Source organism: Pseudomonas sp. 10S5, assembly GCF_035019745.1.
GTDB lineage: Bacteria > Pseudomonadota > Gammaproteobacteria > Pseudomonadales > Pseudomonadaceae > Aquipseudomonas.
This window is the reverse complement of the sequence record NZ_JASJVL010000005.1, coordinates 230,686-283,116: the sequence shown is the minus strand read 5'-3', so window position 1 is coordinate 283,116 and position 52,431 is coordinate 230,686. Positions and strand designations below refer to the sequence as shown.

Below are 52,431 nucleotides of genomic sequence, written 5' to 3'. Positions count from 1 at the left end.
TTTGAAGATCGCGATGGCGCTGAGTTGGTCTACCTGCGTGCCCAACGCGACATGGAGCAACTGGTTCAGAACGACAGTCGCTTGGAAGTGCGTGGCCAGCGCTTGGAAACGATCAAGGGCAACAGCACCACCGTTATCAAAGCCGAGCAGAACCTCACGGTCACCGGCGCACGTAAGGTGCAGTTGTCAGCGGCGGATCATTTGCAAGTGGCCGGCTCCAGCCATACCCGCGTCGGCGGCGCGTTGGTCATCGAAGCGGCGCAAGAAGTACATATTTCTGGCGAGAACATCGTTATCGACGGCGGCATCACCCTGACCCTGTCCATTAATGGTCAGCATCTGGTGCTCAACCCTGCGGGAATCTTCTCCAGCGTGCCGATTGTGTTGGGTGGGGTTCCGCTGCCGGGAACGCCTGCAGCGCCGTTATCTCCTGGGAGCATTCAGCCTCTGGATACAGGCGTGGCGTTGGCCCCCGAGGGCCTGATCAAAGCGCTCAAAAACAAATCCTTGGTTTGCCCAGTGTGCGAACTAGCTAACACGGAGCAAACCCATGACAACGGCTAAACGGACCCCGCTGAAAATACCCGATGATCTTCCGTGGAAGCAGAACGTTGGCTTGTTGCTTGACGCCGTACAGGTCGAGAACTTGCTGCCGAAGCTGTTCGCGTGGGATTGCACCGTGAAGGTAGAGCCCCTTTACCTGCAAACCCGTTTCGCCCAGCTCCGAGACGTTTCACCCTGCCTAGTGCGGGTGAGAAGTCCAAGTGATCCGGCACTTGTCGAGTTTCTGGCCCACGCTCAGGAGCATTGGGGCTATCTCATCTGCAGTGTTGCGCCATGGGCGGAAATGGTCGCTCACCTGCGTTGGCTGGCAAGCATCAAGCACCCGTCAGGGGCCGACATGCTATTGCGCATCGCCAATCCAGCAGTGGCTCGCGCGCTGTTAGGCGATACACAAACATCGGCGGCCACGCTGTTCGGGCCTTGCCAACGGGTGGTCGTGATCAACCCGATTGGCGATGGCTGGGATCATTTTATCCGCCACAGCGAGGCGCCCATTGCGGACCACTCGGCGCTGTACCAACTGAGCGAGCACCAATGGTCGCTTCTGGAAAGCGCCAGTTTTAGCAAAATGGTGTCAGAACTCTATCAGCACATGAGCGAATTTTTTCCGCAATACCAATCAACCCTGACCGCGCACGAACGCTGGGACCATCTGTACCGGTTAGCCAAACGCGCGGCTGCCTGCGGGCATGACAGCGAAGCGGACATCTGGCTTTACGCCAACGCTCACGGGTTGCTGGGTGATCAGGTCATGGGCGAAGACCCGGAAATCCTCCAATTATTGGCGCCGGAGCAACCGTCTCCCGAACAGCGCATGCACCTTATCTCCTCATTGGCCGAGCGGAAATGCTTCCCATGACAAATCTAATGACCCCACGTGGACACTTGGCCAATTTGATTGCCAAGTCACGCAGCCATGACAGCGCCAGCGCTGGCGGCGCATGCCCGCTGACCAAAACCACGATTCAGTTGTTGCCGCTGCGCTACGGATTGGTGGAACACCTCACCCCACCTTCCGACTTCCCCATGCCCCATACCTTGCAAAGCAAGGCCATGGGCATTCGATTGCTGCGCGATGGCTACTTGTATGTTGTCGACAGCAGCAGCGGGTTCCTCCATGAGTATTTGATTGAGCAGGGTTCCCTTTCCAAGCTGCTTTGGGACGGAGCCGAGGTGGCGAGTGATGTACGTCAACATGCCGTTGGCAATGAAAGTACGCTGATAGTCCCCCGAAACAATGCGGTCTATGTCGCCTACTCGGAAATCCAGTGGACCGCCTATAAATGCTCGCAAGTGATCCAGTCCGCGACTGAGCGTGAACGGTTCATGCAACGCGTGAATCTCGCTTCAGCAAGCAGTGAACGCACCGCCAAACATCTACTGACCGAGAGCCAAGCCAGCGCCTGGTTGGCAGAAGTTGCGGAAAATCGTTGCGAGGCGGGCGGTCGCGGTCCGGTTGATAAGGCACCCACAGCGCAACTGCCCGAAGGCGCCAACCCGGAAGAAAATACTGCTTACCTCTGGGAACAGGCGCCGTTGTTTCGTCATACCTGGATTGAGGAGCTGACCAGTCAGGTCGGTGGCGCGCACAAAAATGACTTCTTGTTTCTGGTCGTTCGCGACGACATTGGCATCATGCGCGACCTGGCAGCCGCGCAACTCAAGGTTGCCGATTGGATGGGTGAATGGGCCGACGATGACATCATTCAGCGTCAATACGTGACCGGCTCTTACATTCAGTCTCTGTACACCGTCAATCAAAAACGCCTTGTGGACCTGGCCCGCGATAATTCGGGCGTCACCGAATTACTTAAAGACATCAACGAATCAGAGCAGGAAACACTGGTTAGCTACCTGCACAACAAGCGTGAGTACCAAGGGCCTACGCTGTATGGCGACGAGCTCAAATGGCGCGAGATGGCGAAAACCATTCCGTTCGCCGAATCCATATTGGCCTTGCGCGATGCCTTGGGGGGCGAACGCTGGCAAAAGCACGAACAAACCATCGCCGAAATTAATCTTCAAACCTATGAATCGCTTCATGGGGCAGAGCCCGGCGAGCGCGGTATTGATGATTTAGTCCAGCGCCACGCCATGCAGACCTTTGTGCTCAAGCAGCAAACCCTGTTGCAGCACTGGCAAGGTCAACTCAAGCGCATCCGCGCCGACCGCCTGAAGATGATCGTCGAAGGGCATTTTCACCGTGCCGCCTGGTATTACGACTTTCAACAAAGCGAACAGATCAAGCACCGCTTGGAAACTGAACTGCTCTGCGTTGCCGCCATCTGCGACGACCAGGATGCTTGGCAGCAACTGGAAACCTACTTGGAGAAAAACCCACTGGTACAAGTGCCAGGTCTGGACACCCTGGGCAGTGCCGAACAGGACGCGACATTAAAAGAACTCGCGGACCTCAGTAATATCTCAATCAAAATCGCCGACGCCCCAGCCGCTGTCGCGGAAATGGATGCGTTGGCCAACCAGTTCAACAGCCTCATGCGCCAGCGCTTGCCTAATTACATGGCGTTGACCAGTCAGTTTGAAGGGTTGAATAGCTTGTTGGGTGGGGCGTATGACCCGGCACGGCAGATGACCACGGCTCATCAATTGGACCTTTTTAAGCAGGACTTTGAGAGAGGCTCGCGCGTTGATCTCAACAGTTTTATTCGTAACATCGGTCCAGTTGCACGGCTGCGGCTGCTCCGTGCGTATGCCACCAGTGGGCTGACACTTCGGGCAGCGACACCGTTTGAGATAGAGAATTTCAACCGCGACCGCAACACAGCAATCGACATGCGACGAGAACTGAAGCAGTTATACAGAGAGCGCCACCTTGTTTTAATTCGTCATCAAGCCTCGCGTCATTTAAATAACCAGATCGCTAATCTAAAAAATAGTCTTGAACTTGTGGAGGATCGTCTTACTCAGGGGCTTACGCCTGGCGGTAAAGGCCCCGGCCAAATTGGATTGGTGTTGGGCAACATGGACGCCGAGCTAAGCGACGAGATGCAGCGCGCGGTTCGGGATTATCGAAGTACGGACACGTTTAAAAAACCGATTGCAGGTGCATTGACGGCTAAAGGTAATCAGATTGCGGTGGTTGTGTTTTATTTTCAGGCGGTTAATTTTGTTAGTGCTGCGGATGAACTGTTCAGTCGCAGTTCAATTTCGTTTCGTGATTCATTACCTTTCTTCGCAGCACTCACAGGAATGTCCGCAGCCGGTTTCTCTGCAGGCCAAGGTTTAGCGATAGGCATACTTCAGGCCCATATCGCAGAGATGGAAAGTGCATCTGGCAAACTTAACGCCATGAGTAGATTAGGGAGGTGGTCAGCGTTTACCGGTCTCGGTACTTTTCTGTTCGGTTTCCTGGCGGCCGCTATCGATTTTCGTAGGCATTCCATCGGGTGGGGGCAAGCATTGTCGGAAGGGGATGGCAAGAAGCTAGCTGCATCCTCACTGCAACTAAGCGGCGATACTGTTTTGATGGGCGCAAACGGCTGGGGACTTAAACACAATTATTTCATTATTAAGGAAGTTCTGCGTTTATCCAAAGAGTTGCGCGCCATGGCCTGGGCTGAAAAAAGCCCACTCTTAGTTAACATTGCTGCCCGTGCCAACCTGATCGGTATCATTGGTATGGCACTGCAAATGGCAGGGCAAGGTACCTACAATTATTTTAATTTGGATGACACAAAAAAATGGCTGCACCACAGCGCTTGGGGTTTGGACAACCTCAACCGCAGTCTGGAAGACGATTGGATCGCGTTGGCGACCGCCGTCCAGCAGCCCTTGTGCGAAATGATCCGCCAAGACGACGACGTGACCGAGTTCCGCTTCGCATTGCCCGGGGTCAGCACTGCAGATTTGGACAGTCGTGAGGTGTCTATCGAAGTGCATCAGCGCCGTGAGAGGGAGCAATCACAGAAGGGGTGGGGTCGCCCGGTACATATCCCGCCTTACTGGGAGGGGCGCAGTGAGTATTTTGCGAGCCAGCTTCGCATCGTCAGCCAAAACCATGAAGCGTTGGTATTAAGCCTTTCGTTTTCAAAATACGAATTGACCGACCCGTTCGGTTTGGTTATTGCGCTGTCCTACAAGCTGGAAGACCACCAACCTTTACGCCATCGAACTATTTTCCCTATCCTCGACATACACAAATCCTATGTACACAGTAGGGCCCTTTATCACAAGGGCGTGTTTAAATACAAACCAGAGACGGAACTTCCCTTCAAGTTGCAAGCCACTGACGCTTGGCCGTTAACAGCTATAGAGTTGAGGAACCGTGATGCTGAATAAGTTATTTCGGCGCAAAAAAATTAGCGCACCACCCGTGGCGAATCCTGATATTAAAAATAATCGGCCTCGTGTAGGTGAGGTTCGGAGAAGCGGCTCGGAAGAAACATTGTACTTGTCCCCGCTACCAGTCTTCACAGGGCAACCAGCTGTTAGCTCCCAGAATTTTTCGGAGATGAATGAGGTCTATCTGCAGATGGGAGGCAGTAATATTGGTATGGTGATGCAAGGAAAGTTACTGGCGTGGACAATCTGGATAATCTTGATAATGTTATTTATATTTCCGCTAATCGCGGCGACGATGATGGTTGTGTTTTCTCCACCTGATATCGAGCGTTTTTTTTGGGAGCTTCTTTGGATGGCAATTCGGGCTAATCTCGAAGCGGTTATACTTACGGGGGTTGTTTTGCTTGGTATATGTTGGCACGCTACTCTTCAAGGCGTCCGCACAAGCGCCAAACAATACCCCTTACGTTTCAATCGCCAACGCCGCGAAGTTTGTTTTGTCGACAGCGACACCTATGAAGTGTTGATCGTGCCATGGGAGAGCGTGGTCGCTTGGGTGTCCCAGTCAGAAATGATGGGTCAATACGGCAGCATTCAATTTTTCGAGTTCGGCATGGGGCTTGAGGATGAAAAGAACGACACCGTGCAGTTCGTCCTGGCCAGTAAGCCCAGTCAAGCCCACGCCATTGGTACATGGGAAGCGATCCGCTTGTACATGGAGCAAGGCATACCAAGCCAGGCGGATGACCTGTCGGTATGGATGATAGGCCGTGATTTAACAGAAGATGAGTTGCGTCCGTATGAAGGACTGCATACATGGAACGTGGAGCGACGAATCAAAGAAGACACGGGCAGCTTACATATGCCGATCAGTGATGAACGCATGGCCGAAATAGGCCTTGAACCCCGCACCCGCTGGCCATTGCGTTGGTGGTACGTGCGCCGCGTTTTGACCTTCTGGAAAATGCCTTACCTGCTCGCCGAGTGGGGCCATAAAGCCGGCTCGCCCGTTCTGCCTGAAACCGTGCAACGTTGGTCACAACCCATTCCCGCCGAACAGTGGGCCAAACCCAGCGCCGCCCTGGAAAAAGCCACACAGACCGTTCAAGACGCGATGCGTAAAAAGAAGATGAACTTCATTGATGCCTGCGCGCTGTTGGAAAAAAATGCTCAATAAACTGTACCGGCGCAAACCAAACAAACTGCCGTCCGTAGCGAAGCCAGACATAAAAAACAATAGACCCCGCGTTGGAGAGGTTCGGAAGAGCGGTGCGGAAGAAACATTATATCTTGCCCCGCTGCCGGTTTTTACCGGGCAGCAGCCTATTAGTACCCAGAACTTTTCCGAAATGAACGAGGTTTATGTGCAGATGGGAGGCAGCAATATTGGTATGGTAATGCAGGGGAAGTTGCTCGCGTGGTTGATGCTACTGATATTAATAGCAATGTTTATATTTCCGCTAATTATGGCAGCGATGGTACTTGTATTTTCACCTCCGCACATTGAGCGTTTCTTCTGGGAACTTCTTTGGATAGGCATTCAGGCAAATTTCGATGTAATTTGTTTTTCAGGAGTTGTTTTGATTGGCATATGTTGGCATGGCTCGCTACAGGATATTCGTAAAAATGCCAAACAATACCCAATACGTTTTAACCGCCAACGCCGCGAAGTCTGTTTTGTTGACAGCGACACCCATGAAGTGTTGATCGTGCCATGGGAGAGCGTTGTCGCCTGGGTGTCCCAGTCAGAAATGATTAGTCAATACGGCAGCGTTCAACTTTTCGAGTTCGGCATGGGACTTGAGGATGAAAAGAACGACACCGTGCAGTTTGTCCTGGCCAGTAAACCCAGCCAAGCTCATGCCATTGGTACGTGGGAGGCAATTCGCCGATATATGGAGCAAGGCATCCCAAGCCAGGCGGATGAACTATCGGTATGGATGATCGGCCGTGATTTAACAGAAGATGAGTTGCGTCCGTATGAAGGACTGCATACATGGAACGTGGAGCGGCGAATCAAAGAAGACACGGGCAGCTTACATATGCCGATCAGTGATGAACGCATGGCCGAAATAGGCTTGGAACCCCGCACCCGCTGGCCACTGCGTTGGTGGTACGTGCGCCGCGTTTTGACCTTCTGGAAAATGCCTTACATGCTCGCCGAGTGGGGCCATAAAGCCGGTTCGCCCGTTTTGCCTGAAGCAGTGCAGCGTTGGTCCCAACCCATTCCCGCCGAACAGTGGGCCAAACCCAGCGCAGCCCTGGAAAAGGCCACGCTAACCGTTCAAGACGCAATGCGTAAAAAGAAGATGAACTTCATTGATGCCTGCGCGCTGTTGGAAAAAAATGCTCAATAAACTGTACCGGCGCAAACCAAACAAACTGCCCTCCGTAGCAAAGCCAGACATAAAAAACAACAGGCCCCGCGTTGGAGAGGTTCGGAAAAACGGTGCGGAAGAAATATTGTACCTGTCCCCGCTACCGGTCTTCACTGGGCAGCCGGCCATTAGTACCCAGAATTTCTCGGAGATGAGCGAAGAATATTTGCAGATAGGAGGGAATAATAATGGCATGGTTGAGCAGGGGAAAATGCTGGCTTTCGTGATCTGGATTGTGTTGTTCATGACAGTGATATCTCCATTTTTTATGGCAGCGTTCGTAGTGGTTTTTTCCCCCGTCGATATAGAGCGTGATTTCTGGCAAATAGTCGGCCTAGGATTTCAGGTTCATATTGAAGCGCGTGTATTGACGGCAGTATCCCTGCTAGGGATATGTTGGCACGCCACTCTTCAAGGCGTCCGCACAAGTGCCAAACAATACCCCCTACGTTTCAATCGCCAACGCCGTGAAGTTTGTTTTGTCGACAGCGACACCCATGAAGTGTTGATCGTGCCATGGGAGAGCGTTGTCGCCTGGGTGTCCCAGTCAGAAATGATGGGTCAATACGGCAGCATTCAATTTTTCGAGTTCGGCATGGGACTTGAGGATGAAAAGAACGACACCGTGCAGTTTGTCCTGGCCAGTAAACCCAGCCAAGCTCATGCCATTGGTACGTGGGAGGCAATTCGCCGGTATATGGAGCAAGGCATCCCAAGCCAGGCGGATGACCTATCGGTATGGATGATCGGCCGTGATTTAACAGAAGATGAGTTGCGTCCGTATGAAGGACTGCATACATGGAACGTGGAGCGGCGAATCAAAGAAGACACGGGCAGCTTACATATGCCGATCAGTGATGAACGCATGGCCGAAATAGGCTTGGAACCCCGCACCCGCTGGCCACTGCGTTGGTGGTACGTGCGCCGCGTTTTGACCTTCTGGAAAATGCCTTACCTGCTCGCCGAGTGGGGCCATAAAGCCGGTTCGCCCGTTCTGCCTGAAGCAGTGCAACGTTGGTCCCAACCCATTCCCGCCGAACAGTGGGCCAAACCCAGCGCAGCCCTGGAAAAAGCCACGCTAACCGTTCAAGACGCAATGCGTAAAAAGAAGATGAACTTCATTGATGCCTGCGCGCTGTTGGAAAAAAATGCTCAATAAACTGTACCGGCGCAAACCAAACAAACTGCCGTCCTTAGCGAAGCCAGACATAAAAAACAACAGGCCCCGCGTTGGAGAGGTTCGGAAAAACGGTGCGGAAGAAATATTGTACCTGTCCCCGCTACCGGTCTTCACTGGGCAGCCGGCCATTAGTACCCAGAATTTCTCGGAGATGAACGAAGAATATTTGCAGATAGGAGGGAATAATAATGGCATGGTTGAGCAGGGGAAAATGCTGGCTTTCGTGATCTGGATTGTGTTGTTCATGACAGTGATATCTCCATTTTTTATGGCAGCGTTCGTAGTGGTTTTTTCCCCCGTCGATATAGAGCGTGATTTCTGGCAAATAGTCGGCCTAGGATTTCAGGTTCATATTGAAGCGCGTGTATTGACGGCAGTATCCCTGCTAGGGATATGTTGGCACGCCACTCTTCAAGGCGTCCGCACAAGTGCCAAACAATACTCAATACGTTTTAACCGCCAACGCCGCGAAGTCTGTTTTGTCGACAGCGACACCCATGAAGTGTTGATCGTGCCATGGGAGAGCGTGGTCGCTTGGGTATCCCAATCTGAAATGATTAGTCAATACGGCAGCGTTCAACTTTTCGAGTTCGGCATGGGACTTGAGGATGAAAAGAACGACACCGTGCAGTTCGTCCTGGCCAGTAAGCCCAGCCAAGCTCATGCCATTGGTACGTGGGAGGCAATTCGCCGGTATATGGAACAAGGCATACCAAGCCAGGCGGATGACCTGTCGGTATGGATGATAGGCCGTGATTTAACAGAAGATGAGTTGCGTCCGTATGAAGGACTGCATACATGGAACGTGGAGCGACGAATCAAAGAAGACACGGGCAGCTTACATATGCCGATCAGTGATGAACGCATGGCCGAAATAGGCTTGGAACCCCGCACCCGCTGGCCACTGCGTTGGTGGTACGTGCGCCGCGTTTTGACCTTCTGGAAAATGCCTTACTTGCTCGCAGAATGGGGCCATAAAGCCGGTTCGCCCGTTTTGCCTGAAGCAGTGCAGCGTTGGTCCCAACCCATTCCCGCCGAACAGTGGGCCAAACCCAGCGCAGCCCTGGAAAAAGCCACGCTAACCGTTCAAGACGCAATGCGTAAAAAGAAGATGAACTTCGTTGATGCCTGCGCGTTACTGGTTAAGAACGCCAAGTGAAGGGCCTGATCAATAATCGAAACACTCGGACTGGTCCGATACACTGAGGATCTGGAGCCCGCCTCCAAAAGCCTATACACAGCTCAAAAGCCTGCTTCTGCGCCGTGCCAAGTTGATTCAATGCCGCGTGAAAATGAAACAAAGTTGAGAAGCTGAAAGCCAGATGCAAGAGGCGTTTGACGAGTTTTGGCCGCGATTGATCATTTCGGAAAGCGCGTCGCGTCGTGCCCCATGGCGGCCACCAAATGTCGCTGAACATCGCTACGGGTTTGCATTTGGGCGGCACGAATCCTACCCAGACATGTTCCAGCCATTGGCGGCTTCGATGATGGTATTGGGGTTGAAAACGGTTACGTCGGGCTACCGGATATTCCAGGCGTTGGCTTTGAAGCCAAATCGGCGTTGTATGCGGTCATGCGCGAGTCGGGTGAGGGCGCCTGATAGCGCAGCGCCCATGATGTTCGCGGCTCTGCCACTGTGTTCAAGTTCGAGCCCGGTGGGTAATGCTTTGGTTCGCTGATACGGTGCTAAAAATCGATGTTTTGGTTGTTTGCCCGCCAGGCGGTCCTGAGTGCTCAGGGATGACCGTCAGCCTTACGCACGGACGTCGGCATGTCCGCTAAACCTAATGGCTCAAACAAAAACCGCCGTTTCGATCGCGCCTGTAGAAAGCGCGGGAGTGTTAAACTCCTGCCACTTAACACGCGAGGGGAAAATTGTGCGCGGATTGCTCATGGTGGTGGCTGTTTTGATGTTGGCAGGGTGTGGCGAAGGTGCGGCGGACAAACCGGCAAAAGTGCAGGCGACAACCGTGGCTCAGGTCTCAGCGCCCCAGTGGGACGTGTTAGTAGAAGACCCCAAGGCCATCAGTGATTTGACCGACCGGCTCGTCGAGCATGGTTTTCCGTCTTTCGTCGCAGTCCGTGACGGAAAAGAGCGCGTGTTGCTTGGCCCCTTCAATTCCAGGGCCGCTGCCGAAGAGAAACGCGCGCAACTGGCACTTAAGATGAGTTACCAGTCTTCCATCGTTGATCACACGCTATAAGCCATTAACTTGGCTCGCGTTCGATACCCTGTTTACATTCAGTTGCAACGCGACACTCAATGGCGGGTGTTTTATCACCTGCGCCTTATCAAGCAAGCGACTGCGGGAGCAATTTTATGGACGAAGTACAACGATTAGGCGAGCTGCTGAGCGCCAACCAACGCAACGAAGAACACAAGCACCAGCAGTTCCATACCGACCTTGCGCGCTGGGAATCCAGCATTTTGAGCTTATACGAACAAATCGAAAGCTGGATGACTCCGCTTAAAAGCAGTGGGCAGATGGAATTTGAATATGAGCCGCACCAAGCGCAAAGCAAGGGTTACCCGGACGAAAACTCGCCGTTCCGCACTCAGCGCATGACGCTGTCATTTGCCGGGCGGCAGGTGGTATTTGTGCCTGACGCAATGGGCCCTAAAGGCTTAATCTCGATTTCTGCTACGGGTCTGAGTGTCCATGCGCAGGAGCAGGTATCGTTAGCATTAGCGGCGGGTGCCAGCGAATGGCAGATGACCCGACGTATCGGAGTCAAAGAGTCGGCAACTCATGAATTTACCGCCGATTACTTTGCTCGCCAGTTGCAAACATTAGTGCCCCAGCATCCAGCCTGAGTATTGTGCGGCAGCTCGTTCCTGTGCGCTCATAACAAAGCGGTGTGCCGGGCACACCGCTAACGCATGACCTAAGAACGACGCCCAAGCAGCAGGCCGATGACCAAACCAAACCCTGCAGATGCAGCGACGGTCTGCCATGGATGCCCACCAATGTAAGTTTCTGTAGCATCAACTGCAGGTTTGGTGCGTTCGCGCACGCTGGATACCGAATCCAGCGCTTGTTTAAGCTTCTGGCTCAATTGCTTGCGCAAAGTTGCAGCTTCGTCACCTACAAGTGCGGCGCTGTCGTTGAGCAATTTGTCTGATTCCTCGATCAGCGCCTGCAACTCACTAAATGCCTGATCCTTGATTTGCTCGGCGGTGTTTTGAGCAGCAGTTTTGCGGGCCATGATGTCTTCCTTTCAGTTAATTACTACAGTGAGCAATTGAGCTCCACTGAGCAAAAAAGTTGCAGCGTTTTTGCTTTCATTTGTTAACTGAACAAACAATGTCGCCTCAGAAACAACCTGCGGCAGTGTAAGATGCAGCCGTTTTCAGTCACAGGTGATTCGTATGAGCTTCAACCTTGCCAACCGGCCTATCAGCGAGCGCACAGCGCTTGAAGATGAAAAATCCAGACTGTTTGACCTCTGGCAGAGCAACTTGGGTAAAGCCAAGAGTGATGCCGCTAGGCTGATGGGTGAACGCTCCAAGCGCAAGGGCAAATGGTCCGAGTGGGTACGTTCAGAGCTCGACCTTATGTCCCCACCGGAATACGCCAATATGGTGCGCAGTGAAGTAAATCGCTTGGTAGCGGCGACCAAATAGGCTTACCAGCTGCCGTCGGCGCGGGGTAGGCTGAGGGTGCCGCTGTCACTGAAACGCATCGTGCCAAACAATCCGCCTGCCAGCTTTCCATGCAGTACATACGGCAGGTTCTCGATGCCTTCGCTTTGGCTAAGGCCGAAAGCCTGGCGCAGCGCGGCGAACGCTGAGACCGTCACTGGCACCACGAGCACTGCCTCGGAAAATCGTCCGATAGTGCCGCGTTGATCGCTGACACCCGACGCCAATAACTTGCCATTTACGTCCAGGTCGAGGACGACCCCGGAATACTCGATGGCCGTTTCATTAGGGTTTTGCAGCCGAAGTTTGACCGCAAAGCGCACCTCCAAGCCCTGACCTTGCAACGGTTCAATCCCGACCACATTGATGTTCAGCGGATCGCGGTTGGGTAATAGCGCGCAAGCGCTCAGCATAACGATCAATAAAGAAGTCAGCAGCATGCGAACTGGGCGTAGCGGCATTAGTGTCACTCCATTGAGCAAAGTGAAAGCTTATCGGCTCAACTGTGCGACCCTTCGTGCAGTCATAGGTTCGTTTCCTGCAGTGGTACTGGCTATTTAAACTTTGCGCCCTAAGATAAACGGCGACTCTCAAACACACCTAAACGGCTAGCAGGGCACTCTTCATCCATGTCGGAAAAAGACACCATCTCCATGCAACTGGTGCGCGAGGCACTATTGCAGTGTTGCACGCCAGGCGCGGCCACCGATGAGGTGCTGAACAAGGTTGGCATTGCGCTTGAATCCTTTGCGCAGCCGAATGCGCGGGTATCGGCGAGCGCTTACGCTCGGTTGTGGCGTTTGCTGGCGCGGCGTTTGGATGATGAGTTTTTTGGCATGGACCCACGCCGGTTACGGTCTGGCAGCTTGGCGTTTCTGTGCCGCTCGTCCATGGCTCAGTTGACCGTGTCGTGCGGGCTTGAGTCAGGCTTGAGCTTTTTATCGCTAATGCTGGATGGTTTTCAGGCGAGCCTGGTCCGTCAGCAAACTTTGGCTGAAATTGTGCTCGAAGAGCGCGATCAATCTCCCCGGCGGGCGTTCACCTATTTCGCCTACTGGATGATTGTTCACGGGGTAGCCTGTTGGCTGGCGGGGCGAAGAATTCCGATCCTGGCCATTGAATTGCGCTGCGCGAAGCCGGATTTTTACGAAGACTACGCGGTAATGTTTTCTGAGAACCTGCGCTTCGACCGTCCGCGCACCCGAATGATTTTCGCTGCCGACTGTCTGGACCTGCCGATCAAGCGCAGTGCCGAGGAATTGGCCCAGTTTCTGGCGCGGGCGCCGGGCAATATCTTGGTTAAGTATCGCGACCCGGAAAGCGTCGCCCAGCGGATCAAAAATGAGCTGCGCACCCAGCCCGCCGAATCCTGGCCAGAGACCGAAGCATTAGCCCAGGCTTGGCACATGTCAGCATCTACCCTGCGGCGGCGTTTGGCAGAAGAAGGCCAGAGCTACCAAGCGATCAAAGACAGCCTGCGTAAGGAGTTGGCGATTGTCTGGTTAGCCGATCCAGACGTCAGCTTTGCCGACATCGCTGCACGACTGGGGTTTGCCGACACCAGCTCGTTTTATAAAGCCTTCCGCAAATGGTCCGGCTCTAACCCGGGGCATTATCGAAGTTTAATCGTGGGGATTTAAGGCGCTTTTTTCTAGAAATCACCTTATAAACAACACATAACTTATTGAATAAAAGCATAGGTTCTTCGTAAGCATGCTCCTGCACGTCTTGTATTCACTGTAAGACGGGCGGCAGCCCCCACAGATGATATCGATATAGCCCCTTAACGCCGCCATTGGCCAAACCAGTCATCCAACTTGAGCGCTTTGACCATTGTCCGAACGTTCCTGTGCGTCGATTATTTCGCTATTCCAAAAAGCGAAGGCATTTTCATGCAGATCGAAGGCAAGGTTTTTTTAGTCAGTGGCGGTGCGTCGGGGCTAGGTGCGGCTACCGCGCAGATGCTGGTGGCCGCTGGCGCCAAGGTCATGCTGGTGGATATCAACGAAACCGCCGTCGCCGCTGAGGCGCAAAAATTAGGCGCTCAGGCACGCTATGCCGTGGCCGATGTCAGCCAGGAGTCGGCGGCACTAGCTGCTGTGGAGGCGGCGGTGACCGCGTTTGGTGGGCTTCATGGCTTGGTTAATTGCGCTGGCGTGGTCGGCGCCGAGAAGATTCTCGGCAAAAGCGGCCCCCATGGACTGGACAGCTTCAGCCGAGTGATCAACATCAATCTGATCGGCAGCTTCAATCTGCTTCGATTAGCCGCCGTCGCCATCGCCGAGACTGAAGCCGACGCAGGTGGTGAGCGCGGCGTCATTATTAATACCGCTTCCGTGGCGGCCTATGATGGTCAGATCGGTCAGGCTGCCTACGCGGCGTCTAAAGGCGCTATCGTCAGCATGACTTTGCCCGCTGCGCGTGAGCTGGCGCGGTTTGGTATACGTGTGATGACCATCGCCCCCGGTATTTTTGAAACACCGATGATGGCCGGTATGACTGAACAAGTGCGGGAATCACTGGCCGCCGGCGTGCCATTCCCGCCGCGCTTGGGCAAGCCGCAAGAGTACGCGGCGTTGGTCAGGCATATCATTGAAAACAGCATGCTTAACGGCGAGGTTATCCGTCTCGATGGTGCCTTGCGTATGGCCGCCAAGTAATTCTCCCATCACTGAGAAGCCAGAGATGTCTATCCAAGACCCAATTGTCATAGTAAGTGCTGCCCGTACCCCTATGGGCGGGTTTCAGGGGGTGCTTGCCAGTCTGACCGCGCCACAACTGGGCGCTGCGGCAATTCGTGCTGCCGTCGAGCGTGCAGGCGTTGAAGCCCAGGACATCGACGAAGTGTTATTCGGTTGCGTGCTGTCGGCGGGGTTGGGTCAGGCGCCCGCTCGGCAAGCGGCGCTGGGCGCGGGTCTGAGTCGTTCTACGGTGTGCACCACGCTCAACAAAATGTGTGGGTCGGGCATGCAGGCAGCCATTCTGGCTCACGACTCATTACTGGCCGGTAGCGCCCAGGTCGCGGTGGCTGGAGGGATGGAAAGCATGTCCAATGCCCCGTATTTACTGGACCGGGCCCGCAGCGGCTACCGAATGGGGCATGGCCGGGTGCTCGACCATATGTTTCTTGACGGATTGGAAGATGCTTACGACAAGGGCCGATTGATGGGTACCTATGCCGAAGACTGCGCTGAACTCAATGGTATTAGCCGCCAGATGCAAGATGCCTTTGCCGTGGACTCGCTGATGCGGGCCCAACAGGCCATCAGCAACGGCCGTTTCTCGGCCGAAATCGTTCCGGTGCAGGTTACCGTCGGCAAGGAACAGCGGCTGATCAGCGAAGACGAGCAGCCGCCCAAGGCTCGTATAGACAAAATTCCTGCTCTGAAACCGGCGTTTCGCGAAGGTGGAACGGTAACTGCCGCCAACTCCAGTTCGATTTCCGATGGCGCTGCGGCACTGGTACTGATGCGCCGCTCCGAAGCCCAGCGGCGTGGCTTGAAGCCGCTCGCAGTGATTCGCGCTCACGCGGCCTTCGCCGATGAGCCAGGGTTGTTTCCGACAGCGCCCATAGGTGCGATTAAAAAGTTGATGAGTAAGGTCGAGTGGTCGCTAACAGACGTAGACCTGTTTGAAATCAACGAAGCGTTCGCCGTGGTGGCGTTGGTGGCCATGAGCACGCTGGAAATTTCTCACGACAAGTTGAATATCCACGGTGGCGCGTGTGCGTTGGGGCATCCGATTGGTGCGTCGGGGGCGAGGATTTTGGTCACGCTGATCTCAGCACTGCGCCAAAAGGGGCTTAAGCGCGGCGTAGCAGCGGTGTGCATTGGCGGCGGCGAGGCGACAGCGGTTGCCCTTGAGTGCCTGTATTGAAGCGTTAAATAAGGAAACGAACATGCTTCCCACCGAAGAACAACAACAAATCAGCGATGCGGCCCGGCAGTTCGCCCAAGAGCGGCTCCGGCCGTTCTCTGCTCAATGGGACCGCGATCATGCTTTTCCGCGCCAGGCCATCAGTGAAATGGCTGAACTCGGCTTCTTCGGCATGTTGGTGCCCGAGCAATGGGGCGGCTGCGATACGGGTTACCTCGCATACGCCATGGCGTTAGAAGAGATCGCCGCTGGGGATGGCGCGTGTTCGACCATCATGAGTGTGCACAACTCAGTGGGCTGCGTGCCGATTCTCAGGTTCGGCACCGAACAACAGAAGCAGCGTTTTCTGACGCCGTTGGCCAGCGGCGAGATGCTGGGTGCTTTCGCTCTGACCGAGGCTCAGGCAGGCTCCGACGCCAGCAATTTGCGCACCCGCGCGCGGTTGGAGGGTGACCATTACGTGCTCAATGGCAGTAAGCAGTTCATCACGTCCGGGAAAAACGCCGGGGTGGTGATCGTCTTCGCCGTGACCGACCCCGCTGCCGGTAAGCGCGGTATCACAGCGTTTATCGTGCCGACCGACTCACCGGGTTACACCGTCGCCAAGGTTGAAGAGAAGCTCGGCCAACACGCCTCTGATACCTGTGAAATTCTGTTTGAAAACGTCAAGGTTCCGATTGATCAGCGCTTGGGCGCAGAGGGCGAGGGCTACAAAATCGCGCTGGCCAATCTGGAAGGCGGTCGCGTGGGCATCGCTGCTCAATCGATCGGCATGGCCCGCGCGGCGTTTGAAGTCGCTCGTGATTACGCCAAGGAGCGGACTAGCTTTGGCAAGTCATTGACCGAACACCAGGCCGTGGCCTTTCGACTGGCCGACATGGCCACTTCGATAGCGGTCGCCCGGCAAATGGTGCATTACGCGGCAGCGCTGCGGGACAGTGGCAAGCCGGCGTTGGTTGAGGCATCTATGGCCAAACTGTTTGCTTCGGAAATGGCCGAGAAGGTCTGCTCCAGTGCTTTACAGACTTTGGGTGGCTACGGCTATTTGAATGATTTCCCCCTGGAGCGTATTTACCGAGACGTGCGGGTCTGCCAGATTTATGAGGGCACTAGCGATATTCAACGAATAGTCATTTCAAGAAGTCTTTATCGTTAATTATCAACTACTTAAATTGATAATCTAATGTTATTTATGGAATATGGCGCTTTTTATATTTATTTTAAAAATGGAATAAAATCAATGAGTTATGAATCTATTCTGATAGAGATTCGAGGTCGTGTAGGTTTGATTACCTTGAACCGTCCCCACGCGTTGAATGCCTTGAACGCTCAATTGGTCCATGAGTTGAACCAGGCGCTGGATGTATTGGACGCGAATCGTGACATTGGCTGCATCGTCCTGACAGGCTCTAAAAAAGCCTTCGCCGCAGGTGCAGACATCAAGGAAATGTCTGAGTTGACGTATCCGCAGATCTACCTTGACGATCTGTTTTCCGACAGTGATCGCATTGCTAACCGGCGTAAACCGATGATCGCCGCGGTTGCCGGATTTGCCTTGGGCGGAGGTTGTGAGCTGGCACTGATGTGCGACTTTATCCTCGCGGCCGATAACGCAAAATTCGGTCAGCCGGAAATCAAACTGGGTGTATTGCCCGGCATGGGCGGCACCCAACGGCTCACACGTGCGGTGGGGAAAGCCAAGGCCATGGAAATGTGTCTGAGTGGACGTTTGATTGACGCGGTGGAAGCTGAGCGTTCTGGGCTGGTTTCCCGGGTGCTGCCGGTTGATGACTTGTTGGATGAGGCGTTGAAAGTAGCGGCTGAAATCGCCGCAAAATCCTTGCCCGTGGCGATGATGGTCAAGGAAAGTGTTAATCGTGCCTTTGAAGTGAGTCTCGCCGAAGGTATCCGCTTTGAGCGCAGGGTTTTCCATGCGGCCTTCGCGACGAGCGATCAAAAAGAAGGCATGACAGCGTTCATTGAAAAACGCGAGCCGCACTTCAAAGGGTATTGATGAAGAAGGATCTTGCTAATACCGGCTCACCCATTGAAACAGTGCGCTGAAGTCGGGCCGGGTTGGCGAAGGATCGGGCTGGTCAGGTTCCGGTGTCTTCTCGTAAAGGGTGGGTTCTTCCTCGCAGATGCTGCGACTCAGGCGTTTGGGATTAGAGATTCGAATGTGATCCGTGTGCAACTCAATGCGCGTATCTGCAGTGGCCAGAGTCATGGGCGATGGCGCATCAGCACGTAGCGTTTGCCCAGCGCTTAGATGGATGCGCTCCACCAAGCGGCCCAGTGATTGGCCATCGATACATATCGACGGCTCCGGCCTCGGTGTCGCTTGGCCACTGACGGTGTCGACAATTACCGGTCGATTTAGATCCCCGTCGAAATAATTCAACATCACTTCGGTGCCTGCCAGTAAGTCTGACGTTGTTCTGGTCGAGGGAGCTCCAATGGCCAATGGCAGCCAAACACAAGCTTCGTTACCTGACTGAATCTGTGGCCAACGTAGCTTCACCTGAACACGGCCTAACGCGTCGCGGGTTATCGGAAGGCCGTTTTCGCCCATTAAGGTGGCAGTGTGGTGACCGGAAACTTTTGGCGCGTAAGGTATAAGCGACGGGCGATAAGACATGGCCCATGGGATAGCACGAAAGTGATTTCGATAGCCGCGAGTCAGCGGTGCAAGATCCTTAACGCCCCTGTCGTTAGATTCAAGATCGAAAGTTGGTGGCCACTGGTCATGGTCCAACGACGCCTGTTCGATGAGCTCTTTAGTGTCAAGCGGGTCGAGCCCATCCAACACTTGGGGTTGCTTGCCCGCGTGGTGAAGTTCAGTGAGTAACCAATGATCGTTGAACATGCCATTGGGATGAGCGATCACCCACAGTATTCGTCCGCTGCTCAACATGGGCTGATTACTAACACCATGCACATACCGCCGCTCGCAACGCATGCGCTCTAAAGTGCGTTCGCTCAGTTGACGAAGCCTGGTTTCGGCTATTTCCGGCGGCTTGCTGGGTTTAAACGTATCGCACGATTGGTTGGCTGCATGGCCGTAGTCCGGTGACGGAAGGCTGTCCTCCTCGGCGTCGTGCGGCGATTGGTGCGCAAAGGGCGTGCAGTGTTCAGGACGCGCGTCAAAGGCATAGGTTTCTACCATGTGGCTGATGGCGGGGTGAGTCGCGTCGCGATCGCCGGTTTTCTGGTAACGGGCTGGTCGCGGTAACTCGGAAAAGTTGGCCGGATCGTCGCCAAAAATTACAACGTGCTGGTTGCGGTGGTGTTCAAAACGGAAATGAATGCCTTCCTCTGCACAGAGTCGCTGTAAGAGGTGCAAATTATTTTCGTCGTATTGAGCACAGGTTTCCCGTGGTGGATAGAGCCCCACTAGAGGTTCAAAACGATAATGGTCATCCCCCATACCGTGCTCTTCGAGGATCTGCTTAATGATTTGGGGTACGCTCAAACCTTGAAACAATCGCTGATGGTACCGCTGCTGCAACGCTTGCAAGCGTGGTTCAAGGGTTACCCGAAAATGGCTGATAGTTTTACCAACGTATAGCGGTAGGACGCTGCCTATCAAGCCATGGACGCCATTTTGCTCTTCACCTATGCAAAGAAAGGCGCTCCGCGACTTCAGCAGTTTGACCTCTAGATAAACGTTTGGACTAACCAGGTCAATTTCAAACCAGTAAGGTCGGTTTAGTGCTTCAGAGCCTCTGAAATGGGTGACGCGTAATTCCAACGGCGCGTTGGCGACGGTCAAGGTGATCAATGTTTCCTTTTCTTGGCTCAACTGCTCATCCTTACTTCTAAAAAACCTCGGCAGAGAGTACGGAATGCCGATGACGAACGTCAGAGCTGCGCAGTTTTTCGGAAAAGGACTACAAGTAAACGTAACTGTTCTTGATGAAATACAGGTTTTTCTTGCGTACCGACTCTGTTTGGCCCTCGCTGGGCAGGAAGGGGTTTCATCTAGCGTGATCGCGTATAAAATGAGCGCCAATTTCAGCGTATTGCCAACGTATCGTCAGCTGCCTGCTGACAGCTACGGCGGTAGTTATCAGCCACGGACCAAGAGAAAAACATGGGCGCACAGTGGAAGGTCAAGCATAAAGAAGCGGCATCGAATGCCAAAGGTCGAATCTTTGGCAAGCTGTCCAAGGAAATCATGATCGCTGCCCGAACCGGTGCTGATCCCGACATGAACCCACGATTGCGGTTAATCATCGAGCAGGCAAAGAAAGCATCAATGCCACGTGAAACACTTGAGCGCGCGATAAAAAAAGGCGCTGGGCTTCTGGGCGAAGGCGTTACATTTGAGCGCCTGACTTACGAAGGATTTGCGCCGCATCGGGTGCCCGTGATCGTGGAATGCCTGACCGACAACATTAATCGCACGGTGTCTGAAATTCGTGTGTTGTTTCGCAAGGGGCAACTAGGTGCCGCAGGCTCGGTGTCTTGGGACTTCAACCATCTGGGAATGATCGAAGCTGTGCCCGCGACGCCGGACGCCGACGCTGAATTAGCTGCCATTGAGGCAGGTGCTCAGGATTTCGAACCAGCCGAAGAAGGCGCTACGCTGTTTCTCACTGAGTTAACCGACCTGGACGCTGTGTGCAAGGCGCTACCGGAGTTTGGTTTCACCGTGCAGTCGGCGCAGTTGGGATATCGTCCCAAAAGCACGGTTGATGGCTTAAGTGATGAGGAAATGGCGGATGTCGAGGCGTTTCTTGAAGCGATTGATGGGCATGACGATGTGCAGAACGTGTACGTAGGGTTGGCCGGTTAAGCTGCTCAGCCGGGTTCGTAATTTGAAAACGACGCATAAATTATTGACTAAAAAATAACTGTAAGAGCTGCCGAAGGCTGCGATCGACCAGGAACCGATCGCTGCTTTACCCACTTGCCAATCGCAACGCTGCAAGGCAGCTATATTAAAGCTCTCGCAATACCCGGTTAACCTCTGCGAACGACGGCCTTGCCAGAACGTCTGGCTGAGTGCACTTGTGTTGAAGAGCGTTCAGTCCTGCCACTTCCCGCGATCCGCAGCGTTTCGTCAGTTCATCCAGTAAAATTCCAAATGCCCGAACTTCAATCCGCTCCAGCAGTGCCGGTTGCTCTGTCTGTCCAGTGGGGTGGAATGACGCTGCACCGAAGTCTCCTAACAGGCAATCGCCGTCTTGGCTGAACAAAATGTTATGAGCGTACAAGTCACCGTGGCTGAGGTGGCTGGCATTGAGGTGTTCAGCGGCCGAGGCTATACCCCGGGCTAGCCGTAGCGCGGTTTCCAAGGTGAAGACGGTATTCAATGGATAGACATCCCGCGTACAGGACTCAAGGCTCGGCGGCCCGGCGAGGTTTTCGAAGTGTGGGGCGATGAGTTGCATGACTAAACCGGTTTGATCGCTAGGGTGTTCTGCGATTTGCCCTTCGACGCCAATCAGATTCGGGTGCGAACCCGCCGCGATACAGGCCGCCATCTCGTTCAGTGGGGAACCGTCGCTGGTGATGCTGCCTTTATAAAGTTTCACCGCCACCAACGTCTCCAGTTGTTCCGGTGCTCGCCACAGCGCCTGCTGGATAACTCCGGAAGCGCCTTCGCCCAATAGTTGCTGCACGGCCAGGTGCGACCAAATGATTTGCCGGATGGGCGTATCCGCGTGGTAGGTGGGCAGCGGGTTACCCGCGTAGGCCAGCCAAGCCAGTGCAGGCAATTTTAATAGCCAGTCGGGAAGCGCGGTTAGCTGATTGGCGGAGATGCGCACCAATTCGAGTTGCGTACAGCGAGCAAGGGACGCCGGTAATGTGTGCAACTGGTTGCCCGCAAGCATTAGCTTTTGCAAGGCGCCGCAGTCACCGATAGCCTCGGGCAAGGTTTCAATGCAATTGTCGGTCAGGATCAACCAGCGCAGCAGTGGTGGTAATGCCTGGGCCGGAATGTGTCGAATTTGATTGGCCTTGAACCCGATGATTTGCAATTGACTGCAATGACCGATACACGGCGGCAGCTCGGTGAACTGGTTTTCCGAACAAAACAAGACACGCAGTTTTTGTAAACGGTAGAGGTCCGCTGGCAAATTACGGAGTGCATTACCACTCAGGTTGAGAATTTCAAGTGTGTCAGCAAGGTCGAAAATTTCTACAGGAAACTCTAGTAGCCCACAGGACAAATCAAGGCGTTTGATGCCGTTAAGTTGGCCTGCACGAAGGCGTTCAAGGGTGTGTGGTCGACGATCGGCATCCATCATCAGCAGTGCCGGACCAGACAGATATCAATTAACTGAAACATTCGGTCTATGGCGGGGGGCGCCTCTGCGTACAGGATTCGGTAAATCATCGGCGCCACAATCGCGTCCACAAGGTCTTCGGCAGGGGGTGCGGCCTCGCCGCGTGCGATTGCACGATCGACAATGATTTGAAGCTGATCGCGGACAATAGTCGCACATTTGCCTGAACGACCTGCAGCGCTCGCGACAACGTCCCGCATCATCTCCCGCCCGGCAACGGAGTTCATATCGTCTAAATATTGTTCGGTCCAGCTCTGCAGATCGTCGCGGAGGTTGCCGCAATTAACCGGTACGTCCGGGCGCAAGCGCTCTAGCGCAGCGTCTGCCAGCAAACTGGTCAGGTCGCCCCAACGCCGATATATGGTGGATGGCGTCACCCCTGCGCGGGCCGCAATCATCGGTACGCTAAGAGTTGAACGTTCATGCTCAAGCAACAGATCGCGGATAGCGGCGTGGATCGACTCTTGAACACGGGCACTGCGGCCGCCCGTGCGAATACCTTCTTTAATAGCCATACGGCAGACCTTAACACAAAAAATTTGCTTTAAGAGGTGTTGCGTTGCACACTCGCAAAAGCTAAGTATTTGCTTTTGCACCGTGCTTTGTCTGGAGAGTGTAACCATGTCCCACCCTTTGCAAAACCCATCTGACGCAGCTCGCGGTCGTAGCAGTTTAGGGTTTCTGGCCATTACCACACTGAGCTTTTTCGCCGCATCCAGTTCACCAACCCCGCTTTATCACCTGTATCAGCAAAATTGGGGCTTCTCGGCGGCGATGCTGACCCTGATATTCGCCGCGTATGCATTGAGCTTGTTGGTTGCATTATTGGTAGTGGGCTCGTTATCGGATTATCTCGGCAGACGTCCGGTGATCTTCGCTGCGCTATTGCTACAAATTCTATCAATGGCGTTATTTATCGGCGCTACAGACGTGAGCTGGTTGCTGTTGGCGCGGTTGCTTCAGGGTTTTGCCACGGGAATGGCGGCCAGCGCACTGGGAGCTGCGTTGCTCGACTGTGATCAGGTTCAAGGCCCGCTGGTCAATAGCGTAGCGCCGTTGTTGGGGATGGCAGGCGGTGCGTTAGGAACCAGCGTGTTGGTGGCCTACGCCCCGATGCCATTGACGCTGGCATTTATCGTGCTTTTAGCCGCCTTTGTGCTGCAAGCGGTGTACCTGTGGCGATTGCCGGAAACGGTGAGTCCGCAACCCGGGGTGTTCGCCTCGCTAAAACCGACGCTGAGTGTGCCGCCGCAGGCACGGCGTACCCTTTGGCTGATTCTCCCAGTCGACATCGCTGCATGGGCACTGGGCGGGTTCTACCTGTCCTTGACACCGTCGCTCTTGGCGGCGGCAACGGGTTCAACCTCAGTGATGAATGGCGGACTGGCCGTGGCAGCGCTCACCTTAAGTGGCGTGTTGGCAATTCTTAATCTGCGCAGACGGCCGCCGGTACTGGCTTTGTTCGTTGGCGCGATTTGCTTGGGCATCGGCGTGGCGGTGATTTTGCTGGCGATTAACAGCGGTTGGCTGTGGTTGTTTTTCGTCGGCACTGTGATCGCTGGCTGTGGCTTCGGCTCTGGTTTTCTGGGTGCCATGCGCTTACTGATGCCGCTGGCTCATGCCCATGAGCGCGGAGGGTTGATGTCGACGTTTTATGTGCTGAGTTACTTGGCATTTTGTCTACCTGCATTGGTTGCAGGCTTGTCTGCGCACCGCTTCGGCCTGATAGCCACCGCAAACGTCTATGGTTTGGTCGTTATTGTGCTGGCGGCCCTGGCTTTACTCGGTTTATTCATCCAACGGTTGGCAAACACCCGTTCCCTGCAGTGCGGCTTACATGACCGACAAAAGTCGTAGCTGAAATTCGCCGGGTATCTGCTACGTTCATCTGTGTAAGGCCTTTCTCGCAAGCCCAGAACAAGAACAATCACAGGGATACCGATGAGCCAGCAGCCGATGAACTACGTCCAAAGTCACGCGCATTCGATTGCCGATCCCGAAAGTTTTTGGGCCGAACAAGCGCAGCAGGTGGCTTGGTATCGCAAGCCCAGCAATATCCTTGAGACCTTGGCCGACGGCACGCACCGCTGGTTCGGCGATGGCGTACTTAATAGCAGCTACCTGGCGCTGGATTATCACATCGAGCAAGGGCGAGGCGAGCAGACGGCGTTGATCTACGACTCGCCGGTTAGCTACAACAAAGTTCGTTATAGCTACCTCGAATTACGCGATGAAGTGGCACGTTTGGCCGGACTCTTGCGTCAGTTGGGTGTGGAAAAAGGCGACGGCGTGATTATTTATATGCCAATGGTGCCGCAAGCGGTAATGGCGATGCTGGCCTGCGCTCGGTTGGGTGCGGTTCACTCGGTGGTCTTTGGCGGTTTTGCTGCCAATGAACTGGCGCTGCGCATCGACGACGCCAAACCCACGTTGCTGCTGACCGCATCTTGCGGCCTCGAATTTGACCGGGTGATTGAATACAAACCCCTGGTCGACAAAGCGTTAGAGCTAGCCCGTCATCAGCCGTGTCAGGTAGTGGTGTTGCAACGTCCGCAGGTCTTGGCAATTTTGCAGGCTGGGCGTGACCTGGATTGGGACGTTGCGTTAGTGGGTATTGAGCCGGTTGATCCGGTGCCTGTCGCGAGTACCGACCCGCTCTACATCATGTACACGTCAGGCACCACGGGTAAGCCCAAGGGCATTGTGCGCGAAAACGGCGGCAATGCCGTGGCATTGATCTTCACCATGGCCTCAATTTATGGCATGCAAAGAGGCGATGTCTGGTGGGGAATTTCCGACGTCGGCTGGGTCGTGGGTCATTCACTGATTGTTTATGGGCCGTTGATGGCCGGGTGTACGACGGTGTTGTATGAGGGCAAACCGGTCCGCACGCCGGATGCGGGAAGCTACTGGCGGATGGTCGAGGAATATCGGATCAACGCCTTATTTTGTGCGCCGACTGCCATGCGAGCGATTCGCAAGGCCGACCCCGGCGGCGAGCTGATCAAAAACCGCGACCTGAGTTCGATTCGCCATTTGTTCCTGGCGGGAGAAAAACTCGACTCCAGCACCCATGAGTGGCTCGAGCAACTGACCGGCAAGCCAGTCCTCGACCACTGGTGGCAGACCGAAACCGGTTGGCCGGTCACGGCACCCTGCGTGGGTCTTGACGGCCACCGTCCTGGCCCTGGTTCAAGCAACCGCGCGGTGCCGGGTTACGACGTTCGAGTGATGGACGAGCACGGGCAATTGGTGGGGCCGGGTGAGCAAGGGTCAGTGGTCATTGCCTTACCGCTGCCTCCGGGTTGCAGCCAGACCCTGTGGAACGATCATTCGCGCTACCTTGAGGCTTATTTACAAAGCTTTCCCGGTTATTTTCATACCGGCGACGGTGGTTATGTTGATGACGAAGGTTTTGTTTACATCATGGGCCGCACTGACGATGTGATTAACGTCGCGGGCCATCGGCTGTCTACCGGGGAGATGGAGGACTTGGTTGGTCAACATCCGGCCGTCGCCGAGTGCGCAGTGATTGGCGTGCATGACGAGATCAAAGGCCAAGTGCCGTTAGGGATGATTGTGCTCAAGGACGGTGTCGAGCAAAGCAGCGCGCAGCTCCAGAGCGAAATGGTTGCCCTGGTGCGTGAAAAAATCGGTGCCCTAGCCTGTTTGCAACGGATCGTGGTGGTCAAGCGTCTACCCAAAACCCGCTCCGGAAAAATACTGCGTGCGGTTCTGCGCAAAATTGCCGATGGAGAGGTGTTTACACCGCCGTCGACCATTGACGATACAGCCATTCTGGCGGAGATCGGTGTTGCACTGGGCATGCGGCCCAACAACCGGCCTTAATCAACGGCATTGTTGCAGAATGAAACGAGCGTTCGAAAACGCTACTATGCGCAATCGACTCCATTTTCGGCGCTCGTCAATCAAGCGCCCTGACTCAAGGATTTAACATGAGCTTGTGGTTTAAGACCCCGGATATCGAACACCTCAATGCGATGCAGAAGAATACCATCGGCGAATTGTTGGACATTAGGTTCGAAAGTCTCGATGACAATTCGATCACTGCAAGCATGGTGGTTGATCACCGAACTCATCAGCCGTATGGACTGTTGCACGGCGGTGCGTCAGTGGTGTTGGCTGAAACCGTGGGTTCGACGGCCAGCTACCTGTGCATCGACCCGAGCAAATTTTTTTGTGTCGGTCTTGAAATCAACGCCAACCACCTACGCGGTTTACGCAGCGGTCGAGTCACGGCAGTCGCCCATCCCGTTCACATAGGTCGCACGACTCATGTCTGGGACATCCGCCTGACCAGCGACGAAGGCAAGGCCAGTTGTATCTCGCGCTTGACCATGGCAATAGTGCCGATAGGCGAGCAACCACCGGTTCGTTAACCCAACGTGCAATCCTGTCCTAACTGTCACTCTTCCTGGCGGATACAGTCATTGCCGCGCGCGTGGCGGGTGCGCACAATTGCCACTGGGTTTTCGTTATGGACGCGCTCGTATGCCGCAACAGGTATTTTTCGCTCACGCAAACGGTTTCCCGTCGGCCACATACGGCAAACTGTTTTCCGCGCTGGGCCCGGAGTTCGTCGTTTCGCATTTGCCGCAGCACGCACACGACCCCCGATTTCCGGTGGACGACAACTGGCTGAATTTGGTCGATGAGCTGATTTATCACCTGCAACTTCAACCAGAACCGGTTTGGGGCGTGGGACACTCGTTAGGTGGTGTGTTGCATTTTCACGCGGCGTTGCGCTGTCCTGAGTTGTATCGCGGTGTGGTGATGCTGGACTCCCCGGTGCTCACGTTGGCCGATCAACTGATGATCCGCGCGGCTAAACGCTTTGGTTTCATTGATCGCATTACGCCGGCGGGACGCACCCTAGGTCGTCGGGAAGCGTTCGCTGACATGGCCGCTGCCCGCCAGTATTTTGCGGGAAAAACACTTTTTCGACGTTTTGATCCCGAATGTTTCGATGCTTATCTGCTACATGGGTTACAGCAAGACGGTGAGCAATTGCGCCTGCGTTTCGACCCGGCAACGGAAATTAGTATTTACCGCAGCGTGCCACACACCAGCCCCGGCCGTGCCCAGCAGCTGCAAGTGCCGCTTGCCGTGGTTCGCGGCAAACACAGCCGAGTCGTCATGCGTCACCACACCCGTTCGGTAAAATACCTGCCGCTGGGTGAATCGTTATCCATGCCTGGCGGTCACATGTTTCCCCTAGAGCGTCCTCAGGAAACCGCTGACTTGCTTAAGCAGGTGTTCACACGTTGGAATCTGGCGCGTCCCGCGAAGGCCAGCGCATGAGTATGCCTGTTGAAGAAGTCCGCCTAAGCTTGCCCCATATCGAATTGGCCGCCCACCTGTTCGGGCCGCAGGACGGTCAGCCGGTCATTGCCCTGCACGGTTGGCTAGACAACGCCAATAGTTTCGCGCGCTTGGCGCCGCACCTAAAAGGGCTGCGCATCGTTGCTCTAGACCTGGCCGGGCACGGGCACTCCGACCACCGTCCGCTGGGTTCCGGCTATACGTTGTGGGATTACGCCCATGATGTTTTGCAGGTGGCACAACAGCTCGGCTGGCAACGCTTCTCGCTCATGGGGCATTCCTTGGGCGCAATTATTTCAGTGGTACTGGCCGGTGCGCTGCCTGAGCGGGTCACGCGCCTGGCCTTGATTGATGGGGTGATCCCGCCCACCGGCGAAGCGGACAGCACCGCCGAGCGAATGGGTATGGCGTTGCAGGCAAAGTTGAATCTGTCTACCAAACGCAAGCCCGTCTACCCTGACTTGGACAGCGCAGTACAGGCCCGAATGAAAGGGGTGGTGGCCGTCAGTCGGGAGGCCGCAGAGCTGCTCGCCCAGCGTGGATTGATGCCGGTACCCGGCGGTTACACGTGGCGCAGTGACAGCCGCTTGACCTTGGCGTCACCGATGCGTTTGACCCGTGATCAGGCGATGGCCTTCGTCAAACGTGTTAGTTGTCCGACGCAATTGGTGGTGGCCGGGCAGGGCATGCTCGCGCAACATCCTGAGTTATTGTCGCAACTCCCGTTTGAAGTCATGACCCTTGAGGGCGGTCACCATCTGCATTTGAATGACGAAGAGGGCGCACGCTCTGTTGCAGACTGTTTCAATCGCTTTTACGCCGATCCTTGACTTGCGGCAGGCAACTGCCGAGGCTGGGCGGATTGAAACAGGAGATGATCTTGATGGACCACTGCCCCGTCGTTACTTGCAACCCCTTTCAGTCCGCCCCCGCCTTAGCGACCCAAGAAGAGCACGTATGCGTTTACTGAGTGTTCTTACCGCCTCGATCAGCAGTTCATTGCTAAGTACCCTTTTATTTGCCGCCGATGTTCCGGGCAGCCATGACTTGGAGATCGTTCCACGGGTTCTGGATTCGGAAATCGTCGACTACCGTCCGCCCATGGACCAGCAGCGGATTTATCCGCTGGGTTCCGTTCGTAAGGTTAGCGGTCAGTTACGCTTCGAAGGGCAGGTCGCCGCCAAAGGTCTTGCGACTGCCGTGACGTATGAATTACCAGCCGGACATACCTCCGACGAGGCTTTCACCGCCGCGCGGGAGGGGTTGCAAAAGCAAGGCGCCGAATTGCTGTATTGGTGCCAGGCACGAGATTGTGGCGAAAGCAGCTTGTGGGCCAATGAAGTATTTGGTAACTCCAAGTTGTTCGGTGCCGATGATCAACAGGCGTATTTGTTGCTACGCCTTGCTGCCCCGAAGGACGACACCTTAGTGGCCTTGTATGGCATTACCCGTGGCAATCGTCGTGCGTACCTACACGTTGAACAGTTTGATTCCGACGCACCGTTGGGTGAGTTGCTACCCACCTCCGCGACCTTGCTGCGTCAATTGAAAAGCACCGGAAAACTAGAGTTTCCGAAACTGAAGGGTGAACCGCAGGACCCTTGGACGATCTTGATTTCCCGTGCGCTCAATCTGGACAGCACTTTGCGGGTCACGGTATCCGGAGCACATGGTGAGGTTTGGCGTCAGGCGTTAATTGCCAACAGTGTCCGTGCGGCACGTCTTGAGACAGGTAGCGCTGACAAACAGGGTTTGGTTGTCGAGCTTATTCGCTGAAACCCTTATTCCCCTCTCGAACACTGGCGCTGTTGGTGTTCGCCGTTATGCTTACAGCCTCCGCTTACTTATTCGGGATAACCCATGCTCAATAATGATCGCCTGTTGGTGCAGATACTGCTCCTGGCGCTGCTGGGTGCATGTCTTTGGGTGATGGCGCCATTCTGGTCGGCGCTGTTCTGGGGCGCGGTGTTGGCATTCGCCAGCTGGCCAATGATGCGTGTGCTGACCCGCTGGCTTAACGGACGCGAGTCATTGGCGGCAGGATTATTGACGCTGATATGGATGTTGCTGGTGGCGGCTCCATTGGTATGGCTAGGTTTTAACCTGGCTGACCACCTTCGTGATGCCACGCTCTTTATCAAAGATGTGCAGGTCGATGGCCTGCCAGAGCCTCCCTTGTGGTTGGCCGGGCTGCCAATCATCGGCGAACGACTGGTAGGTTATTGGAACACCATTGACGAGCAAGGTGCTGCGGCAATGATTGCGATCAAGCCCTACCTGGGTCAGGTCGGGAACTGGTTGTTGGCGCGCAGTGCGCAGATCGGTGGCGGGATACTCGAAACCACGTTGAGTCTGGTGTTCGTGTTTTTCTTCTACCGCGACGGCCCGCGACTGGCCGCCTTTATCCTCAGCTTGTTAGAGCGATTGATTGGTGACCGAGCTCATTATTATTTGGATCTGGTGGCCGGTACGGTTCAACGAGTGGTGAATGGGGTTATCGGTACGGCCGCTGCCCAAGCAGTATTGGCGTTCATTGGCTTTTTGATTGCCGGCGTTCCGGGCGCGATGGTGCTGGGGATTGGTACCTTTTTGCTCAGCCTGGTGCCGATGGGCCCGCCGCTGCTGTGGATTCCCGCCACCGCGTGGCTGGCCTGGAAAGGCCAATACGGCATGGCGATCTTTCTCGGCATTTGGGGCACGTTCATCATTAGCGGCGTCGATAACGTCCTCAAGCCCTATTTGATCAGTAGGGGAGGAAATTTGCCGTTGGTGATCGTTCTGCTGGGAGTATTTGGCGGGTTGTTAGCGTTCGGTTTTATCGGGCTGTTCATTGGTCCAACATTATTGGCGGTTGCCTACAGCCTTCTGATCGACTGGACCGCTTCAAAAAACAAACGTCCCGGCACTCCAACCCTTCTCTGATCCGTCGACCTGACTCGCATACAGAACGCAGGAAGCCTGTTCTGTCTGCGGGGCTTGGGAATCGTCTATATGTCTCGGGTTTGACACACCTGGCGGTTTGATGTCAGGGCGATACGTCGCTGGCTTTCGCCAATCACCGCGCCGATCAATTTGTCTCGCCACCCAGCGATCTCAAGCCTGTAAACCCTCGCTTTACGCCTCTTTTTACATTTTCTTTATGCCCAGAAGCAGTCGTCGATCTCGTTCCTTTACGCCCTCAATACCGACAATTACTCACACGCGGCAATTGCCGTACGACGGAGAATTTTCATGAGCGTTCTGGACGGGGTGTCACTGCTACTGGCCGCAGGGTTGTTCATTTACTTGATGGTGGCGCTGTTACGCGCCGACCAGCACTAGGAGCCGCCATGCACAGTTATGACTATCTACTCATCGTCGCCTTCTTTGCGTTGGTTTTATTGCCAGCGCCTTGGTTGGGACGATTTTACTATCGCGTCATGGAGGGTGAGCGAACCTTCTTGACCCCGGTGCTGGGGCCGATTGAGCGCGTTTGTTATCGCCTGTGTGGGGTTGATCCAAAAACCGAACAAAACTGGAAAAGCTATACCCTGGCCTTGCTTGCTTTTAACCTGGTGGGCTTTATCGTGTTGTTCGCGATTCTGTTGTTCCAAGGCAGCTTACCGCTTAATCCGCAGCAACTGCCAGGCATGGAATGGTCTCTGGCCTTCAACACCACCATGAGTTTTGTCACCAACACCAACTGGCAGAGCTACAGCGGTGAAGCATCGCTCAGCTACCTAAGCCAGATGGTCGGCCTGACCGTACAGAACTTCGTCAGCGCCGCCACCGGCATCGCGGTACTGATTGTGTTTTGCCGTGGCATCAGCCGTCGCTCAACGCAAAACCTCGGTAACTTCTGGGCGGATATTACCCGCGCGACCCTTTACGGGCTGCTGCCGTTGTGTCTGATCCTGGCGCTGTTCCTGGTTTGGCAGGGCGTGCCACAAACCTTCGCCCATTACATTGATGCCGTGACATTGCAGGGTGCGGATCAAAGCTTGCCGATGGGGCCTGCTGCCAGCCAGATTGCGATCAAACAACTGGGCACCAACGGGGGTGGTTTTTTCGGGGTTAACTCGGCGCATCCGTTCGAGAACCCGACGGCCTGGAGCAACCTTATAGAGCTGGTGTCGATCATCTTGATCCCGGTTGCGCTGGTGTTCACCTTTGGACACTACGTCAAAGACCTGCGCCAAAGCCGGGCCATCATGGCCTGCATGCTGACGCTGTTCCTGATGGGCGGCGCAACGGCGATGTGGGCTGAGTATCAGCCGAATCCGACGTTGAATATCGCTTCGGTTGAGCAGACTGCACCCCTTGAAGGTAAAGAAACCCGCTTTGGCACTACCGCTACTGTGCTCTGGGCTACGGCAACCACAGCGGCGTCAAACGGTTCGGTTAACGCTATGCACGACAGCCTGAACCCACTGACCGGCATGGTGACACTGGCCAACATGATGGTCGGTGAAGTGATCTTCGGCGGTGTCGGCGCCGGCATGTACAGCATGCTGCTTAACGTGCTGATTGCGGTATTCCTGGCCGGATTGATGATTGGCCGCACCCCGGAATACCTAGGTAAAAAGCTGCAAGCTTATGAAGTCAAGTTGCTGGTCGCAACCTTGATGGTCATGCCTGTCGGTGTACTGGTATTTGGCGCGCTCGCAGCAAGCTTGCCGGGTCCGGCGGCGGGAATCAGCAACCCTGGCGCCCACGGCTTCAGTCAGTTGCTTTACACCTACACCTCGGCCACGGCTAACAATGGTTCAGCCTTCGGTGGCTTCAGTGCTAACACGTTATTCCACAACCTGATGCTCAGCCTCTCTATGTTCCTCGGGCGCTTCGGCTACATCCTGCCGGTGCTGGCACTGGCAGGCAGTCTGGCGGCGAAGAAAACCGCGCCGCTGGGCCTCAATAGCTTCCCGACTCACGGCACGTTGTTTGTGACGTTGCTGACGATGACCATTTTGCTAGTGGGTGGCTTGTCGTTCCTGCCCACGCTGGCACTGGGACCGATTGCCGAACATTTGAGCATGGGCTTCTGAGGATTAGATGATGTCTATTTATAAAGATCATATGCAGACTCCTGTCTCAAAAACCGCAGCGCCTCAAGGCGCTCCAGAATCGGTCAAAACCTCGCTCTCTGCGCTGTGGCGGCCGGCCGTGGTGCAAGCGTTCATCAAACTCGACCCCCGTCAGCTGCAGCGCGCGCCGGTGATGTTGGTGGTCGAATTGACCGCTATTCTGACCAGCATTCTTTGCTTGGTGCCTGACCCGGCGGTGCCGACCTCGGTCGCGGTACAGATCGCCATTTGGTTGTGGTTCACCGTGTTGTTCGCCAATTTCGCCGAAGCCTTGGCCGAAGGTCGTGGTAAGGCCCGCGCTGACAGCCTTAAAGCTGGCAGCGAAGGCCTGAAGGCACGCCGTCGAGATGACAACGGCAGCCTTCGGGTGGTCAATGCCAGCAGCTTGCGCCGTGGCGATGTGGTCCGCGTTGAAGCCGGGGAAATGATTCCTGGTGATGGCGAGGTCATCGAGGGTATTGCTGCGGTTAACGAGGCCGCGATTACCGGCGAATCAGCGCCAGTGATTCGTGAGTCAGGCGGCGACCGTTCGGCGGTTACGGGCAACACACGTCTGGTGTCCGATTGGCTGCTGATCCGGATCACCGCCAATCCCGGTGAATCGACACTGGACCGCATGATTGCGTTGGTGGAGGGTGCTAAACGGCAAAAAACCCCCAACGAAATCGCGCTGGATATTCTGCTGATCGGCTTGACCCTGATCTTTCTGTTGGTGGTCGTGACCCTTCAACCTTTCGCTCACTTTTCCGGCGGCAGTCTGCCGCTGGTGTTTTTGGTGGCGCTGTTGGTGACCTTGATTCCGACCACCATCGGCGGCTTGTTATCCGCCATCGGTATTGCTGGCATGGACCGTCTGGTGCGCCTCAACGTCATCGCCAAATCCGGTCGTGCGGTTGAGGCTGCGGGTGACGTGCACGTGTTGTTGCTAGACAAAACCGGCACCATCACCTTCGGCAACCGCCGCTGCACGGCCTTGTATGCCGCGCCGGGAGTTACCGCTCTGGAGCTGGGCGAGGGAGCGCTACTGGCCTCTTTGGCAGATGACACCGCAGAAGGCAAATCCATTGTTGAGTACCTTCGTGAGCTGCATCCGATTACCGAGCCGCCTGCGTCGGCATTAACTCCGGTGGCGTTCAGTGCGGAAACTCGGCTGTCCGGCGTCGATTACCAAGGCCGCGTGTATCGCAAAGGTGCCGTGGATTCGGTCCTGGCGTTCGTTGACATGACCCGTAGCGACTTGATGCCTGCACTGGCCCGGGAAGTCGACAAAATCGCCAAAACCGGTGGTACACCGCTGCTGGTTTGCATGAACGGCAAACTGTTGGGCGCTATCCACCTCAAAGACGTGGTCAAGCCCGGCATTCGCGAACGGTTTGCCGAACTGCGCAAACTTGGAATTCGCACGGTAATGGTCACCGGGGACAACCCTCTGACAGCGGCTGCGATTGCGGCTGAAGCGGGGGTCGACGATGTGCTGGCCGAAGCCACCCCAGAGAAAAAACTGGAGCGGATTCGTTTGGAGCAGAACGACGGTCGTCTGGTGGCGATGTGTGGCGACGGCGCCAATGACGCCCCGGCACTGGCCCAGGCCGACGTCGGTATGGCGATGAACGATGGTACTCAAGCGGCCCGTGAAGCGGCGAACATGGTGGACCTCGACAGCGATCCGACCAAGTTGCTGGACGTAGTGCAAATCGGTAAAGAGTTGCTGGTGACTCGTGGCGCGTTGACTACGTTCTCCATCGCTAACGACGTAGCCAAATACTTCGCGATCTTGCCCGCGCTGTTCGCCTCTATCTACCCGCAACTGGGGGTGCTGAACGTCATGCACCTGGCCAGCCCGCAGAGCGCGATACTCTCGGCGATTGTTTTCAATGCCTTGATCATCGTGGTGCTGATTCCACTGGCCTTGCGTGGTGTCCGGGTTCAGGCCGCCAGTGCCGCCGCGCTGTTGCGCCGCAACTTGTTGATCTATGGCTTGGGCGGAATTGTCGCGCCGTTCGTAGGCATCAAGCTAATCGATATGCTGTTGACTGGCTTGCACTTGGTCTAAACGCACACTTTCATCACGCTCTCTGGAGCGTGACGATCACCCTGATTGAGGATTCGATGATGTCTAGCGTATTGCGTCCGGCCCTGAGCCTGATTGTATTAATGACCCTGATCACTGGCGTGGCATATCCACTGGTAGTGACCGGTATCGCCCAAGTGGTATTTCCCTCGCAAGCCAACGGCAGCCTGGTGTATGACAAGGCAGGTAAGGTGCGTGGTTCTGAGTTGATCTCCCAAAGTTTTACCGGTGACGGTTGGTTCCACTCGCGGCCATCTGCCGGGGCTTTTGCTACGGTCGCCAGCAGCGCCAGCAACCTCTCTCCAAGCAATCCGGCACTGGCTGCACGGGTCGCCGCTGACGTCACCAAAGAAGTGGTTCCTGGCCAGGGCGCAGTGCCTTTATCGTTACTGACCACTTCAGGCAGCGGTCTCGATCCACACCTGCCACCAGAAGCCGTGGCCTATCAAGTGGCCCGTGTTGCCAACGCCCGTAACTTGCCGGTGACCACGGTGCAACGCTTAGTCAATGAAAATACCTACCGGCCGTTGATAGGTCCGCCGGTGGTTAATGTTTTGATCTTGAATCAAACGCTGAATGAGTTACCGTCAGCGCAGCTTTGAGCAGATGCCGAAATCCTGTGGGACCGAATTCATTCGGGAATTGGGCGGCGCGGTTTATCTGAAGGACCGTGTTGATCCCTTCGCGAATGAATTCGCTCCCACAGAAAGCAAATTTGCTGCACACACTGAGTACGAACCATGAGTGACACCCGCCGCGCCGATGCACTGTTAGCCGATCTACCGCGGGACGGCCGTGGGCGGCTCAAGGTGTTTTTGGGCGCTGCACCAGGCGTCGGCAAAACTTACGCCATGCTTCAGGCGGCCCACGCCCAACTGCGTCAAGGTTCGCACGTATTGGCTGGCGTAGTGGAAACCCACGGCCGGGCTGAAACCGAAGCTTTGCTCAGCGGCTTGCCTCAGCAACCTTTATTACGCTCGGAATACCGGGGCGTGACCCTGGAAGAAATGGACCTTGACGGCCTGCTCATGGCCGCGCCGAAACTGGTCCTTGTCGACGAGCTAGCTCACAGCAATGCACCCGGTAGTCGCCATGCCAAGCGCTGGCAAGATATTCAAGAGTTATTGGCGGCCGGTATCAATGTTTACACCACAGTCAACGTTCAGCACCTTGAAAGTCTTAACGATCAGGTTCGCGGCATCACCGGGGTGCAGGTTCGCGAAACCCTACCCGATTGGGTGTTGCAGGAAGCCTATGAGCTGGTGCTGATCGACCTGCCTCCTCGGGAGCTGTTGGAACGTCTGCGTGACGGCAAAGTGTACGTGCCCGAACAAGCTCGGGCTGCCATCGACGCTTTCTTCACCCAAACCAACCTCACGGCATTGCGCGAGCTGGCGATGCAAACCGCGGCGGCGCAGGTTGATGACGACCTGGCCCAAGGGTATCGCCAATTGGGCCAGGCCGCGCCCGCCGTTCGAGGCCGCTTGTTGGTGGGGATTGACGGTGACCCTCAAGCCGAGCGCCTGGTGCGACACGCCAGTCGCGTCGCGCAGCGTCGCCATCTGCCGTGGAGCTTGGTGCACGTCGATAATGGTCGGGTAGTTGATGAAGAGGCGCGCATGCGTTTACAAAGCGCACAGCAACTGGCCGAACGCTTAGGTGGCGAAGTGGTGCTGTTGCGGGCGGGAGAGGTGGCTAAAACCCTGATTCAACACGCCGCAGAGCGACGCGCCAGCTTGGTACTGGTGGGACAATCGCGCCCACGCTTGCGCAGGCGCTTGTGGGGCGGTGGGCTGGCGGCGCGATTGTTGCGAGATGCTCACGGCCTGGAAATCAATGTGCTCGATAGTGAAGCGCAGCACGATCAACCCCGCTCACGTTCGGCACGGGCGTTAGTCTGGTTTGATTATGGGCTGGCGCTGATCGCGACGATATTGGCCACTGCCTTGGCGTGGGCGGTATCGAGCGTCCTGGCGCTACCCAATATCTCGCTAGTGTTTCTCGCCGCCGTATTATTGGTGGCGGTGCGCAGCAGTCTCGGCCCTGCGCTGGCCTGCGCGGCGTTATCTTTTCTGACCTACGATTTTCTGTTTATTCCACCGAAATTTTCGTTCAGCATCCAGCGCGAAGAAGACGTGCTGACGTTGCTGTTTTTTTTATTGATGGCCGCCTTGACCGGCAACCTTGCGGCCCGGCAACGCCAGCAACTTCGTGCCCTGCGCGATACCCAGGAGGAAACAAGTGAGTTGCTAGACCTTTCGCGAAAACTCACGGCGGCGACTGATCGGCAGGCGATGTTAAGCGCTGCTGAACAGCATTTCAGTGGCTGGAGAGAGTTGCACATCTGTTTGTTGGATCGCGACGATCAAGGTGCCTGGAAAGTCGAAGTCGGGAGCGCATTGCAGCTGTCCGAAGCCGAACGAGCGGCAGCCGATTGGGCGTGGCAACATGATCAAGCCGCAGGCTTTGGCACGGGCACGTTACCGCTGGGCCATTGGTGGTGGTGGCCGTTGTCGATGGAGGAGGGGCCGTTAGCGCTACTTGGCGTATGTCCGCATGAAGGGCAGCCCTTTACCGATCAACGTCGTCGTCTGTTAACCGCACTCAGTCAACCTCTAGCCCAAGCGCTGGCGCGAGCCCAGTTGGCAGAAGAGCTGGAGGCCGCGCGATTGCATGGTGAAACCGAGCAATTACGCAGTGCGTTGCTGGCGTCGGTATCACACGATTTACGCACACCACTGACGGCCATGCGCGGCAGCATCGACAGTCTATTGGCATTAGGTGAAGCGATCCCACTGGAAGATCGTCGTGAATTGCTCGAAGGCACCCGTGACGAGGCCGAGCGCCTGGATCGTTATATTCAAAACTTGCTGGACATGACTCGTCTGGGTCACGGTGCGTTGAAACTGGCGCGGGACTGGGTGTCACCGGGCGATATCGTCGGCAGCGCACTTAACCGCTTGCGCGCAGTATTGGCGCCGCTGCAGGTCAGCACTCATGTGCCGTTGGAACTACCATTGCTTTACGTGCACGCTGCCTTGATCGAGCAGGCTTTGGTCAATGTGCTGGAGAATGCTGCGCGCTTCTCTGCGTCCCAAGGGCGCTTGCAGGTTAACGCGGGGACGACCGACAGCGAGCTGTTTTTCTCGGTCAGTGACGAAGGCCCCGGCATACCTGAAGCTGAGCGAGCGAAGATTTTTGACATGTTCTATACCGCGTCCCGAGGCGATCGCGGTGGGCAGGGCACAGGTCTTGGATTGGCCATCTGCCTGGGGATGGTCGGTGCCCATGGCGGGCATATCACGGTCGCCGAGGGCATTGAAGGGCGCGGCACATGCATAACCTTGTATCTTCCGTTGCAAACGCAACCCGAAACTGAATTGGAGCACACCCTCTGATCATGCAGTGCGTTACGCTCAGCACTTCATTTGAGATGGCAAGACAACCATGAGTCAGACCTCGACCATCCTAGTGATCGATGATGAGCCGCAGATTCGAAAGTTTCTACGCATCAGCCTAGTCTCCCAAGGCTATAAGGTACTGGAAGCCGGCACCGGCAGCGAAGGTCTGAGCCAGGCCGCGTTGAACAAGCCCGATTTACTGGTGCTCGACCTTGGTTTGCCAGACATGGATGGCCAAGAGGTGTTGCGCGAATTTCGTGAGTGGTCCACAGCCCCGGTGCTGGTGCTTTCAGTGCGTGCCAGCGAAGGTCAGAAAGTTCAGGCACTTGATGGCGGCGCCAATGACTACGTGACCAAACCGTTTGGGATACAAGAGTTTCTCGCACGAGTCCGGGCGTTACTGCGCCAGGCGCCAGCTGGCGAACAGCAAGAAGCCGCTCTGATCTTCGGCCCGTTGACAGTGGATCTGGCGTATCGGCGAGTGCTACTGGATGGGGTTGAAGTCGGGCTGACGCGTAAGGAGTACGCGGTACTGGCGCAACTGGCCCGGCACCCTGGACGGGTGATTACTCAGCAGCAGTTGCTCAAAGATATCTGGGGGCCGACCCACACTGAGGACAGCCATTACCTGCGCATAGTCGTCGGACATTTACGGCAGAAATTGGCGGATGACCCGACCAATCCCAGGTTTATCGTGACCGAAGCGGGGGTTGGATACCGGTTGTTGGAACGTTGAGGTATGGCCGCCAATTGCCAGGCTTCATCGGGTTGGCGAGGCGATCAGGGCGGAGTGTCAGGTGAATCCCACCGGTAATCCGCGCTCCCTGTGAGACCGAATTTATTCGGGGATATCACGACATGGTATATCGGTAACAATCGGCAATCCAAAAAACGCCCGGGCGCAATCAGTGGTGTGCGCGGCGACGTCTTCCGGACTTTCTTCGCGGTGCAGCGCAACTTCTTGCAAGACTTCGGTGAGATAAGCCGGTTCATTACGGCCATTTTTCGGTTTTGGTCGCAAGCTGCGTGGCAGCAGGTACGGCGCATCACTTTCAAGCATCAACCGGCCCCTGGGGATGTCCTTCACCAACGGGTGCAAATGGGTGCCGCGACGCTCGTCGCAAATCCAGCCGGTGATACCGAGGTGCAGATCCAGATCGAGGTAGCTAAACAGCGCACGCTGCTCGCCGGTAAAACAATGGACAACGGCAGCTGGCAGTCGGTCGCGGTAGTCGCGGAGGATTTCCAACAGCCGCTGACTGGCATCGCGCTCGTGCAAAAACACCGGCATTTGCAGCTCGACCGCTAACGCTAAATGCTCTTCGAGCACTTTTTCTTGTTGCGAGCGAGGGGAGAAGTCTCGGTTGAAATCAAGCCCGCATTCACCCACGGCACGGACTCGATCTTCCTTCAGCAGCGCCCGTAACTGGCGTTCACTATCAGAGGTCCAGTCACTGGCCGAATGCGGATGAATACCTGCGGTGGAAAACAGCCGCTGGGCGGACTCGTCGAGCCTGAGGCACAGTTCCAGCGACTGCTCGCTGCTCTCAACGTGTGTCCCGGTCAACACTAACTGCCCGACGCCGGATTGGTAAGCGCGATCGAGGACCGCCTGTTCCTTATGGGCAAAGCTTGAGTTGGTCAGGTTGACGCCAATGTCGATGAGTTGCATGGTGCTACCTCGGGCCGAAGGCTGAAGAGAATATCAGACCTGGACTGATATAAATAAACTCCGCAGTTACAGTGAGTTGAAACACGATATTGAGGTGCTTTGTTAGAAGTGAGGAGTTTGGTTACTCGCTTCTACGCTGGGCTTTTGATTCTTTGCGGCTTATTTTTGGCACGCATTCCCTTGGAAAACCGCATGATGCGACCCACGTTTTATCTTGTGATGTTGATGCTGGCCTTGGCGCCATTGCCAGCACTTGCAGACCTTGTAGGGCCGCCGGTAGTAGTGAAAAAGAGTCAGGTGCGAGACCTCTCGGCGATTCGTAGTAGCAAAGTATTGCGTGTTCTGGTCAATCAAAGTCGCAACAGTTCGGGCCAAGTTCCGGGCGAAGAAATTGGTGTTGAATACCATCGGCTAAGTGCTTTCGAGCAGTACCTCAACAGTCACTCCCGCGACGGGAAACAACTGACGTTAAAGATCATTCCTAAATCCAAGGACCAGTTGCTGGCCGCATTGCAGCGCGGGGAGGGTGATTTGGTAGCACCCGGTGAACTACTCGACATGAGCGCGGCTCGGGCCGTCAATGCCAGCGCGCCTATTGTCAGTCATGTGCCACTGATTGTCGTCGGCATCAAGGGCGACCGCAGTTTCAAGCACATTGAGCAGCTGTCGGGCCGAACGATCACTCTAGCTACCGGCAGCGCGGCAGATAACGCGGTTGATCAACTCAACCAAAAGCTGGGCTTGCGCAAACTGCCGCCGGTTAAAATTGAATGGGTTGATCCCAGTCTCGCTGTGGAAGACGTGCTGGAGATGGTTCAGGCCGGGGTTTACCACCTGACCGTGGTCGAACAACCCATTGCCGAGCGATGGGTCAAAGTCATGCCCAAGTTGCGGGTGGAGCGCTCTTTGGTACTCAGTAACAGTGGCGACATGAATTGGTATGTGCGTCAGGACGCCACCATGCTGCGCGCCAGTATTGACCGGTTTATCAAGCAGTATCAGGCGCCCGCCGGCGAAGACTTTGCGTTCGAACAGGCCTACCAGGGTCAGTATCAATTGCACTATCCGTTGGCCAGCCAAGACCGTCAGCGTCTAGAAAAGCTGCGGCCCGTTTTACAGCGGTGTGCGCAGGAGCAGGGCATGGATTGGCTGAACCTTGCCGCGTTAGCCTTCAAGGAATCGGCGCTTGACCCCAGCGTTAAAAGCGGGGGGAAAGCCACAGGACTGCTGCAAATCACCCCCTCTGCCGCGCAACGGGTCGGCGTCGATAATATTCACAACGTGGATGGCAACGTGCTTGCCGGAGCGAAGTACCTGGCGATGATCAAACGCAAGTATTTCTCCAGTCCCAAGGTCAACGAGCGTGAGCGCATGGCTTTTGTAATGGCCGCCTACAACCTGGGCCCGGAACGGGTAGAAGCTATGCGCGCCGAAGCAAAACGCCGAGGGCTGAACCCGAACCAGTGGTTTTTTCAGGTTGAGAGAATCGCTATGGAGCAGGTGGGGATGGGTGTCGTGAGCTACGTTAATAGTGTGAACAAGTATTATCTGGCGTTTGACCACGAGCGCGATTCTCTGGAAGGGCCAGCTGCCAAATCACGGCTACCAAAGATTGTCTCAAAAAATAATCGATAATCCTGATGGTTATGCGGTGTATCGCGCGCTTTTTATTAAAAAAATAGTGATTAATATAGCGGCCAATTCGCCCACTCATAAAAAGGAATGCTTGAGATGAACACCCTGATGAAAACGGTATTCTCAACCCGTGCTGGTTACGGCGTGACGGTTTTACGGATACTCGTCGGCATCATCTTCGTTGCTCACGGCGGGCAGAAGCTTTTCGGGCTGTTTGGCGGCTATGGTCTGTCCGGAACCGCGCAGTACATGGAAAGCCTGGGTTTGACACCGGGTTATCTCATGGCTTCGTTGTCTGGAGGCGCTGAATTTTTCGGCGGCTTGGGGTTAATCATTGGCTTGCTGGCGCGTCCGGCGGCGTTCGCCTTATCGATCATGACGATTGTCGCCATTCTTTCGGTGCACATTCACAATGGTTTATTCATGGCCAACAACGGTTTTGAATTCGCGTTGGCATTACTGGGGGCATTAGTTGCGATCCTGATCGAAGGTGCCGGCAGAGTGTCGATGGACCGAGCCATTATCGGCTGAGCTTGTCCTCATGAACTACGCCCGCTGAGTGCGGGCGTGGTTGTTTTAGTCTAAGTGCTTATTGACAGTGGCTACGCCGCTTCTCTAGGATGCTGCCCATGCGCCGATTTAAACAGCTACTTGCGGGGCGCCAGGCAAGGATTGAATCCTCGTCTAATCTGAGGTCTGAACAGACCTCTAAATACCGCTAAAGCGCTGGTTCGGTGTTGCCTCTCACCGCTGCCCAGCGGGATTTCTGAGGCTGAGACAAAACACCATGAGCTGTTCGCATCCCCTTATCAGATTGTCACCGTTCACATCACCCCTGACGCGTCGCAACCCCAGGATTCTACTGGGTGGTTCGCATCAACCGACGCTGCTGCGCTATTTGGAAGGCTGGCCCAAGCGCAACGGCAAGCCTGCTGCGTTCCTTGTCCAGTTCATCGACCAGAATGAATCCCTAACAGACTTTCCCGATGATCGTTTCGACATCGCGGTGGTGCAATCGCCCAATGCCGACAAAGCCGAAGTATTCATCAAACATTTGGTGCGAATTGCCCGGCAGGGACTGATAACTCGCGGGTAGGAGCGGTTAACTACTGGGCTTGAGTTGCCTGTTTGACATAAGCAAGCGATCTATTGAGTACACAAATCATCACAAAGGAAGGTCATGAAGCCCTGAAGCAGGAGCTTGACTATCTCCGGCCTGTTAAACGCCCGGACACAGCAAAAGGTAACTTTGGCGGCGTCGATTGGGCCAACCCTGACGGCAGGTTTAATCCCGGTACTACAGAGCAGTACTAAAACGAAGAGTCACATATACATCCTCTTGGCCAAACTCGAACCGCTACCGGGCGCTTGAGCCATCCGTGTGCCGGTACCACTTTAAGGGGTACGACGACTATGAACTATCGTTGGCTACTAGCAGAGCGCTGCAAGTCGGGTTGCCTGGACGTTCACCGATTCTCTTTAGGTATCGAGTATGTGCACGAAACAGGGAACGCCTGATGCCAATCTTAATCAATAAAGAAGCGGGCGAGTTTTGGCCACCTGGCTTGCGCCGGACATTTTGAAAATCAGCGTTATTTTTTGCTGTATTTGCGCATGGCCACGGGAACGTAAAACCTGAGCAGGCTTGCCTTTATAGACTTGCCACAACGATTTCATATCCGGAGATTCTTATGCGACGGCAAACATCGTTCATATTTGACCTTGATGGCACACTTACCGATAGCGTCTATCAAAATGTGGCCGCGTGGAAAGAAGCGCTCGATTCTGAAAATATTCACCTTGCGATGTGGCGAATTCATAGAAAAATCGGCATGAGCGGTGGGCTAATGCTGAAGTCTTTATCACGTGAAACTGGTTTGAATATCAGTACGGATCAAGGGCACAGGCTCAGCGAGAAGCATGCCAAGGCGTACGACAGGCTTCAAGGCCAGATCATAGCGTTACCTGGTGCGGTTCAGCTTCTTGACGCGCTCAGCGAGAATAACATCAAATGGTGTATTGCATCGAGTGGGGGTAGCGAGACGGTAAAGATCAATTTAAAAGCTCTGAACCTGGACTTCCATAAAATCAATGTCATCACTCGCGATGACGTGAAATACGGTAAGCCCGATCCTGATCTGTTCTTGGCTGCGTCTGGAAAAATGGATGTTGCAATCGAAGAATGCCTTGTAATAGGCGATGCAGTCTGGGACATGCTGGCTGCTCGGCGGTGCAAGGCAACGGGCATTGGTTTGTTATCTGGTGGGTATGATATCAGTGAGTTAGAGCGAGCCGGAGCCTTGAGAGTTTATGAAGATCCTCTCGACTTGCTTAATCATTTAGAAGAAATCGCGTCGCGTCCGTAGATATTGGTTTAAGGCGGGCCCAGTCGCGTATGGTACGTTCAGAATCGGCCATCCTCAACCGTTGTTTGTGCCCCGCGAGGTACATACTGCCCACAGCGGGGAGTCAAAAGAACTTTCGACAGTTCTCTTGCTTCTTGTCAAAAATCTTGTACCCGCCTGCTGCCTGCTCCAGGAACATTCGATGGCTGATAATCTCCTCTGGAAAGGGCCGTCCCGTTGCGATGTATCCGATAGCTCGGGAAGGAATGCTGAACATGGATCGGTCTCATTTTAAATGTCAGCCGTTTGTCGAATGCATCTCCAAACAAAAATCCAGGATCTGAAACAGTGTCTACTTTGACGTTATAGGCGCCGTGACAGGTAAGTGCTCTCATACGAGTATCCGCCTTTAATTTATTCTCTAGAGAAAGGAGCGCTGAATCATGAGTTTGGTTCAGTGATTTCGATCAGCTTGGGGATCAATGGTGCAATCGGTGAAGAGCTTTATCAGTAGATGCATGAATGAAACGGGAAGAGGTCCGTATCTACATTTTTTTAAGACAGGTACGGCGGTTTAAATTCAACGCAGCTGGGCTGTAGGCCGATTTCAGACCATTCATCGTTCTAGAAGAAACAACGACGTTTTAAAGCGGGTCGACTCAGTGTAAGGGGCACTCCTCAGTAACCCCTGATACGTGCATTTTCAGCACACTCTTCAGAGCTGTAGTTCTGGAAAAACCGCTTCCAAAGGATAGAACAATGATACCTACCGAACCCTCTTACACTTCACCACCCGTGTACGACCGAACGCAGACGTTCGCTCCTCTCCTTAAACGAATATCCTGGAGTGCCGTGTTTGCCGGGGTTGTTCTGTCCATGATCGTTTCGCTGATTTTAGGCCTGTTGGGTACGGCAATTGGCTCCGCTGCGATTGAGCCACTTCAGGAGGGTAATCCGGTTCAAGGCATGGGTACGTCCGCTGGAATATGGGTGGTCGTAAGCGGTGTTCTTTCGCTGTTTATCGGCGGATGGGCTGCGGGCAGGCTTGCCCACCGGGAGGGTGGTCTCCATGGCCTACTGGTCTGGGCTACCGTTTCTTTGATTACCGTTTACTTAGTGTCCAGTGCTGTTACCGGTGTTGTAAGGGGCGGTTTAAATATCGCTGGCAGTGGCCTATCTGCCGTTGGCAGCGGAATCGCACAGGTTGCGCCCGCCATGGGCAACAAAATTCAGGATCAGCTCCGCCAACAGGGTATCGATTTCAATCTTGACGATATCCAGGGTCAGTTGGAGACCGCTATGAGGCAGACAGGTAAGCCTGAGCTGCAACCGGAAGCGGTTAAACAGGACGCGCAGGATGTGCAACAAGATGCGAAAAAAACAGCACAGGATAGCGCGGCCAAACCGCAGCAGGCGCAGGGTAACTTGAGTGGTCTGCTGGATAAAATCAAAGCTAAAGGAGATAAAGCATGGGACGCGGCTGATCGGCAGGCCGTGGTTAATCTGATAAAAGCGCGAACAGGCAAATCCGATCAAGAGGCAAATCAAATGGTCGATCAGGCCCAACAGAGCTATCGAGATGCTTACGCTAAGTATCAGCAGCTCAAAGTTGATGCTGAGCAGAAAACGCGTGAAGCAGCCGATATGGCAGCCAAGCGAGTTTCACAGGCTAGTTGGATTCTGTTGATCACACTGGTGATCTCAGGCGTAGTGGCTGCTGGAGCTGGAATATTGGGCCGCCGCACTCAACCGCCAGAGAAAGTACTGTCAAGTACGATTTGAAGCGATGGGACGCCGTTGAGTGCGGCGTCCCATGTGTGACGCAGACCCTGCAGCAGATGTTTTCTGTAGCGGTTCGCGGTTACTGGGCGCTTACGATAGAAGGAGGAGGGAGATGCTGATTCGGGCCAAGCCGCCTATCCCTAGCCCTTGGCCTTGGTCGATCAGCAGTGCGTGGGTAGGTACGTTCCTCTTGAATCGTGTCATCTTCCTTATAGATTTTGAGCAAAGCCGTCTTACCGTTCAGAAACTTAATTGCGAGCTTCGTAATCTCGTCTTTAGTGGCGGCGGTTTAAATGCGCGCTCTGCACCTTGCTTGCTAAGCGCCCAGCCGTTTGGGGTTTTGGTGATGTAGTAGTTGAGTGGTATCAGAAAACGGAACATAGAGCACTTTAGGCGGGTGGAATAGGACGCAATGGTCTGCACTTGTCTACGCGAACCTTGGCGCGGCTTCGTCTCTGGTAGTAACCGTTCAGATTGATGTGCTCCCCGCTCGTCGAGAGGTAATGCAACATAGCGTTGCGGCTCGAAGTTGCAGTCGAAGCTTCACCCAACGGGTAGGAGAACGTGCTCAGCCATCATCAGGTAACTGAACTGTCGCGCAAGATATCATTACCTTTGACGTAATTGATGAGCGCGAATGCAATCTTTAATATTCAGTTCAAGCGATTCAATCATGACTCGTGCTGTTACCTACTAAAGGCTAAAAAATGTCTACTTTTGAAATTTACACAGTCAAATCTGCCCCAGAAAAATCGAAACCTGTTCTGGAAGCTTTGCAAGAAACCTTTGGCTTCATTCCAAACATCGCGGGTGCAATGGCAGGATCTCCGACATTGATCAGCAGTTTCATCGGTGTGTTCCAAAAAGCACACAGCGGCAGTTTCACGGAAGATCAAATCCAGGCGGTGCTGCTGACAAATGCCGTAACGAACGCATCGTCCTGGCCAATTGCTTTTCATACATTCCTAGCGCTGAAAGAAGGCTTAGATCCAGCAGACGTAGAGGCAATTCGCGCTGGCCATGCTCTGAAAAATGTAAAGCACGCAGCACTGTCCGGTTTGGCCAAAAATTTTATTGAGAAACGTGGCCACGCCGGTGAACAAGCTCTGCAAGCATTCTATGAAGCCGGCTTCAATAAAGAACAGATTTTGGAACTGATTAATGTTATTGCCGCATCGACCATTACCAATTACGTCGCAAATGTAGCGAATCCACCCCTGGAAGAATCATTTCAGGCGCACACATGGAGTCAGTAATCATTGCTGCATGCCGCAAATGAATATCAGCAACGGCATGAATAATTTGTGGCCTTTGTGCTATGCATCTGTGCGGGATTTCAGTGATTAATTTGAGATAAAGAACGGATGCACACTTCCATGCAAAACTCATGATCATGATCATGGGCAGGGTACTAATGACTGATGAAGTGTTTATCGTTCATACGTCGCCCGCTCAAGGTGCAAGATATATTTACTCATCTGTACCGGGGATCTGATTAGATGAATCTCAATTACATGTCAAACCATAACGTTGCCAGTTCTGGAAATTCTATTGGCGCATTGCTACGTGACTGGCGTAAAAAGTATGGCCGTAGTCAGCTGGAGCTATCGCTTGAGGTCGGGGTATCTCAACGGCACATCAGCTTCATCGAGAGCGGCAGAAGCGTACCGAGCAGGGCGATGCTGATGGCCCTGGCACAATCGTTGAATATTCCCTTACGCGACCGGAATAATCTATTTCTCGCCGCTGGATTCGCACCCATTTACGCCGATCCTGCATGGAATGCGGCAGAAATGCGGATCGTTAATAGAGCACTGGAACGCATGCTCAAGCAGCATGAGCCCTACCCGGCGGTCGTTATGGATAGGTATTGGAATGTACTTCTAAACAACGAATTTGCTTCACGTTTTTTTGGAAGTTTTATTGACTTATCAAAAAGAGAAAAACCACGCAATCTGCTGCATTTGATTTTTGATCCTGATGGGATGCGACCGTTTATTGATAATTGGGATGCCGTCGCAAGAGGATTGTTCGAGAGAATTAGCCGTGAAGCTGTCGGCGGCATGATCGACGAAAAAACCAGACGTCTGATGAGCGAACTTCTTTCTTATCCAGATGTCGACATCGGTTGGAGCACCGCAGATTTACCCGACATCTCACCAGTGATACCGGTTGGTTTTATCAAGGATGGAAAACTGCTGAATTACTTTTCGATGGTGTCAACAGTGGGTACGCCCCAAACCATCTCCGCTCAGGAATTGCGTGTCGAATGCATGTTTCCCGCAGACGACTTTACTGAGGTGTGGCATCTCGAAATGTTTGGGAAAAATTCCAAACGCTCCGGGTAACTAGCTCCGCCCACCGAAATATCCGGATCCCGGCCATCCCGATAGATCCGTCTGATCTTTGCGTTGAGACGTTCAGTAAAAATGCCCTAGTGAGGATGTGATCATGGCAGCAGATATTGTCGATATTGCGCGTACAGCTTACAACGCCTACGTCAAGAAAGACCGTGCGGCAATTGAGGCGCTGATCGCCGACGATTTCCACTTCACCAGCCCGCTTGACAATCGGATAGACCGCGAGACGTACTTCACGCGCTGCTGGCCGAACAGCGAATCGACTGAGGGTTTCGACTTCATCCATTTCGTTAGCGATGGGGAGCGAGTTTTCGTCACCTACGAGGGTCGCGCCAACAGCCGCCGATTCCGAAACACTGAGTTGCTGACGATCAAAAACGGCCTCATCACCGACGTCGAGGTTTATTTTGGTTGGTCAATTCCGCACGAGGCTCCAGTGGGTACTTTCGTGCCGACGAAGGAGGCCTGATTCCCATGGCGCGTTGAGTGTTCATTTACACACGCAGGAAGTGATGGTGCGGGCTTTACTTTGCCCGCAAGAGCGGTCTTCTGCCGGGCCTGGCGCCGGCTCGCCCCGTACCAGAATGCACGCTAGGTTTGTTGCCTGAAATTGTCGGCCCCAATTTTTAGCTCTCGCTCTCTGACAGAATAATCACGATGTATGAGATAGCTTCCAGTAGGGTTCCAGTCGATCTAACAAGACTAGTTTCTACTTGGGATCAGCCATCCGCCTCTGAGGCATAACTGATGACCTATTTAGGCTACCCGGCCCTCAGTACTTATGGGCGCATTACCCAGATGCATATATCGACGTATAAAAAAATTGAACTGCTTTTGGACGCGCTAGCCTAATGATCAGCTTGTGGATCATCCACAGGCGATGCCAATACCGGCATACTCCAAAAGGTGGTCAAAGTGGCTAAAGACGAGAAGAAAAGCAAAGGTGAAACATCGAAAGCCAGCAAGGAATTGAAAGACAAAAAGTTATCACCAGCAAAGAAATCAGCTTCGCAATCGGCTCTTTCGAAATCTTCCGACAAGAAAGACCAGAAGAAAGATGCCGAACCAAAAAAATCCGCAAAAAGAGCTGATAGCAAGCCAGAAAAGGCTAAGAAATCAGAGAAGGCAGAAAAGCCAGCGAAAAAGGGAAAGTAATATTTGCTAGGGCTTTACGCCCTAGCTTTCTGAGCTGGTTTGCCTTCAATGGCTAACCATAAGATTTCAAGCCTGCTTAACCACGTGTTCGTTGCAGTCCCAGGCGGTGGTTGCCAAGCACCCCAGCCCTGAGTCGACCTAATAAGATTGCGTTGTTTCGCTCAAAACAACGAGGTGCTGCGTCGCTGTTCGCTTACTTCACGAACTCCAATCAGTAAGAATGGACGCTCCGCTATCCTGGATAGGATAGCGACTGACAGGTTCAAACGCCCATCCCTCATACCGGAAGAATCAAATCTTCCAGACCCATCTGACGCAGAAACTGCGCCTGCTTCTGGTAATACACCGCATTAATTGCTTCGGTGCCTTTGTGTTGACCATCAACAGTGACTCGTAACGGTCGCTGACCACGTGGCATGGCCAGCACCTTGGCGGCTGCCAGACCGACCGCTGAAACATCCAGCGCACCGCCATTGGCTAGGTCTATAGCATTCAGCTTTTTTTCCAGACCGGCCATACGCTTGGACAGCTCGCCGTATTGCTGCTCAATCGCCTGGTAAGCAGGAGACTGCGCATCGGAAAAATGCTCGGTGCCAGACGTAAACGCACCAGGTACCAAAATCACGCTTTCGATACCTGAAGGCCTTACCTCCATGGCCATAACTTCGGCCAAAGCATCACCCGCCACCTTGCTGGCAATATAGGGCCCCAGGAAAGGTTCGTGCAGCCGGGAGGTCGTACTGCCGACGTACATTAACAATCCGTGCCCCTGGCGCCGCATCGCTGGCAGCGCCGCGCGATTGACCCGCAACCACGACAACGCGTTGGTGTCGATAATTCGCGCGACCTGCTCCACTGAGAACGCCTCGGTCAACCCGGCCATCAACATACCGGCGTTATTGACCACCACATCCAGACGGCCGTGCCGGGCAAGGATCTGATCGACCGCTGCACGGCAGGCGGTTTCGCACAGAACATCGAGCTCCAACACCTCCAGCGCGAGGCTTTCCTGCCGGGCTATCTGCTCCAGAGCCTGGCTGCGCTCCCGGTTCTTCTTCCTGGGGTCACGCTGGCTGGCATAGACGTGGTGCCCGGCGCGGGCCAGCGCCAAAGCAATTGCTTTGCCGATGCCCGAACCTGCGCCTGTGACCAGAACCACCTGCTGTGCATCGTGTGCCATGGTGCGGCTCCCGAATTAGTTGCGAGTACGAATGATGACCTTGCCGCGTGCGTGACCAGTGGCGACTTTCTCCAGCGCGGCGCGGGTTTCTTCCAGTGCAAAGATCGAGTCGGTGATGATCTGCAATTGCCCAGCGCTGAAATACCGCACAGCTTCCTGAAGAAAAGGCGTCGCGCTGGCAAAGAAGACAAACTGGCCGACATGCTCCTCGCGGGACTCGATGTCGAACTCCACCAAAGTCGCGATACGCCCGCCAGCACCGAGCACCGACCACGAATTTTCCATGGCGTCGCCGCCTAAGGTATCGAGCACCAGATCGATGTCACGTAGCGCAGTGAAGTCCTCATTGTGGTAGTTGATCACCTCGTCCGCGCCCAGGCTTTTGACCAGTTCAATGTTGCGCGCGGAGGCTGTGGCGATGACATGGGCGCCCGCAAAATGAGCCAACTGCACCGCCATGCTGCCTACGCCACCCGCCGCTGCATGGATCAAGACCCGTTCGCCGCGCTTCAGCTGACCGACCTCAAACAATGCCTGGCTGGCCGTGCCAAACGCAGTGGGTAGTGCCGCAGCCTGTTCGAAGCTCATGGCGGCCGGAATCACCCACAGGTCCGAAGCAGCGACCAGCAACTGCTGGGAGAATGCGCCTCCAGAACTGGGCGCGCTGCGACCGAACACGCGATCACCCGGCTTCAGATGCGTGACCTGCGTACCGACGCTGCTGACCACGCCGCTGAAATCAGTGCCCGGAATATAGGGCAACTCAACCGGAAACATTGGCTGCATATACCCGGCGATCATCTTCAAATCCAGCGGATTGATGCTGGCAGCCTCGACCCGCACGACCGCCTCGTCACTGCCTGGCTGACCCAAGTCAACGTTGTCGACAGTGACGATCTCTGGGCCACCGAATACATTAATGGATGCTGCTTTCATGATAAACCTCGTGGAGTGCTCAAGGTTGGGCAGGGAAATGGCCTAGTTGAAGGAACAGGCCGAACCAGTCTTCCATGTGCCAAGTGGAGGTGACGCGTTCGCCGTCCAGCGTATGGAATTCATGCAGACGGAAGCTGACGTGCTTGCCGGTGGGTGCGATGCCAAACAATTCGCCCAGATGGGTGCCGGTGATTTCAGCGCGAACAGCTATCTGACCAGAAACTTGAATCATGTCGTGGATGACGATGTGCACATCCGGAAAAGCTTCGCCGAAGCTGCGGATAATTGGCTTAATGCCTTCTGGACCTGCGACTTGCCCAGGCGCCAATGGGATATCGTCCCAGTCGGCGGACAGAATGCTGTCGACCAGGTCCGGATTTTTTTCGCTAAAGGCGCGATACAGGGTTTCTACTGCTTGGCGCTCGGTGTGCAGGCGGGCAGTAAGTTCGTTGGGGGTCATGGCGTTGTTCTCGTCGTTTAGTGTGGTGTGGCGAGAGTGTGAGTGGTGCGGTAACATCCGTAAAACAAATGATTGATATAGGTGTTTATTTGATTTATGGATTTTAATGGCATCGATTTGAATCTGCTTGCCGCTTTCAACGCATTGATAATTGAGCGCAACGTGACCCGGGCAGCGACTCAAGTCGGTGTGAGCCAACCCGCGATGAGTGCGGCCCTTTCCCGGCTGCGCAAGCTGGTAGGCGACCCGCTGTTTTTACGCAGCGCCGATGGTTTGCTGCCTACGCCGCGGGCGCGCGAACTTGCCCAGCCCATCGCCTTGGCACTCTGGCAAATCGAAAACGCGCTGGTGACCAGGCCTGACTTTGTGCCGACAGAGGCGGTGCTCACCGTGAACCTTGGCCTGTCGGATTATCCCGCTTTCGTGTTGTTGCCCAAGCTGTTGCAGGCGGTGAGGGAGCACGCGCCGGGCCTGACGATCAACGTCCACGCTTACAACGACCGCGACCATGCCGTTGACCTGCTTGATGCCGGCGTCATAGATGCAGCGATTGGGGTGTTGCCGAGCCATCAGGACGGCCGGATCCTGACGCGGCCGATCCTGCGCGACACTTTCGTCACGCTTATCGCCCACGACCACCCGGCAGCCCGGCGCGGGATGGACCTGGATACGTTCCTTACGCTCTCCCACGTGCTGGCCTCTCCTGAAGGCGAGCGTTATGGCCTGGTGGATCAAGCACTGGCGCAGCTAGGTAAAAAACGCAAGCTGACACTGACCCTGCCACAGATG

General features: G+C 54.8%; 48 protein-coding genes and 4 pseudogenes (1 of these 52 only partly in view). 41 read left to right on the top strand and 11 right to left on the bottom strand.

Going from position 1 to position 52,431, the window contains the following annotated elements:
• From QN378_RS07630 to QN378_RS07585, 10 genes and pseudogenes are all read left to right on the top strand, one after another.
• Nucleotides 1–564 (top strand): bacteriophage T4 gp5 trimerisation domain-containing protein (locus QN378_RS07630; RefSeq protein ID WP_416350613.1); only part of this gene is annotated, 564 nt, incomplete at its 5' end.
• Nucleotides 551–1,423: a DUF4123 domain-containing protein gene (locus QN378_RS07625; protein ID WP_323546471.1), complete on the top strand. Its 873-nt coding sequence runs from the start codon at nt 551–553 to the stop codon at nt 1,421–1,423. The genes QN378_RS07630 and QN378_RS07625, both read left to right, overlap by 14 nt.
• Complete coding sequence (locus tag QN378_RS07620; RefSeq protein WP_323546474.1) at nt 1,420–4,863, top strand: toxin VasX; 3,444 nt, start codon at nt 1,420–1,422, stop codon at nt 4,861–4,863. The genes QN378_RS07625 and QN378_RS07620 overlap by 4 nt, the downstream gene beginning before the upstream one ends.
• A complete protein-coding gene (locus tag QN378_RS07615; RefSeq protein WP_323546477.1) occupies nt 4,853–6,043 on the top strand; it encodes a hypothetical protein in 1,191 nt (396 codons plus the stop codon). The genes QN378_RS07620 and QN378_RS07615 overlap by 11 nt, the downstream gene beginning before the upstream one ends.
• Complete coding sequence (locus QN378_RS07610) at nt 6,033–7,223, top strand: hypothetical protein (protein ID WP_323546480.1); 1,191 nt, start codon at nt 6,033–6,035, stop codon at nt 7,221–7,223. The genes QN378_RS07615 and QN378_RS07610 overlap by 11 nt, the downstream gene beginning before the upstream one ends.
• 172 nt (nt 7,224–7,395) lie before the next feature.
• Nucleotides 7,396–8,403 carry a hypothetical protein gene (locus tag QN378_RS07605; protein ID WP_323546482.1) on the top strand — a complete coding sequence of 336 codons (1,008 nt, stop codon included), beginning with the start codon at nt 7,396–7,398 and terminating at the stop codon, nt 8,401–8,403.
• Nucleotides 8,404–8,575: 172 nt separating this feature from the next.
• A complete protein-coding gene (locus QN378_RS07600) occupies nt 8,576–9,583 on the top strand; it encodes a hypothetical protein (RefSeq protein ID WP_322203795.1) in 1,008 nt (335 codons plus the stop codon).
• Nucleotides 9,584–9,795: 212 nt separating this feature from the next.
• A pseudogene (locus QN378_RS07595) lies at nt 9,796–10,024 on the top strand (mandelate racemase); the annotation flags it as partial.
• 277 nt (nt 10,025–10,301) lie between these two features.
• Complete coding sequence (locus QN378_RS07590; RefSeq protein WP_322203794.1) at nt 10,302–10,628, top strand: SPOR domain-containing protein; 327 nt, start codon at nt 10,302–10,304, stop codon at nt 10,626–10,628.
• A gap of 116 nt (nt 10,629–10,744) precedes the next feature.
• The gene (locus QN378_RS07585; RefSeq protein ID WP_322203793.1) at nt 10,745–11,239 is read left to right on the top strand and encodes a hypothetical protein; all 495 of its coding nucleotides are present in this window, start codon (nt 10,745–10,747) and stop codon (nt 11,237–11,239) included.
• A 71-nt stretch (nt 11,240–11,310) separates the two neighbouring features.
• Here QN378_RS07585 and QN378_RS07580 read toward each other — a convergent pair whose 3' ends face one another.
• Nucleotides 11,311–11,631 carry a DUF883 family protein gene (locus QN378_RS07580; protein ID WP_322203792.1) on the bottom strand — a complete coding sequence of 107 codons (321 nt, stop codon included), beginning with the start codon at nt 11,629–11,631 and terminating at the stop codon, nt 11,311–11,313.
• Nucleotides 11,632–11,794: 163 nt separating this feature from the next.
• Here QN378_RS07580 and QN378_RS07575 point away from each other — a divergent pair, with 163 nt between their 5' ends.
• Nucleotides 11,795–12,049, top strand: a complete 255-nt coding sequence (locus QN378_RS07575; protein WP_322203791.1) for a hypothetical protein — start codon at nt 11,795–11,797, stop codon at nt 12,047–12,049.
• 2 nt (nt 12,050–12,051) lie between these two features.
• On the opposite strand, the gene QN378_RS07570 is transcribed toward QN378_RS07575, so the two are convergent.
• Nucleotides 12,052–12,528, bottom strand: a complete 477-nt coding sequence (locus QN378_RS07570) for an LEA type 2 family protein (RefSeq protein WP_322203789.1) — start codon at nt 12,526–12,528, stop codon at nt 12,052–12,054.
• Nucleotides 12,529–12,696: 168 nt separating this feature from the next.
• Here QN378_RS07570 and QN378_RS07565 point away from each other — a divergent pair, with 168 nt between their 5' ends.
• The 5 genes from QN378_RS07565 to QN378_RS07545 all read left to right on the top strand — a co-directional run bounded on the left by QN378_RS07565 (nt 12,697) and on the right by QN378_RS07545 (nt 17,957).
• Nucleotides 12,697–13,707, top strand: a complete 1,011-nt coding sequence (locus QN378_RS07565; RefSeq protein ID WP_322203787.1) for an AraC family transcriptional regulator — start codon at nt 12,697–12,699, stop codon at nt 13,705–13,707.
• 252 nt (nt 13,708–13,959) lie between these two features.
• Nucleotides 13,960–14,727, top strand: a complete 768-nt coding sequence (locus QN378_RS07560) for a 3-hydroxyacyl-CoA dehydrogenase (RefSeq protein ID WP_322206875.1) — start codon at nt 13,960–13,962, stop codon at nt 14,725–14,727.
• Between the two features lie 25 nt (nt 14,728–14,752).
• Nucleotides 14,753–15,943, top strand: coding sequence for an acetyl-CoA C-acyltransferase (locus QN378_RS07555; protein WP_323546487.1), 1,191 nt, complete (start codon nt 14,753–14,755; stop codon nt 15,941–15,943).
• A 22-nt stretch (nt 15,944–15,965) separates the two neighbouring features.
• Complete coding sequence (locus QN378_RS07550) at nt 15,966–17,099, top strand: acyl-CoA dehydrogenase (protein WP_323546490.1); 1,134 nt, start codon at nt 15,966–15,968, stop codon at nt 17,097–17,099.
• An 84-nt stretch (nt 17,100–17,183) separates the two neighbouring features.
• Nucleotides 17,184–17,957: an enoyl-CoA hydratase gene (locus QN378_RS07545; RefSeq protein WP_323546493.1), complete on the top strand. Its 774-nt coding sequence runs from the start codon at nt 17,184–17,186 to the stop codon at nt 17,955–17,957.
• A 15-nt stretch (nt 17,958–17,972) separates the two neighbouring features.
• On the opposite strand, the gene QN378_RS07540 is transcribed toward QN378_RS07545, so the two are convergent.
• Nucleotides 17,973–19,745: a type VI secretion system Vgr family protein gene (locus QN378_RS07540; RefSeq protein WP_323546495.1), complete on the bottom strand. Its 1,773-nt coding sequence runs from the start codon at nt 19,743–19,745 to the stop codon at nt 17,973–17,975.
• Between the two features lie 291 nt (nt 19,746–20,036).
• Here QN378_RS07540 and QN378_RS07535 point away from each other — a divergent pair, with 291 nt between their 5' ends.
• The gene (locus QN378_RS07535) at nt 20,037–20,741 is read left to right on the top strand and encodes a YebC/PmpR family DNA-binding transcriptional regulator (protein ID WP_322203781.1); all 705 of its coding nucleotides are present in this window, start codon (nt 20,037–20,039) and stop codon (nt 20,739–20,741) included.
• Between the two features lie 145 nt (nt 20,742–20,886).
• On the opposite strand, the gene QN378_RS07530 is transcribed toward QN378_RS07535, so the two are convergent.
• Both QN378_RS07530 and QN378_RS07525 read right to left on the bottom strand, forming a co-directional pair.
• The gene (locus QN378_RS07530) at nt 20,887–22,200 is read right to left on the bottom strand and encodes a leucine-rich repeat-containing protein kinase family protein (protein WP_323546498.1); all 1,314 of its coding nucleotides are present in this window, start codon (nt 22,198–22,200) and stop codon (nt 20,887–20,889) included.
• Entirely contained in the window at nt 22,200–22,754 is a 555-nt protein-coding gene (locus tag QN378_RS07525) for a TetR/AcrR family transcriptional regulator (protein ID WP_323546501.1), read from the bottom strand. Before QN378_RS07525 ends, QN378_RS07530 begins: the two co-directional genes overlap by 1 nt.
• 106 nt (nt 22,755–22,860) lie before the next feature.
• Between QN378_RS07525 and QN378_RS07520 the strand changes: the two genes are divergently transcribed.
• From QN378_RS07520 to QN378_RS07460, 13 genes are all read left to right on the top strand, one after another.
• A complete protein-coding gene (locus QN378_RS07520; RefSeq protein WP_322203778.1) occupies nt 22,861–24,096 on the top strand; it encodes an MFS transporter in 1,236 nt (411 codons plus the stop codon).
• 99 nt (nt 24,097–24,195) lie between these two features.
• Nucleotides 24,196–26,088 carry a propionyl-CoA synthetase gene (locus tag QN378_RS07515; RefSeq protein WP_322206874.1) on the top strand — a complete coding sequence of 631 codons (1,893 nt, stop codon included), beginning with the start codon at nt 24,196–24,198 and terminating at the stop codon, nt 26,086–26,088.
• Nucleotides 26,089–26,195: 107 nt separating this feature from the next.
• Nucleotides 26,196–26,639 carry a hotdog fold thioesterase gene (locus QN378_RS07510; protein ID WP_322203775.1) on the top strand — a complete coding sequence of 148 codons (444 nt, stop codon included), beginning with the start codon at nt 26,196–26,198 and terminating at the stop codon, nt 26,637–26,639.
• 112 nt (nt 26,640–26,751) lie between these two features.
• Nucleotides 26,752–27,561 carry an alpha/beta hydrolase gene (locus tag QN378_RS07505; RefSeq protein ID WP_322203773.1) on the top strand — a complete coding sequence of 270 codons (810 nt, stop codon included), beginning with the start codon at nt 26,752–26,754 and terminating at the stop codon, nt 27,559–27,561.
• Nucleotides 27,558–28,412, top strand: coding sequence for an alpha/beta hydrolase (locus tag QN378_RS07500; RefSeq protein WP_322203771.1), 855 nt, complete (start codon nt 27,558–27,560; stop codon nt 28,410–28,412). Before QN378_RS07505 ends, QN378_RS07500 begins: the two co-directional genes overlap by 4 nt.
• 127 nt (nt 28,413–28,539) lie before the next feature.
• Nucleotides 28,540–29,358, top strand: coding sequence for a DUF4892 domain-containing protein (locus tag QN378_RS07495; RefSeq protein ID WP_322203769.1), 819 nt, complete (start codon nt 28,540–28,542; stop codon nt 29,356–29,358).
• Nucleotides 29,359–29,442: 84 nt separating this feature from the next.
• Nucleotides 29,443–30,504 carry an AI-2E family transporter gene (locus QN378_RS07490; protein ID WP_322203768.1) on the top strand — a complete coding sequence of 354 codons (1,062 nt, stop codon included), beginning with the start codon at nt 29,443–29,445 and terminating at the stop codon, nt 30,502–30,504.
• A 309-nt stretch (nt 30,505–30,813) separates the two neighbouring features.
• The gene (gene kdpF, locus QN378_RS07485; RefSeq protein WP_297835929.1) at nt 30,814–30,903 is read left to right on the top strand and encodes a K(+)-transporting ATPase subunit F; all 90 of its coding nucleotides are present in this window, start codon (nt 30,814–30,816) and stop codon (nt 30,901–30,903) included.
• 8 nt (nt 30,904–30,911) lie between these two features.
• On the top strand, nt 30,912–32,606 hold the full coding sequence (gene kdpA / locus QN378_RS07480; protein WP_322203766.1) for a potassium-transporting ATPase subunit KdpA: 1,695 nt from the start codon (nt 30,912–30,914) through the stop codon (nt 32,604–32,606).
• A 31-nt stretch (nt 32,607–32,637) separates the two neighbouring features.
• Nucleotides 32,638–34,698 carry a potassium-transporting ATPase subunit KdpB gene (gene kdpB, locus QN378_RS07475; protein WP_322206873.1) on the top strand — a complete coding sequence of 687 codons (2,061 nt, stop codon included), beginning with the start codon at nt 32,638–32,640 and terminating at the stop codon, nt 34,696–34,698.
• Between the two features lie 59 nt (nt 34,699–34,757).
• Entirely contained in the window at nt 34,758–35,318 is a 561-nt protein-coding gene (kdpC, locus tag QN378_RS07470) for a potassium-transporting ATPase subunit KdpC (RefSeq protein ID WP_323546511.1), read from the top strand.
• A 138-nt stretch (nt 35,319–35,456) separates the two neighbouring features.
• On the top strand, nt 35,457–38,114 hold the full coding sequence (locus QN378_RS07465) for a sensor histidine kinase KdpD (protein ID WP_322203762.1): 2,658 nt from the start codon (nt 35,457–35,459) through the stop codon (nt 38,112–38,114).
• 49 nt (nt 38,115–38,163) lie between these two features.
• The gene (locus tag QN378_RS07460; protein ID WP_322203760.1) at nt 38,164–38,853 is read left to right on the top strand and encodes a response regulator; all 690 of its coding nucleotides are present in this window, start codon (nt 38,164–38,166) and stop codon (nt 38,851–38,853) included.
• A 102-nt stretch (nt 38,854–38,955) separates the two neighbouring features.
• On the opposite strand, the gene QN378_RS07455 is transcribed toward QN378_RS07460, so the two are convergent.
• Nucleotides 38,956–39,789 carry a TatD family hydrolase gene (locus QN378_RS07455; protein ID WP_322203758.1) on the bottom strand — a complete coding sequence of 278 codons (834 nt, stop codon included), beginning with the start codon at nt 39,787–39,789 and terminating at the stop codon, nt 38,956–38,958.
• 192 nt (nt 39,790–39,981) lie between these two features.
• Between QN378_RS07455 and QN378_RS07450 the strand changes: the two genes are divergently transcribed.
• The 5 genes and pseudogenes from QN378_RS07450 (at nt 39,982) to QN378_RS07435 (ending at nt 43,790) form a co-directional block, all read left to right on the top strand.
• A complete protein-coding gene (locus tag QN378_RS07450; RefSeq protein ID WP_322203756.1) occupies nt 39,982–41,424 on the top strand; it encodes a transglycosylase SLT domain-containing protein in 1,443 nt (480 codons plus the stop codon).
• Nucleotides 41,425–41,520: 96 nt separating this feature from the next.
• Complete coding sequence (locus QN378_RS07445; RefSeq protein WP_322203754.1) at nt 41,521–41,955, top strand: DoxX family protein; 435 nt, start codon at nt 41,521–41,523, stop codon at nt 41,953–41,955.
• Between the two features lie 256 nt (nt 41,956–42,211).
• Nucleotides 42,212–42,520: a class I SAM-dependent methyltransferase gene (locus QN378_RS07440; RefSeq protein ID WP_322203752.1), complete on the top strand. Its 309-nt coding sequence runs from the start codon at nt 42,212–42,214 to the stop codon at nt 42,518–42,520.
• A gap of 53 nt (nt 42,521–42,573) precedes the next feature.
• Nucleotides 42,574–42,691, top strand: a pseudogene (greB, locus tag QN378_RS23575) (transcription elongation factor GreB); the annotation flags it as partial.
• 424 nt (nt 42,692–43,115) lie between these two features.
• Nucleotides 43,116–43,790 (top strand): HAD family hydrolase, encoded by a 675-nt coding sequence (locus QN378_RS07435; protein WP_323546515.1) that lies wholly within the window; start codon nt 43,116–43,118, stop codon nt 43,788–43,790.
• A 103-nt stretch (nt 43,791–43,893) separates the two neighbouring features.
• Here the strand turns inward: QN378_RS07435 and QN378_RS07430 are convergent.
• Nucleotides 43,894–44,104 (bottom strand): annotated as a pseudogene (locus QN378_RS07430) (glutathione-dependent formaldehyde dehydrogenase); the annotation flags it as partial.
• 424 nt (nt 44,105–44,528) lie between these two features.
• On the opposite strand from QN378_RS07430, the gene QN378_RS07425 reads away from it, so the two are divergent.
• Complete coding sequence (locus QN378_RS07425; RefSeq protein ID WP_322203749.1) at nt 44,529–45,551, top strand: hypothetical protein; 1,023 nt, start codon at nt 44,529–44,531, stop codon at nt 45,549–45,551.
• Nucleotides 45,552–45,711: 160 nt separating this feature from the next.
• On the opposite strand, the pseudogene QN378_RS07420 reads toward QN378_RS07425, so the two are convergent.
• A pseudogene (locus QN378_RS07420) lies at nt 45,712–45,932 on the bottom strand (DUF2188 domain-containing protein); the annotation flags it as partial.
• Nucleotides 45,933–46,258: 326 nt separating this feature from the next.
• Between QN378_RS07420 and QN378_RS07415 the strand changes: the two are divergent.
• The 4 genes from QN378_RS07415 to QN378_RS07400 all read left to right on the top strand — a co-directional run bounded on the left by QN378_RS07415 (nt 46,259) and on the right by QN378_RS07400 (nt 49,066).
• Entirely contained in the window at nt 46,259–46,807 is a 549-nt protein-coding gene (locus tag QN378_RS07415; RefSeq protein WP_322203748.1) for a carboxymuconolactone decarboxylase family protein, read from the top strand.
• A 243-nt stretch (nt 46,808–47,050) separates the two neighbouring features.
• On the top strand, nt 47,051–47,899 hold the full coding sequence (locus QN378_RS07410) for a helix-turn-helix transcriptional regulator (RefSeq protein WP_322203747.1): 849 nt from the start codon (nt 47,051–47,053) through the stop codon (nt 47,897–47,899).
• A 103-nt stretch (nt 47,900–48,002) separates the two neighbouring features.
• Entirely contained in the window at nt 48,003–48,380 is a 378-nt protein-coding gene (locus tag QN378_RS07405) for a nuclear transport factor 2 family protein (protein ID WP_323546521.1), read from the top strand.
• Nucleotides 48,381–48,817: 437 nt separating this feature from the next.
• Complete coding sequence (locus tag QN378_RS07400) at nt 48,818–49,066, top strand: hypothetical protein (protein WP_322203745.1); 249 nt, start codon at nt 48,818–48,820, stop codon at nt 49,064–49,066.
• A gap of 277 nt (nt 49,067–49,343) precedes the next feature.
• Here the strand turns inward: QN378_RS07400 and QN378_RS07395 are convergent, their stop codons facing one another.
• From QN378_RS07395 to QN378_RS07385, 3 genes are read right to left on the bottom strand one after another with little or no spacing between them, the layout of a single operon-like run.
• On the bottom strand, nt 49,344–50,246 hold the full coding sequence (locus QN378_RS07395) for an SDR family oxidoreductase (protein WP_323546524.1): 903 nt from the start codon (nt 50,244–50,246) through the stop codon (nt 49,344–49,346).
• Between the two features lie 15 nt (nt 50,247–50,261).
• Nucleotides 50,262–51,182, bottom strand: coding sequence for an NADP-dependent oxidoreductase (locus QN378_RS07390; protein ID WP_322203743.1), 921 nt, complete (start codon nt 51,180–51,182; stop codon nt 50,262–50,264).
• A gap of 19 nt (nt 51,183–51,201) precedes the next feature.
• Entirely contained in the window at nt 51,202–51,642 is a 441-nt protein-coding gene (locus tag QN378_RS07385; protein WP_322203742.1) for an ester cyclase, read from the bottom strand.
• A 96-nt stretch (nt 51,643–51,738) separates the two neighbouring features.
• On the opposite strand from QN378_RS07385, the gene QN378_RS07380 reads away from it, so the two are divergent.
• Nucleotides 51,739–52,431 carry the 5' portion of a LysR family transcriptional regulator gene (locus tag QN378_RS07380; protein ID WP_323546527.1) on the top strand. 219 nt of this gene lie beyond the right edge of the window, so only the first 693 of its 912 coding nucleotides appear in the window; its start codon is at nt 51,739–51,741; the stop codon falls past the right edge of the window.

Bases quoted from the DNA above. Each gene is read 5' to 3' on its own strand.
- QN378_RS07555 (WP_323546487.1), top strand. From the start codon at position 14,753: ATGTCTATCCAAGACCCAATTGTCATAGTAAGTGCTGCCCGTACCCCT.
- QN378_RS07545 (WP_323546493.1), top strand. From the start codon at position 17,184: ATGAGTTATGAATCTATTCTGATAGAGATTCGAGGTCGTGTAGGTTTG.
- QN378_RS07465 (WP_322203762.1), top strand. From the start codon at position 35,457: ATGAGTGACACCCGCCGCGCCGATGCACTGTTAGCCGATCTACCGCGG.
- QN378_RS07520 (WP_322203778.1), top strand. From the start codon at position 22,861: ATGTCCCACCCTTTGCAAAACCCATCTGACGCAGCTCGCGGTCGTAGC.
- QN378_RS07560 (WP_322206875.1), top strand. From the start codon at position 13,960: ATGCAGATCGAAGGCAAGGTTTTTTTAGTCAGTGGCGGTGCGTCGGGG.
- QN378_RS07490 (WP_322203768.1), top strand. From the start codon at position 29,443: ATGCTCAATAATGATCGCCTGTTGGTGCAGATACTGCTCCTGGCGCTG.
- QN378_RS07615 (WP_323546477.1), top strand. From the start codon at position 4,853: ATGCTGAATAAGTTATTTCGGCGCAAAAAAATTAGCGCACCACCCGTG.
- QN378_RS07510 (WP_322203775.1), top strand. From the start codon at position 26,196: ATGAGCTTGTGGTTTAAGACCCCGGATATCGAACACCTCAATGCGATG.
- kdpF (WP_297835929.1), top strand. From the start codon at position 30,814: ATGAGCGTTCTGGACGGGGTGTCACTGCTACTGGCCGCAGGGTTGTTC.
- QN378_RS07455 (WP_322203758.1), bottom strand. From the start codon at position 39,789: ATGCAACTCATCGACATTGGCGTCAACCTGACCAACTCAAGCTTTGCC.
- QN378_RS07415 (WP_322203748.1), top strand. From the start codon at position 46,259: ATGTCTACTTTTGAAATTTACACAGTCAAATCTGCCCCAGAAAAATCG.
- QN378_RS07390 (WP_322203743.1), bottom strand. From the start codon at position 51,182: ATGAAAGCAGCATCCATTAATGTATTCGGTGGCCCAGAGATCGTCACT.
- QN378_RS07505 (WP_322203773.1), top strand. From the start codon at position 26,752: ATGCCGCAACAGGTATTTTTCGCTCACGCAAACGGTTTCCCGTCGGCC.
- QN378_RS07580 (WP_322203792.1), bottom strand. From the start codon at position 11,631: ATGGCCCGCAAAACTGCTGCTCAAAACACCGCCGAGCAAATCAAGGAT.
- QN378_RS07450 (WP_322203756.1), top strand. From the start codon at position 39,982: ATGATGCGACCCACGTTTTATCTTGTGATGTTGATGCTGGCCTTGGCG.
- QN378_RS07425 (WP_322203749.1), top strand. From the start codon at position 44,529: ATGATACCTACCGAACCCTCTTACACTTCACCACCCGTGTACGACCGA.
- QN378_RS07405 (WP_323546521.1), top strand. From the start codon at position 48,003: ATGGCAGCAGATATTGTCGATATTGCGCGTACAGCTTACAACGCCTAC.
- QN378_RS07600 (WP_322203795.1), top strand. From the start codon at position 8,576: ATGAACGAAGAATATTTGCAGATAGGAGGGAATAATAATGGCATGGTT.
- QN378_RS07515 (WP_322206874.1), top strand. From the start codon at position 24,196: ATGAACTACGTCCAAAGTCACGCGCATTCGATTGCCGATCCCGAAAGT.
- QN378_RS07440 (WP_322203752.1), top strand. From the start codon at position 42,212: ATGAGCTGTTCGCATCCCCTTATCAGATTGTCACCGTTCACATCACCC.
- QN378_RS07570 (WP_322203789.1), bottom strand. From the start codon at position 12,528: ATGCCGCTACGCCCAGTTCGCATGCTGCTGACTTCTTTATTGATCGTT.
- QN378_RS07460 (WP_322203760.1), top strand. From the start codon at position 38,164: ATGAGTCAGACCTCGACCATCCTAGTGATCGATGATGAGCCGCAGATT.
- QN378_RS07535 (WP_322203781.1), top strand. From the start codon at position 20,037: ATGGGCGCACAGTGGAAGGTCAAGCATAAAGAAGCGGCATCGAATGCC.
- QN378_RS07410 (WP_322203747.1), top strand. From the start codon at position 47,051: ATGAATCTCAATTACATGTCAAACCATAACGTTGCCAGTTCTGGAAAT.
- QN378_RS07525 (WP_323546501.1), bottom strand. From the start codon at position 22,754: ATGGCTATTAAAGAAGGTATTCGCACGGGCGGCCGCAGTGCCCGTGTT.
- QN378_RS07445 (WP_322203754.1), top strand. From the start codon at position 41,521: ATGAACACCCTGATGAAAACGGTATTCTCAACCCGTGCTGGTTACGGC.
- QN378_RS07605 (WP_323546482.1), top strand. From the start codon at position 7,396: ATGAGCGAAGAATATTTGCAGATAGGAGGGAATAATAATGGCATGGTT.
- QN378_RS07610 (WP_323546480.1), top strand. From the start codon at position 6,033: ATGCTCAATAAACTGTACCGGCGCAAACCAAACAAACTGCCGTCCGTA.
- QN378_RS07550 (WP_323546490.1), top strand. From the start codon at position 15,966: ATGCTTCCCACCGAAGAACAACAACAAATCAGCGATGCGGCCCGGCAG.
- QN378_RS07585 (WP_322203793.1), top strand. From the start codon at position 10,745: ATGGACGAAGTACAACGATTAGGCGAGCTGCTGAGCGCCAACCAACGC.
- QN378_RS07620 (WP_323546474.1), top strand. From the start codon at position 1,420: ATGACAAATCTAATGACCCCACGTGGACACTTGGCCAATTTGATTGCC.
- kdpC (WP_323546511.1), top strand. From the start codon at position 34,758: ATGTCTAGCGTATTGCGTCCGGCCCTGAGCCTGATTGTATTAATGACC.
- QN378_RS07565 (WP_322203787.1), top strand. From the start codon at position 12,697: ATGTCGGAAAAAGACACCATCTCCATGCAACTGGTGCGCGAGGCACTA.
- kdpA (WP_322203766.1), top strand. From the start codon at position 30,912: ATGCACAGTTATGACTATCTACTCATCGTCGCCTTCTTTGCGTTGGTT.
- QN378_RS07575 (WP_322203791.1), top strand. From the start codon at position 11,795: ATGAGCTTCAACCTTGCCAACCGGCCTATCAGCGAGCGCACAGCGCTT.
- QN378_RS07625 (WP_323546471.1), top strand. From the start codon at position 551: ATGACAACGGCTAAACGGACCCCGCTGAAAATACCCGATGATCTTCCG.
- QN378_RS07495 (WP_322203769.1), top strand. From the start codon at position 28,540: ATGCGTTTACTGAGTGTTCTTACCGCCTCGATCAGCAGTTCATTGCTA.
- QN378_RS07395 (WP_323546524.1), bottom strand. From the start codon at position 50,246: ATGGCACACGATGCACAGCAGGTGGTTCTGGTCACAGGCGCAGGTTCG.
- QN378_RS07500 (WP_322203771.1), top strand. From the start codon at position 27,558: ATGAGTATGCCTGTTGAAGAAGTCCGCCTAAGCTTGCCCCATATCGAA.
- QN378_RS07530 (WP_323546498.1), bottom strand. From the start codon at position 22,200: ATGATGGATGCCGATCGTCGACCACACACCCTTGAACGCCTTCGTGCA.
- kdpB (WP_322206873.1), top strand. From the start codon at position 32,638: ATGCAGACTCCTGTCTCAAAAACCGCAGCGCCTCAAGGCGCTCCAGAA.
- QN378_RS07435 (WP_323546515.1), top strand. From the start codon at position 43,116: ATGCGACGGCAAACATCGTTCATATTTGACCTTGATGGCACACTTACC.
- QN378_RS07385 (WP_322203742.1), bottom strand. From the start codon at position 51,642: ATGACCCCCAACGAACTTACTGCCCGCCTGCACACCGAGCGCCAAGCA.